Source organism: Porphyromonas somerae (genome assembly GCF_022845615.1).
In the GTDB taxonomy this organism is placed as follows: Bacteria; Bacteroidota; Bacteroidia; order Bacteroidales; family Porphyromonadaceae; genus Porphyromonas_A; species Porphyromonas_A somerae.
Genome location: NZ_AP025559.1, coordinates 1 through 57,671 on the forward strand (window position 1 = coordinate 1; position 57,671 = coordinate 57,671).

43 protein-coding genes, 1 tRNA gene and 1 pseudogene (1 of these 45 running past the window's edge) are annotated in these 57,671 nt (G+C 48.5%); 25 read left to right on the forward strand and 20 right to left on the reverse strand.

The window, feature by feature from the left end:
• Nucleotides 1–100 precede the first annotated feature (100 nt).
• The 3 genes from dnaA to MWL85_RS00015 all read left to right on the forward strand — a co-directional run bounded on the left by dnaA (nt 101) and on the right by MWL85_RS00015 (nt 5,740).
• The gene (gene dnaA, locus MWL85_RS00005; protein ID WP_244400798.1) at nt 101–1,438 is read left to right on the forward strand and encodes a chromosomal replication initiator protein DnaA; all 1,338 of its coding nucleotides are present in this window, start codon (nt 101–103) and stop codon (nt 1,436–1,438) included.
• 352 nt (nt 1,439–1,790) lie between these two features.
• Nucleotides 1,791–4,769: a protein translocase subunit SecDF gene (secDF, locus tag MWL85_RS00010; protein ID WP_244400799.1), complete on the forward strand. Its 2,979-nt coding sequence runs from the start codon at nt 1,791–1,793 to the stop codon at nt 4,767–4,769.
• A gap of 158 nt (nt 4,770–4,927) precedes the next feature.
• A complete protein-coding gene (locus MWL85_RS00015; RefSeq protein WP_244400800.1) occupies nt 4,928–5,740 on the forward strand; it encodes a hypothetical protein in 813 nt (270 codons plus the stop codon).
• A 51-nt stretch (nt 5,741–5,791) separates the two neighbouring features.
• Here the strand turns inward: MWL85_RS00015 and MWL85_RS00020 are convergent, their stop codons facing one another.
• The 6 genes from MWL85_RS00020 to MWL85_RS00045 form a co-directional block, all read right to left on the reverse strand.
• A complete protein-coding gene (locus tag MWL85_RS00020; protein ID WP_244400801.1) occupies nt 5,792–7,582 on the reverse strand; it encodes a DNA topoisomerase 3 in 1,791 nt (596 codons plus the stop codon).
• A 123-nt stretch (nt 7,583–7,705) separates the two neighbouring features.
• On the reverse strand, nt 7,706–9,454 hold the full coding sequence (locus MWL85_RS00025) for a phospho-sugar mutase (RefSeq protein WP_244400802.1): 1,749 nt from the start codon (nt 9,452–9,454) through the stop codon (nt 7,706–7,708).
• A gap of 169 nt (nt 9,455–9,623) precedes the next feature.
• Entirely contained in the window at nt 9,624–10,640 is a 1,017-nt protein-coding gene (locus MWL85_RS00030) for a PorV/PorQ family protein (protein WP_244400803.1), read from the reverse strand.
• Between the two features lie 14 nt (nt 10,641–10,654).
• Nucleotides 10,655–13,447 (reverse strand): S8 family serine peptidase, encoded by a 2,793-nt coding sequence (locus tag MWL85_RS00035; protein ID WP_244400804.1) that lies wholly within the window; start codon nt 13,445–13,447, stop codon nt 10,655–10,657.
• Between the two features lie 14 nt (nt 13,448–13,461).
• Entirely contained in the window at nt 13,462–15,066 is a 1,605-nt protein-coding gene (locus tag MWL85_RS00040) for a BACON domain-containing protein (RefSeq protein ID WP_244400805.1), read from the reverse strand.
• A gap of 26 nt (nt 15,067–15,092) precedes the next feature.
• Entirely contained in the window at nt 15,093–16,694 is a 1,602-nt protein-coding gene (locus tag MWL85_RS00045; RefSeq protein ID WP_244400806.1) for a BACON domain-containing protein, read from the reverse strand.
• A gap of 772 nt (nt 16,695–17,466) precedes the next feature.
• Here MWL85_RS00045 and cdd point away from each other — a divergent pair.
• Genes cdd through MWL85_RS00060 form a run of 3 tightly spaced genes read left to right on the forward strand, consistent with a single transcriptional unit; the run spans nt 17,467 to nt 20,969 of the window.
• On the forward strand, nt 17,467–17,943 hold the full coding sequence (gene cdd, locus MWL85_RS00050; RefSeq protein WP_018029278.1) for a cytidine deaminase: 477 nt from the start codon (nt 17,467–17,469) through the stop codon (nt 17,941–17,943).
• Between the two features lie 14 nt (nt 17,944–17,957).
• Complete coding sequence (dnaX, locus tag MWL85_RS00055) at nt 17,958–19,724, forward strand: DNA polymerase III subunit gamma/tau (RefSeq protein WP_244400807.1); 1,767 nt, start codon at nt 17,958–17,960, stop codon at nt 19,722–19,724.
• Nucleotides 19,725–19,766: 42 nt separating this feature from the next.
• Complete coding sequence (locus MWL85_RS00060) at nt 19,767–20,969, forward strand: C1 family peptidase (RefSeq protein WP_394802103.1); 1,203 nt, start codon at nt 19,767–19,769, stop codon at nt 20,967–20,969.
• Nucleotides 20,970–21,264: 295 nt separating this feature from the next.
• On the opposite strand, the gene MWL85_RS00065 is transcribed toward MWL85_RS00060, so the two are convergent.
• On the reverse strand, nt 21,265–21,858 hold the full coding sequence (locus MWL85_RS00065; protein ID WP_244400808.1) for an outer membrane beta-barrel protein: 594 nt from the start codon (nt 21,856–21,858) through the stop codon (nt 21,265–21,267).
• 109 nt (nt 21,859–21,967) lie between these two features.
• Nucleotides 21,968–22,327: a hypothetical protein gene (locus tag MWL85_RS00070; RefSeq protein WP_244400809.1), complete on the reverse strand. Its 360-nt coding sequence runs from the start codon at nt 22,325–22,327 to the stop codon at nt 21,968–21,970.
• Between the two features lie 711 nt (nt 22,328–23,038).
• On the opposite strand from MWL85_RS00070, the gene MWL85_RS00075 reads away from it, so the two are divergent.
• Nucleotides 23,039–24,259: a uracil-xanthine permease family protein gene (locus tag MWL85_RS00075; protein ID WP_244400810.1), complete on the forward strand. Its 1,221-nt coding sequence runs from the start codon at nt 23,039–23,041 to the stop codon at nt 24,257–24,259.
• A 331-nt stretch (nt 24,260–24,590) separates the two neighbouring features.
• Here MWL85_RS00075 and MWL85_RS00080 read toward each other — a convergent pair whose 3' ends face one another.
• Together MWL85_RS00080 and MWL85_RS00085 are read right to left on the reverse strand one after the other, a co-directional pair.
• Nucleotides 24,591–24,833: a Txe/YoeB family addiction module toxin gene (locus MWL85_RS00080; RefSeq protein WP_244400811.1), complete on the reverse strand. Its 243-nt coding sequence runs from the start codon at nt 24,831–24,833 to the stop codon at nt 24,591–24,593.
• A 109-nt stretch (nt 24,834–24,942) separates the two neighbouring features.
• Nucleotides 24,943–25,738 (reverse strand): annotated as a pseudogene (locus MWL85_RS00085) (class I SAM-dependent methyltransferase).
• Between the two features lie 163 nt (nt 25,739–25,901).
• On the opposite strand from MWL85_RS00085, the gene ppk1 reads away from it, so the two are divergent.
• Genes ppk1 through MWL85_RS00120 form a run of 7 tightly spaced genes read left to right on the forward strand, consistent with a single transcriptional unit; the run spans nt 25,902 to nt 32,081 of the window.
• Nucleotides 25,902–28,082: a polyphosphate kinase 1 gene (ppk1, locus tag MWL85_RS00090; RefSeq protein ID WP_244400812.1), complete on the forward strand. Its 2,181-nt coding sequence runs from the start codon at nt 25,902–25,904 to the stop codon at nt 28,080–28,082.
• A gap of 22 nt (nt 28,083–28,104) precedes the next feature.
• Nucleotides 28,105–28,725, forward strand: a complete 621-nt coding sequence (locus MWL85_RS00095) for a riboflavin synthase (protein ID WP_021902878.1) — start codon at nt 28,105–28,107, stop codon at nt 28,723–28,725.
• A complete protein-coding gene (locus MWL85_RS00100) occupies nt 28,722–29,273 on the forward strand; it encodes a nitroreductase family protein (protein ID WP_244400814.1) in 552 nt (183 codons plus the stop codon). The genes MWL85_RS00095 and MWL85_RS00100 overlap by 4 nt, the downstream gene beginning before the upstream one ends.
• 13 nt (nt 29,274–29,286) lie before the next feature.
• Nucleotides 29,287–30,645: a histidine--tRNA ligase gene (gene hisS / locus MWL85_RS00105; RefSeq protein ID WP_244400815.1), complete on the forward strand. Its 1,359-nt coding sequence runs from the start codon at nt 29,287–29,289 to the stop codon at nt 30,643–30,645.
• A 3-nt stretch (nt 30,646–30,648) separates the two neighbouring features.
• On the forward strand, nt 30,649–31,395 hold the full coding sequence (locus MWL85_RS00110) for an acyl-[acyl-carrier-protein] thioesterase (protein ID WP_244400817.1): 747 nt from the start codon (nt 30,649–30,651) through the stop codon (nt 31,393–31,395).
• Nucleotide 31,396: 1 nt separating this feature from the next.
• Nucleotides 31,397–31,633 (forward strand): ribbon-helix-helix domain-containing protein, encoded by a 237-nt coding sequence (locus tag MWL85_RS00115; protein ID WP_244400819.1) that lies wholly within the window; start codon nt 31,397–31,399, stop codon nt 31,631–31,633.
• Nucleotides 31,626–32,081 carry a nucleoside deaminase gene (locus MWL85_RS00120; protein ID WP_018029018.1) on the forward strand — a complete coding sequence of 152 codons (456 nt, stop codon included), beginning with the start codon at nt 31,626–31,628 and terminating at the stop codon, nt 32,079–32,081. The genes MWL85_RS00115 and MWL85_RS00120 overlap by 8 nt, the downstream gene beginning before the upstream one ends.
• A gap of 76 nt (nt 32,082–32,157) precedes the next feature.
• Here the strand turns inward: MWL85_RS00120 and nqrF are convergent, their stop codons facing one another.
• The 10 genes from nqrF to MWL85_RS00170 all read right to left on the reverse strand — a co-directional run bounded on the left by nqrF (nt 32,158) and on the right by MWL85_RS00170 (nt 43,418).
• Entirely contained in the window at nt 32,158–33,411 is a 1,254-nt protein-coding gene (gene nqrF, locus MWL85_RS00125; RefSeq protein WP_021902884.1) for an NADH:ubiquinone reductase (Na(+)-transporting) subunit F, read from the reverse strand.
• 32 nt (nt 33,412–33,443) lie between these two features.
• Complete coding sequence (gene nqrE / locus MWL85_RS00130; protein ID WP_018029020.1) at nt 33,444–34,058, reverse strand: NADH:ubiquinone reductase (Na(+)-transporting) subunit E; 615 nt, start codon at nt 34,056–34,058, stop codon at nt 33,444–33,446.
• A gap of 45 nt (nt 34,059–34,103) precedes the next feature.
• A complete protein-coding gene (locus MWL85_RS00135) occupies nt 34,104–34,736 on the reverse strand; it encodes an NADH:ubiquinone reductase (Na(+)-transporting) subunit D (RefSeq protein WP_018029021.1) in 633 nt (210 codons plus the stop codon).
• Nucleotides 34,737–34,745: 9 nt separating this feature from the next.
• Nucleotides 34,746–35,447, reverse strand: coding sequence for an NADH:ubiquinone reductase (Na(+)-transporting) subunit C (gene nqrC / locus MWL85_RS00140; protein ID WP_018029022.1), 702 nt, complete (start codon nt 35,445–35,447; stop codon nt 34,746–34,748).
• A gap of 48 nt (nt 35,448–35,495) precedes the next feature.
• Nucleotides 35,496–36,713 (reverse strand): NADH:ubiquinone reductase (Na(+)-transporting) subunit B, encoded by a 1,218-nt coding sequence (locus MWL85_RS00145; protein ID WP_244400821.1) that lies wholly within the window; start codon nt 36,711–36,713, stop codon nt 35,496–35,498.
• A 46-nt stretch (nt 36,714–36,759) separates the two neighbouring features.
• Nucleotides 36,760–38,112, reverse strand: coding sequence for a Na(+)-translocating NADH-quinone reductase subunit A (locus MWL85_RS00150; RefSeq protein ID WP_244400823.1), 1,353 nt, complete (start codon nt 38,110–38,112; stop codon nt 36,760–36,762).
• Between the two features lie 141 nt (nt 38,113–38,253).
• Complete coding sequence (locus MWL85_RS00155) at nt 38,254–38,922, reverse strand: ComEA family DNA-binding protein (RefSeq protein WP_244400825.1); 669 nt, start codon at nt 38,920–38,922, stop codon at nt 38,254–38,256.
• 3 nt (nt 38,923–38,925) lie between these two features.
• On the reverse strand, nt 38,926–39,594 hold the full coding sequence (locus tag MWL85_RS00160) for an ABC transporter ATP-binding protein (RefSeq protein ID WP_394802104.1): 669 nt from the start codon (nt 39,592–39,594) through the stop codon (nt 38,926–38,928).
• 4 nt (nt 39,595–39,598) lie between these two features.
• Nucleotides 39,599–40,324, reverse strand: coding sequence for a tRNA threonylcarbamoyladenosine dehydratase (locus MWL85_RS00165; protein WP_244400826.1), 726 nt, complete (start codon nt 40,322–40,324; stop codon nt 39,599–39,601).
• Between the two features lie 2,044 nt (nt 40,325–42,368).
• The gene (locus MWL85_RS00170) at nt 42,369–43,418 is read right to left on the reverse strand and encodes an IS110 family RNA-guided transposase (protein WP_244400173.1); all 1,050 of its coding nucleotides are present in this window, start codon (nt 43,416–43,418) and stop codon (nt 42,369–42,371) included.
• A 963-nt stretch (nt 43,419–44,381) separates the two neighbouring features.
• Between MWL85_RS00170 and MWL85_RS00175 the strand changes: the two genes are divergently transcribed.
• From MWL85_RS00175 to MWL85_RS00225, 11 genes are all read left to right on the forward strand, one after another.
• Entirely contained in the window at nt 44,382–46,040 is a 1,659-nt protein-coding gene (locus MWL85_RS00175; protein ID WP_018029057.1) for a BACON domain-containing protein, read from the forward strand.
• A 132-nt stretch (nt 46,041–46,172) separates the two neighbouring features.
• Nucleotides 46,173–48,941: a S8 family serine peptidase gene (locus MWL85_RS00180; RefSeq protein ID WP_021903554.1), complete on the forward strand. Its 2,769-nt coding sequence runs from the start codon at nt 46,173–46,175 to the stop codon at nt 48,939–48,941.
• 37 nt (nt 48,942–48,978) lie between these two features.
• Nucleotides 48,979–49,947, forward strand: coding sequence for a PorV/PorQ family protein (locus tag MWL85_RS00185; RefSeq protein WP_040576091.1), 969 nt, complete (start codon nt 48,979–48,981; stop codon nt 49,945–49,947).
• A gap of 139 nt (nt 49,948–50,086) precedes the next feature.
• On the forward strand, nt 50,087–50,776 hold the full coding sequence (locus MWL85_RS00190; protein WP_244400828.1) for an ABC transporter ATP-binding protein: 690 nt from the start codon (nt 50,087–50,089) through the stop codon (nt 50,774–50,776).
• Nucleotides 50,777–50,781: 5 nt separating this feature from the next.
• Nucleotides 50,782–52,071, forward strand: a complete 1,290-nt coding sequence (locus MWL85_RS00195) for an ABC transporter permease (protein ID WP_244400830.1) — start codon at nt 50,782–50,784, stop codon at nt 52,069–52,071.
• Nucleotides 52,072–52,076: 5 nt separating this feature from the next.
• On the forward strand, nt 52,077–53,351 hold the full coding sequence (locus MWL85_RS00200; protein WP_244400832.1) for an ABC transporter permease: 1,275 nt from the start codon (nt 52,077–52,079) through the stop codon (nt 53,349–53,351).
• Between the two features lie 23 nt (nt 53,352–53,374).
• On the forward strand, nt 53,375–54,496 hold the full coding sequence (locus tag MWL85_RS00205) for an efflux RND transporter periplasmic adaptor subunit (RefSeq protein ID WP_070707566.1): 1,122 nt from the start codon (nt 53,375–53,377) through the stop codon (nt 54,494–54,496).
• A gap of 11 nt (nt 54,497–54,507) precedes the next feature.
• Nucleotides 54,508–55,893, forward strand: coding sequence for a TolC family protein (locus MWL85_RS00210; RefSeq protein ID WP_244400834.1), 1,386 nt, complete (start codon nt 54,508–54,510; stop codon nt 55,891–55,893).
• A gap of 297 nt (nt 55,894–56,190) precedes the next feature.
• Nucleotides 56,191–56,274 (forward strand) — tRNA-Leu (locus MWL85_RS00215).
• Nucleotides 56,275–56,392: 118 nt separating this feature from the next.
• Nucleotides 56,393–57,214 carry a 3-methyl-2-oxobutanoate hydroxymethyltransferase gene (gene panB / locus MWL85_RS00220; protein WP_244400836.1) on the forward strand — a complete coding sequence of 274 codons (822 nt, stop codon included), beginning with the start codon at nt 56,393–56,395 and terminating at the stop codon, nt 57,212–57,214.
• Between the two features lie 9 nt (nt 57,215–57,223).
• Nucleotides 57,224–57,671: the 5' portion of a trimeric intracellular cation channel family protein gene (locus MWL85_RS00225; RefSeq protein ID WP_021903560.1), read on the forward strand. It continues 206 nt past the right edge of the window; the window shows 448 of its 654 coding nt (coding positions 1–448); it begins with the start codon at nt 57,224–57,226; its stop codon lies off the right edge, out of view.

A 57,671-nucleotide genomic window follows, 5' to 3' on the forward strand; every position in this document is an offset into this window, starting at 1 on the left:
TGGTATAAATAGGCCAATGATGTAGAAAAGGATGCCCGTAATCGTGATACTATAGCTGCCACTATTGATTGGAGGTATGCTTTTTTGAAGATAGATGTTGATGGAAAGTAGTTTAAGTAGTTCGTGGGGTATTTTTCTCAATGAAATGAGTACCCATCTCTCCAATCCGCGAGAGTTTAATATCTGGTTTAAGCCATTAGAGCCGGTGAGTATGCAGGGTAATGTATTGACTATCCGTGTACCATCGCAAGACTATAGCTATAAGCTGGAGGGAGACTACTTCGACCTCTTCAAGGCGGCACTTGAAAAGGCCTTTGGAGAGGGGATCAACCTTAAGTACCTAGTACCGACCGTTAATCCCGCCACTCGTCGTGAGGAGGTAGCGAATACCGTCCGTCAGGAGGAGGCATTTGTGACCCATCTAGATCGCCGTATGCTCTTTGGCAACTTTTATCAAAGCATCTGCAATCGGCTTGCTTATACTGTGGCACAGAGCATTGTGGAGCAACCCGGTGAGACTGCCTTTAACCCCCTCTTTATATTTGGAGCATCGGGGGTGGGGAAGACGCACCTAATGCATGCCATCGGTAATGAACTAGTCAAGAGGAAGCCCGGCTACAAGGCGGTCTATGTGCCAGCGCAGACGTTCAAGCGACAGTTCGTGGAGGCGACCATTACCACTAAGAAGCCAGAGCTTTTCTTCAATTATTACCAAAATATCGACCTCCTGCTGATTGATGATATTCAGGAGTTTAGCGAAGCAATTAGCACTCAGAATGCCTTCTTCCAAATCTTTAATCACCTCAAGATGCTAGGGAAGCAGATTGTGATTACCTCTGATCGCTGCCCTGCCGACCTTAAGGGAATGGAAGATCGTCTCTACACCCGACTCAAGTGGGGGATGACTGTGGAGATTGAGCGGCCCGATGCACACTTGAGGAGAGAGATCCTCACTGCCAAGGTGAAGGAGGCGGGGGTCAGTATTTCGGAGCAAGTCTTCAATTTTATTGTGAAGCATGCTAAGGATAATGTGCGTGACCTCGAGGGAGCCCTCACCTCCCTGATGGCGAATGCTATCTACTGCAATGAGGAGATCTCTATGGAACTGGCTGAGAAAGTGCTATCGCAGACGGTAGGAGTGGAGGAGCGCAAGATCAATGTGCCAGAAATATTGGAGGTGGTGAGCCGATACTATAATATAGAGGAGGCAGATATCGTTAGTCGCAAACGCAAGCGTGCCATCGTGCAGGCTCGGCAAGTGGTGATGTACCTCTCCAAAGAGCTGACTGAAGCCTCACTTGCTGCCATTGGAGCAGAGATGGGCGGTCGCGACCACTCCACAGTGATCTATGCCGACCGAGCTATTCGTGACCTCCTCGACACCGACACTAAGTTCCAAGCTGAGTTAAAGGAAATCCGAGACCTACTAGAGGTATAGCCTCTTTCCATCTTAAGGTTTCCTCAAATCATAACGCACCCTCCCTCAGGGTGCGTTTTTGTGTGCTAGCCCAGTGAGTGGATCTTATCGGATAAGTCGAGTAGTTGCGTCATTGCTCCGCCTTGCCCGCCCCGTCCGACTTGTCCGACCTGTCCGATAAGGTAGCTTTATTCGGTTATTCAAACGCAACTGCTGTAGCCACTAGGGACATATATGAGATAGATTAATATAATTTGGTTATATTTGCCAAATGAATACCTATCTCACGACATTTTGGATTATTTGGCATACAAGAGATTAGGTATCAGCTGGAATGGATATAGATAAATCAATTAAATATAACGAATAACAGATGCAAAACAAAGGTTTAGTGAAATGGACTGCCATTGCTCTTATCGTAATTTGTGCCTACTACCTCTCTTTCTCGGTAGTATCCAATTACTACGAAAATAAGGCAAAGGCTTATGCGCAGGGAGATGCACAGAAGCAGGAGCACTACATTGACTCTCTTTCAATGCAGAAAGTGTGGCTAGGGCATACCCTCAAGGATGTCCGTGAGCGTGAGCTTGGTTTGGGTCTCGACCTTAAGGGTGGTATGACCGTGATCCTAGAGCTCAATACCTCCGATGTGCTTGAGACCCTCTCCGACAATAGCCAAGACCCTACTTTTAGGGCGGCGTTGGAAGCTGCTCAGGCAAAGCAAGAGCGTAGTCAAAAGGATTTTATCACGCTATTTACAGAGGAGTTTCATAACATTGACCCAGGAGCTCGCCTCTCCGCGATCTTCGGTACCTCTGCTCTTAGAGAGAAGATAAGCACCAGTAGCACCGATGCCGAGGTGATCAAGGTACTTCGCTCTGAGCTTCAGACAGCGATTGATAGCTCCTACAAGGTACTTCGTAATCGTATCGACCGCTTCGGTGTGGTAGCCCCTAATATCCAAAGACTGGAGGGTGGCGACCGTATCCTAGTAGAGCTGCCAGGTGTTAAGGAGCCTGAGCGTGTGCGTAAGCTCCTACAAGGCAGTGCCAACCTGGAGTTTTGGGAGTGCTACCTACTTCCAGAGATTTGGTCGGATCTACAGCGTGCTGATGAGGTGATCCAGAGACTCAATAGCCACAGCCAATCTACCGAGACGGAGGTGGCCAATGCTGAGGAGATCGAAGGCGATTCACTAGCTTCTGATAGCATCAATAACGATGACCAATTGGCTGCCCTTGCTGGAACTACAGCTACTAACGAACCACAGGCTACTGAGGGTAAGCAGATCACATCTCTATTTAGTCTGCTTCAGCCCAACCTTTATGAGGGCGGACAGCTAGCACCTACTGCTATCGTAGGTATGGCACACGCTTCTGACCGTGATAGAATTGACTCTCTCCTCAACCTTCCACAGGTGAAGGAGGTACTTCCACGCAATCTACAGCTAAAGTGGGGTGTTAAGGAGGTACAGGAGGGCTCTAAGGTATTCCAGCTATTCGCTATTAAGAGCACTCGTCGCGATGGTATGCCAGCCCTAGGTGGTGATGTGGTGAACAACGCCAGCAGTGTGATCGAGAATCAAATGGGTCGCCAGGAGCCAGCCGTCTCTATGACGATGAACTCCGACGGTGCTAGAGAGTGGGCAAGAATTACCAAGGAGAATATTGGTCGTCCTATCGCTATTGTGCTAGATGACGTTGTCTACTCTGCTCCAAATGTCAATACAGAGATCCCTAATGGTCAGTCACAGATCACAGGACACTTTACAGTAGATGAGGCGGATGACTTGGCAAATACCCTTAATTCGGGTAAGATGGCAGCCTCTATCCGTATCGTCCAGGAGGACGTAGTAGGGCCTTCGCTAGGTCAGGAGGCTATTAAGGCAGGATTTATCAGCTTCGTGGTGGCACTGATTCTGCTGATGATTTATATGTGTCTGATGTATGGACTATTGCCAGGCTTGGTAGTAGACGTGGCACTCTTTGTCAACTTCTTCCTCACCATCGGTATCCTCGCTTCGCTTCATGCGGTGCTTACCTTGGCGGGAATTGCAGGTATGGTGCTGACCCTGGGTATGGCAGTGGATGCCAACGTGCTGATCTTTGAGCGTATCAAGGAGGAGCTTGCATCGGGCAAGAGCATGAGCAAGGCCATCGAAGATGGTTATGGCAATGCCTTCTCAGCCATTATCGACTCCAACGTTACTACGATCCTCACCGGTATCATCCTCTACTACTTTGGTTCGGGACCTATCCGTGGATTTGCTACCACGCTGATCGTGGGACTTATCTGTTCGTTCCTAACCGCTGTATTCCTCACCCGAATCTTCTTTGAGAGAAGAGCGCAGAAGGGCAAGATGGAGAATGTGACCTTTACCACTGGTATCTCACGCAACTTCCTTACCAATCCTAAGTTTGACTTTATTGGCAAGAAGGCGACTGGTCTAGGCATTGCCGCTGCTATCCTAGTAGCTGGAGGTATTGCCCTAGGTGTATGGGGATTGAATACTGGTATCGACTTTACTGGTGGTCGTAACTACATTGTGAAGTTTGACCAACCAGTTACTACCAGCGAGGTGGCTTCGCTCCTCAATGATAACCTTGATGGCCACGTAGGGGTAATTAAGATCTCTACCGACGACCAGGTGCGTATCTCTACCAACTACAAGATTGATACCAACACCCCTGAGGTAGATACAGAAGTGGAGACACTTATCTATGAAGGACTCAAGCCACTACTTGGTGATGGGGTGACTATGGATCAATTCACAAAGCACTACATCCAGAGCTCACAGAAGGTAGGTGCCAGCATGGCTGATGATATCAAGACAGGTGCACTCATCGCAGTGATCTTCTCGCTGATTGTGATGGCACTCTATATCTTGATCCGATTTAGAGATATTGCATTCTCTATCGGTGCATTTGCCTCCGTTACCTTTACCACTCTTTCGATCATCTCGTTCTATGCTTTGCTATGGAAGGTGATGCCATTCTCTATGGAGGTTGATCAAACGTTTATTGCGGCAGTGCTTGCAATTATAGGTTACTCTATCAATGATACCATTGTGGTCTTTGACCGTATCAGAGAGTATCTCCGTATGTACCCCAATAGAGAGCGTAAGGAGCTCTTCAATTATGCACTAAATAGCACCCTTTCACGTACGTTCAATACCAGTATCAGTACGTTGCTAGTGGTACTTATCATATTCCTATTTGGTGGGGCGAGCATCCAGAGCTTTACCTTTGCGATGCTACTCGGTATCATCTTCGGTACCTTTGCCACCCTATTTGTGGCTACACCGATTGCACATATGATTAATAATAAGAAGTTTGAGAAGGCGAAGAAATAAGCCCCATCACTTCTAAATCAATAGACAAGGTCGGCTAGACGAGTACCACTACTCCCTAGCCGACCTCTTTTTCGTGGAGACGATCAGTTTTATATTCTCTCTTTTTTAGTATATTGCAGGGTGAAGCTATGATAGCAAACTATCAATCTATTGTAATTATGAAGCACTTAAGATTACTCTCTTCTCTACTTGTTTCATTTCTTTTCGTATCATGTGAGTACAATACTGAGGTACGAAAGGTGGCTGAGGATTTCTTCGATGCTCTAAAGGTAGGGGATGTTACTAAAATGATTGAATTATATCCAGAGGTGGGTGAGCTCGGCTCTGCTTATCCATCAGTCGGTATTTCAATCAAGAGAATTAACCAGTTGCCAGATAGCACCTATGAAGTAGTATTGTTAAATACGTATGCTAATCGTATGGGTGCGACAAGAGATATTGAGACAAGACTATTTATCCAGCCACATAATCCAGATGCTTCCGAAGAGGGGTATTATATTTATGACTCGCAAGGTCTATTTTTTCCAGAAGCGGACCCTTCTTATGAATTCGCCAAGAGGCGGGGTTACTTCTCTGGGATAGATCATACCGATCTGAATATTGCTCGCAGGCTAAGTCAAGCTCGTATAGACTTTCAAGAGCATACCAATAAGTTTGCCAATTATCTGCGTGAAAACGTTGTCGCAGATTGGAATTGGGATAACTCTTTTGGACTTGGCTCAGGCAGTGGCGTTATAACGAATAACACCAAGTTCACAATCCCTGATATTTCGTATGTAATTACTTATTACAAACGAGATGGCACAGAGGTTACTAAGGATTCTGGTCGTTTATCCTTTGAGTTAAGGCCTTCAGGCACTGAATCATTTTCTTTCGTTACTAACCACATCGGAAACGCATCAAAAGCTGAAGTGACATTAAACTTCGACCAAGACTTCTTGATCACAACTGCTGCTCGATACGACTTCTAGAGAGCCTGAATAGCAGTCCAAAGCTTGCAACAAGCCCCAGCACATTGAGGGTTATTGGGAGGTGAGGACCTCGTGGACGAGCTGGTGAACCATTGCTTTGAGCTCGGTGAGGAACTGCTGGGCATCGTATTCGCCACGGTCAATGAGGCGTAGCTTGTACTCCCATTCGCCCGTTAGCTCCACACTCTTGAGCTGTTGGTTTTGTATGGTATGAATGAGGTCTATCCCTAGCTGGGTGGGGAGGATTGTCTTACCTTTTCGCTCAATGTAGCCCCGCTTAAAGAGGATCTCTATGATGGCGGCACGAGTGGAAGGCCGACCAATACCTTTGGCCTTCATCGCCTCCTTCAGGTCTTCATTATCAATGAGTTTGCCCGCCGTCTCCATCGCATTGAGGAGCGTCGCCTCGGTATATTGCTTTGGCGGGCGCGTCTCCTTGGTGAGAAGGTCGGGCTTATGCGGTCCGTGCTCCCCCTTGGTGAAGTGCGGCATCACCTGCTTATCCGATGGTTCGTCACTCCCCTCATCGTCATTCGCCTCGGCTTGGTTTTGGTAGAGCGACTTCCAGCCATCAAGTGTCACCACTCGCCCTGTGGCTTTGAACTCAATCTTCGCCACCTCCGCCATCACAGTGGTTTGCTCAAACTCCATATCGGGATAAAAGATAGCAAGGAAGCGGAGTAGGATCATCTCATAGATAGCATAGTGCTGACGATCGAGGTACTGCGGGAGGTTGCCCGTTGGGATTATAGCGTGGTGGTCGGTGACCTTGGAGGAGTCGAAGTATTTCTTCAGTTTGCGTAGCTTTCCGCCCTGCAATAGTGGAGTACAAGGTCCAGGGAAAGCTCTGTAGAGTGATTGAATAGTAGGGAAACAGTTGGGGTAGACGTCATCGGGCAGATAGGTAGTATCCACACGCGGGTAGGTGACTAACTTCTGTTCGTAGAGCGTCTGAATGGTAGCAAGCGTCTGGTCGGCCGTGAAGCCATACTTCTTATTGGCCTCAATCTGCAGACTGGTTAGGTCAAAAAGCCGAGGTGCTCCCTCCTTGCCCTTCTTCTTAGTAATCTTGGTGATGATCAGCTCCTCCGAGGCGATCTTGTCGATGACCGCCTTTGCCTCTTCCTCGGTGCTATACCGCCCTTTGGTTGAGGCAAAAAGCACCTCCCGATAGAGCGTCTTTATCTCCCAATAAGGCTCTGGCTTAAAGTTTTGAATCTCCTCAAATCGATCCACGAGCAGAGCCAGTGTAGGGGTTTGCACCCGTCCCACCGAGAGCACCTTGCGGTCGCCACTCTTGCGGTACTTAAGTGTATAAAGTCGCGTGGCATTAATACCGAGGAGCCAATCGCCGATCGCTCTTGCGAGGCCAGCATAGTAGAGGTTGGTGTACTCCTTCTCCGGCTTAAGCTCTTGAAATGCCTTTACAATCGCCTCGTTGGTCATAGAGGAGAGCCACAGCCGCTTCACTGGTACACGGCACTCCGCCATCTGTAGCACCCACCTCTGGATCAGCTCACCCTCCTGCCCAGCATCACCGCAATTGATCACCTCTGTGGCTTGAGAGACCAGCGACTTGATTACCCCGAACTGCTGTTCGATTCCTCTGTCCGAAAGCAACTTGATGCCAAATCGCTCCGGCATCATTGGGAGGTGGACTAAGCTCCATTGCTGCCATTGAGGGTAGTAGTCGGCCGGCTCCTTGAGCGTACAGAAGTGGCCGTAGGTCCAAGTGACCCAATAGCCATTTCCCTCGAGGTAGCCTTGTCGCTGTGTGCTGGCACCGATCACGGCGCCGATATCCCTAGCAACGGATGGTTTTTCGCAGATACAGAGGATCATGGATGAACAGGATACAAGTCAGCACCCTCCTCGTACAGGTTGGGGCAGAAGCATTGACTCAATGCATCGCTGCCTTCCGACTTGTGCGAGGAGGGTACTTCATTTATTGATGGCTCTAATGACTTAGATACCTAGTTGCTTGGCTATTTCATCGGCACGTCGTGCACATACCTTCTTCGCCTCCTCTAGCTCTTGGAGGTTGGTAGGCTGTGCGTGTACCTCGATGTAGAACTTGATCTTTGGCTCAGTGCCAGAAGGACGGATAGAGAGTTTCGTGCCATCCTCGCAACGGTACTGTAGGACGTTGCTAGTCGTAGGCATTACGAGCTCTTTGGTCTCTCCAGTCACGGTGTTGAGCGACTTAAGGCTTTGGTAGTCTAGCACCTCAGTCACCTTTGATCCAGCCAGCTCCTTAAGCGGGTTGTTACGGAAGTTTTGCATCATCGTCTGAATCTCCTCGGCTCCGCTCTTGCCTGGGCGAACCACAGAGATATTCTTCTCGAGTGAATAGCCGTACTGTAGGTAGATGTGCTCTAGCAGTTCGTAAATGCTCTGTCCCTTATCCTTGGCCCACGCTGCGATTTCGGCAAAGATGGTACAAGCTGATACCGAACACTTATCGCGTACAAAGTCGCTCCATAGGTAGCCGTAGCTCTCCTCGCCACCGCCGAGATACTCCTTCTTGCCTTCATTCTTACGAATCACATCGGCAATCCACTTAAAGCCAGTGTAGGTATCGTATAGCTCTATATTATTTCGCTCAGCGATGGTCTTGATCAGGTCTGTGGTCACAATCGTCTTTACCAGATATTGATTGTCCTTCAGTTCGCCCGCTTCTCTCCGCTTCTCGATTGCGTAGTAGGCGTAGAGCAGACAGGTTTGGTTACCATTGATCAATACCCAATTGCCCTCCTTATCCTTCACGGCAGTACCGATGCGGTCGCCGTCGGGGTCAGTTGCCATCACAATCTCAGCATCAATCGCCTTCGCTTGGTCAATCGCCATCTTTAGGGCAGAGGCATTCTCGGGGTTAGGTGATTCTACCGTTGGGAAGTCACCGCTCACCACCATCTGCTCCTTTACTGGGTGTACATTGTCAAAGCCAGCCTCCTTCAGGCAACGTGGCAATACCTGACCACTGGTACCGTGAAGTGGTGTGAAGACAATCTTAAGGTCGTGCTGACGCTTGATCACCTCGGGGGAAAGACGCTTCGAGAGTACCTCCTTGATAAACTTATCATCCATCTCCTTCCCCATTAGAGTGATCATATCGCTAGGACCATCAAACTTAATCTCGGCAATCGACTTGATCGCATTCACCTCGTCAATCACATTCTGGTCGTGTGGTGCAATCATCTGAGCACCATCGCTCCAGTAAGCCTTAAAGCCATTATACTCCTTAGGGTTGTGCGAAGCGGTTAGCATCACACCACTCTGGCAGCCCAATTCGCGGATCGCATAGGAGACCATTGGGGTAGGGCGAAGTGCCTCGTACAGATAGACCTTGATGCCATTGGCAGCGAAGATACCCGCCACCATGCGAGAGAATTCAGAGCTATTGTGCCTACAATCGTAGCCAATAGCCACCTTCAAGTCGGCATCACGGCCAAACTCCTTAATCAGATAATTGGCAAGCCCTTGAGTGGCAGTGCCAACGGTGTAGCGATTCATGCGGTTGCTTCCTGCACCCATGATGCCACGAAGTCCACCCGTACCAAATTCCAAGTCCTTGTAAAAGGCATCCACTAGCTCGGTGGTGTCGGGATTATCGAGAAGTGCTTGCACCTCCTTGCGTGTCGCCTCATCATATTGTGGCGCTAGCCACGCTTCAGCTTTTGCTCTTACCTTTTGAAGTAATTCGTTATTTGCCATAATGCTATTTCCTTACTGTTTTTATTTCTATTATCCTAATATGGCAAATGTACCAAAAAATGATGTACCAACATCGCCCTCCCATGAAAGTTTAGCTAGCTAGCGAAAAGGGCCTCAACCGCATCATAGCGATTGAGGCCCTTTCCTTATACTACAGTAGTCACTGCTTTTAGTAGACAAAAGTCTTAGAAGTGTCCCGTGTCTTGCCTAGGTCAAAAGAGAGTCCCACACCAAATTGGTTGAAAGCTCTATCCTGAGTACATAAGCGGTAGCTAAGATTGAGGTCAATTCGCTCCAGTAAGTGGTAGCCAACGCCCATAGATAGATAGCTCATGTGATTGGTGAAAGCACCACCAAGACGCATACTCAAACCTTTGTGATAGGTTAGGCTGAGACCACCACCAGCGGTATATACTTTTGACTTGAGAGGTTGCAGTACGTAGTCGGCAGAAACCATACCTTGTAGCAACCAATCGGAGCATAGCTGATAAGCAGCATCGCCCGAGAAGGTCACAGAGCCAGGCATACGGTACTTGCCACCAGCCTTGCCGTACTGCACCAATCCACCAACGTTACGAAGAGCTAGTGACCAATGGGTAGGCACCACCCCATTAATGGCTTGTGGCGCATAACCAACTCCGATACTTCCGCCACCAGTATAGGCGATCTTATTGATCTGCGACATGACGAAGTGGCCAATAGCATAGGCACTCCACGCATCGCTTATCTGCACAGCATATCCTAGGTCTACAGAGAGGTCTCTAGGAGTGAGCATACGTCCATCACCATAATGATTGGAGGTAAGAATCTTAGGGCTATGAGCATAGCGTGCACCCACGAGGATGGCGTGCCGCTTTATTCTCCAGCCTAATGAAAGGGCATTGTAGACGCTTCTACCCGTATCAGATCCTATCTCTTCATTGGGCAGATACTTAGTGGTCCAAGAGGCTGTAATCCCCTTGACATCATTACGGAATATAGAGGTGGGCGAGGTATAGATATAGTGTGTCCGTCCATAACTTGCACCAGCTCCTACCCCCATACTCTCTGAAAAGAGGTCATAATTGTGTCGCACAAAAGAGAGTGTTGGCGACTCCTGGGCGGTAGCGTTACTCGTGAGCCCCATGATCAGTAATAGGCCGAAGAGACTTGCCACTGCCTTAGTTTTGCGATATCTATTCATCATACGATAAGTATTCATCAATATTTAACAAACTTACGGTAATAGCTCTCACTACCACTCTTCACTACCAAAGTATAGACCCCACCCGACAACTGCCGCACATCTAGCTCTACTTCACGAGCATCGAGGGCTGTATCGGTAGGATTGGACACTTGTTGTCGTAGCACCTTGGTACCTTCACCATTCACTACTGATAGTTCAACATTCTTCATGCTGCTATTGAGCAGTACGTGGAGCACATCATAGGTAGGGATAGGGTACATGTGATAGACAATATCACTATCCACCACTCGTATATTGATAGACATATAGAGGTCGGCACCTTGGCTATCAATAGCCTTCAGCTGTACGGTAGACTTACCCAACTTGGTTGGATTAATCGTGAGGATAGAGCCCTTGAGCTGACTACTGAGTGCTTCTGTATTAGCTCCAGAGGTAATCTCATACGATACCTCGTGACCATCGGGGTCATTGACATACTTAGAGAGATCCAACTCAATAGCAGGTTTCCCAAGAGTAAGGAATAGGGTCTTAGGCAGTGGCGTAGTCATCACTGGAGCAGAGTTGGCATACACTTCAAACGAGAAGGATTGGGTGGCAGTGGCACCAAACTCATCGGTTACCTTGAGCACAAACTCATGAACCCCTATGGCACCACGTGCAGAGAGGTGTAGGATCAGTTCGGTCTCGCTCACTTCCTCAATTCGGACTCCCGTATGATTGCCAGAGAGACTATATGTAACCTTGTGCCCCTCAGGGTCATTCAAGAGCACTTTTATCTCTGCTTGCTCCGTACCAGTCACACGATGCTGACCCTCGCTTACCACCTCTATCTTTGGTGGCTGATTGAAGAGCGTCTTGCCAGAGACAAAGGCTGGCTCTGAAAGATTGCCCCATCTATCTTGTGCCACAATTGCATAGTGATACTCGTGATCAAGCTTCAGATTCTTGAAGAGCACTTGTATCTCGTCGCCTGGCTCATAATTAAGTCCAAAGATACGACGCGACTTGGCGCCCTTATAATTATCTTTAGTCAGAGTCTTCTCATCGTCGGAGTAGACATAGTAGTAGGTAGCTGTACGATCATCGCCATCCTTCACCGCACCAAAGCAGAGGGTCTGGGCAGTATACTGAGCCTCAATCTTCACTTCAGCTACAGCCTGAGGAGCTTGCTTTTGATTACGATCCAAGGCACGAGCTGCATCGAGATATCCCTTGCCCAATACCCCTTCAAAGCCAGGGTTGATAGCATCAATATCAGCTGGTCGCAGAGCGGTAAGAAGCTGTTGCTTACACTCTTCATTGGTAAAGCCTGGTCCACCAAAGTGTGAAACGATTAGAGCTGTCACACCACTTACGTGAGGGCAAGCCATAGAGGTGCCTTGCATAAATTCGTAGTGGCTATTGGCCTGCACGATCTTACCACTCTCATCCTTTTGAACCCGCACAGAGGTGCTATAGATTTGTCCGCCTGGATAGTGCATATCACCACCTGGGGCAGTGATGTCTACATACTCGCCTCTATTGGTATAGTAGGCTTTCTTCCAATCGGGTGCCATAGCTGCCACAGCGACTACTTCGCCGTAAGCAGCGGGGTAAACGATATCATCCGAGCTCTCGTTACCTGCAGCAAAAAGCACCACTCCACCCTTCATAGGGGAGTCGGGTAGCTGATTACCATCATTGTCGCAACCAGCATAGTCGATAAAGTAATCGATTGCGGCCTTGAGCGAAGGTGCTAGGAACTTAGCCCCACCCCAAGAGTTTTGGCTGATGACTGCTCCGTGGTTGGCAGCATAGACAAAGGCTTGCTCAAAAGCCTGTCCCTTACCTCCATGCCCGAAGGCATCGCAAACCATCACACGCACTCCAGAGTTGGGGGTACCGTTACCACCAGCAATACCAGAGACACCAATACTATTATTATTGACCGCAGCGATCACACCTGCAACGTGCGTACCGTGTGCGTCAAAAGCAATATCGGCATTGCCATCGGCAAAGTTGTAACCGTGGATATCACCCACATACTTATCCCCAGCAACCCCTGGCTTAGGATTGACCCAGATATTTTGCTTCAAGTCCTCATGGTCGTAGTAGACACCACCATCGATCACCGCAACGATCACATTGGGCTTACCTACCTCCTTTTGCCACGCCTCAAAGAGGTTGAGGTCGGCACCTTTGAGAGACTTTAGACCACTACCATTATTGAAGTAGTGCCACTGCTTTGGTAGCATAGGGTCATTGAAAGGATAGGTCACCTGGTCAGGACGTACGAGATCGAAGTCAATTGCACGCAAGTTGGCACCGAAGAATAGCGGTGGCTCCTGATCCATCTGTCGGTAGATAGGCACCTGCTCCACAATCTCCACGCCGGGCAATTGCTTTACCTCTTCCAGAGCCCTTGTCTGGGTTCCCTTGGACTTTGTTGACTCATCGAGCACGATATCGTACCATAGATGCAATCCTGCTCTACGCATACGCTTTTCGAACTTAGGATCAATAGGGAAGAGAGGACGAACCTCCACAGCCCCTATCTCTTTTAGGCACTCGGTTAGCTCTGGTACATTGGTCTCCCAGTCACCATCAACAGATGCTCTTAGGCTTCGCTCTCCTACGCGAGTTTGGTACGTTTCGCTCAGCTTTACTCTCACGATATTGGTGAGAACGCCCTCAGCAGGCACCACCTCTGTAGGCTTTTCACTTGGCACCTCCATAGCTCCCCCTCGCTCACTGGTACAGCTAGCTGCACCAAGGAGCAAAGAAGTAAGGGCTATGAGGAGAAATAGTCTATTTTTCATTGTCATCATACTATCTACAGAAGTTATCTACCCACGTAATTCTTGCCAACGGAGACACCCTGCTTAATCACAGGTAAAGATAGCTTTTGGCTATTCTTTCCAGCGTGGTATGGGAGCATAAAGAGTACAAGGGATGGATCCTCAGCACCTTCAAAGTGAGCAAACTTCACTCTCAGTTGCAAGCCCTTGGTATCATTGATGAAGACATCAAATTGGTTTTGGTCGTCTGTCTTGCCCTTGTACTTGAAGCCCTCCTGCTCCATCAGAGCAGAGAATTCCTCAGTGATATAGAAGTGACCATTATTCTCGTAATATACGAGGTTGAAGTCGTACCACTCCTGCATCATACCTATAAATTCGCCTGGCTTCTCATCTTTATACGTAAAGTAGTAGTTACGATACTTTATCTCCTTGCTCTTTGGCACCTTATAGGCGATAAAGGCGAGACTATTTTCAGTATCATATTGAGAGGTAGAGGCATCGTAAACACCACCATTCTTCGCCTCATAATCCTCCACTTTGGCATAGTCAGAGCCAAATGGCACCTCAGGGTATGGGAACTTGGCGAAGGTAGGATACTTCTCCTTTTGCTTAGGGATATAGGAGTAAAGCACGTGAGGATTGAAAGCATAGTTACGCTTCACCTCTGCCAACACGCGCTTTTCAGGGTGATAAAGCTCATTATCGCCACGCTTCTCAGAAAATCCTGCATCGGTAAGTCCCTTGATAATGATATCATAAGCCTCATCGCTCATCACTTCATCACCTTCTTTATTGAAAGTGCGATAAGGCTCAGCAACGTCCATCTGGGCATACTCTAGGATACCACGGGTGGAGAAGGTGTAGCTCATACGAGAGATAAGTGGGCTAATGGTATTGAAGTCGATAAACTTAGAGCCAGTAATTGCTGCCACCATACTCTTACGCTCTAGCTCAAAAGCAGTGACGATACTCTTGGTGCCAAATTCGAAGTCGATAAATGGTAGCATAAATAGAGGCCACTCCTTTTGAGTTACCGTGATAGTAGCTGTAGTGGCTACGCCCTCTACTTGGAAAAGGAGTTCTGCTGTACGCTCTTTACTAGCATTGGTCTCAGCATCCTTATTATTAGTTACAGAGAGCTTGATCTGGTTTTTCCATGGGAAGGCGGTCACCTTGAGCCACTCTTCACTACTTGTGACACTCCACTTTTCACCATTGAGGCGTACACTCACTTCGCTCTCATACTCCCAAGGCTCTAGGATAATATTCTCAGGAGCAGTCTGTACGAAGATAGGGCTACCCTCTTGAGTCACTGTCAACTGATGCACAGCGTCTCCAGCTTGGATCATCACCATTGCCTTGCGGCTTGTGATCTGACTATTGGCATCATAAACAAGTTTGATAGAGCCTTCCTGAGGGATAGCAGTGACCCAATCCCGGTTGGAGACAGCCACTACTTGCTCCTCACTGCTCTTCACATCTATAATCTTCTCACCTGCCTCCTTAGGCAATTGGATAACGTCACTCGCTACCTCAATCACTGAGGGTTCATCCACCGCAGCTTGTGGTGTACAAGCCCCCAAAGCGACCATGGCTACGAGGAGCGATAGGAGAGAGGACTTTATAAAGTTGTTTACTGTATTCATAATATGAGTATGGTAATATGTATGATTTATCTATTCTTTCTACTTTTTTGTTGGTTACTCTCAACACTCAATGAGTGAGATACAAGTCTAGTACCAGGATTGACCTGAACCACTAGCACAGGCTTTGGATCGCCAAAGAACTTAAACCACTGTACCGCCATGGTGAGGTTACGCTCCTTGGAGATAAAGACATAGACTTGCTCCAAAATATTGTACTCTACAAATTCAAAGCCCTCTCGCTTGGCTAGCGCCTTAAACTCCTCGGTGAGGAGGTTATTGTAGCCCTTATAATTCCAGCAAGCTCGTTCGGTCTGTGTAAAGAATTGACGCGTACGCTCAATGGTGATATTGCCATCTTTGTCTTTGTTAAGGAAGTAAAGTCGGCCATCGGCTCCATATTTACCAGGCTCACACTCAAACTCCATCTCATCTACAGACTCAATCTCATCATCGCTATAGGGATAGATCATCTCACCGCCATGGGCTGCCTCATAGGCCTTTACGCCTTCCACCCCAAGGTCAAAACGAGTAAATCCAAGAGGTAGCTCATCGAAGGTTGGATACGCCTTGGATTGCTTAGGGGTATAAGTAAAGAGGAGGTGAGGAGTATTCTTGTAGTAAGGCTTGATCTCCACCTCTAGGTTGCTCATCTCGGCATGCCGGAAATGATTCTCACCCAGCTCTACTGTAAAGCCAGATTGATTGAGGAACTCCACCAATTGCTGACGCTCTGAAGGACCTGTAAGGATACGGGTAGAAGAGGCATCCAGCTGAGCATAGAGGTAAGCACCACCCTCGTAGATGGTGTAGCTCACACGTGGGAAAGCGACACTCGTGGTGGTGAAGTCAAAGAAACGCTCATGGGTAAACTCAATGGTTCCACCTCGCTTCTCTTCGAACGCTTGAATATCTTGTCGGGTAGCCGACTCAAAGTTCATATAAGGTAGGAGAAAGTAGCTGATACCACTCTGTACCACAGAGACCTCGTGTGCCACGGTTTCGTCGGCACCCATACTGATCAGTATCTTACCCACCCTAGGCTCTCGGCTTCTGGTAGGTTGTACTTTAACCTCCATTTTATATGCAGAGGGGAGTGCTGTCACCTCAATCCAATCCTCTTGGCTTTGGGCCTTCCAATCATCATTATTAGTGATCACATCTATGGAGAAGAGCCCACCAAACTGATCTACATTCAGTTCTTCAGGAGAAGTCTCCACCTTGGGAGTGGCTTTTGCTTGAATAATGGTTAATTGCTTTTGGCTCTTGCCAGATTTGACCACCACACTGCCACGGCGCTCCTTTGGCTGGAGGTTGTCCTTCACTGAGATCTCTAAGACCCCATCTCTATTCTTAGCAGTAATCCAAGGGTTAAGTGTGTAGCATTGCCATGCTCCTGAGGTGCTCTGCACCTGTACGTCGTGGGAAGAAGAGTGGTTCTCAAAGGAGAGAATACCACTTTCCGAAAGCTCAATGGTCGCCAACTCATCCATGTACCCTTCGCTAGTACAGCTAGGCATTACTAGGAGACTGCATAGGCATGCCACAAAAGCCCATGTCGATAGCCTCTTGTAATGTGAATGAAGGAGCCGTTGCCACTTCAGCAATTCATAGTTTGAAAAAGACTTCATCTGTTTAGTGCAATAATAGTATGTAATTATAAAAAAAGTAATATGCTCATTAGGTCGTAGGTTATTTTCTAAAACGTCCCACAATATTACTTATTTTTCTCCAAACTAAATACCCCACAGCACCCTTTTTTTAGGGGTTACGCATTAGGCTGGTCTTATCGTATGATTTTTAGGGGGTGTCTATGAGTAAGGACCTCGGCAGAGGTCCGTGCTAAATAGGCACAGGTCAAGGCACGCAGTGCCGAAGACCTGTGTATAGATAGGTGTAAAATACCCTTGCGACCCCGGTCGAGGGGTCGGACCACCCTATCTCTAGGTCTGACCCCTCAGCCGGGGTCAAGGAGGTGGTGGATGTGCTCTTGTACACAGGTCGTTCGGGGCTCTGCCCCTCCCGACCTGTGCCTATTTAAGAGGGACCTCTGCCGAGGTCCTCCCTTATTGACCTCCAATGAATGCCATACGGCAATATCATTCTAATGTGTAACCCCTGATTAGAAAGGACTTACCATGTGGCAATCATCGGAGATTTTTGTATGAACCTCGGCAGAGGTCTCATCTGAGTTGGTATAGGACCCTTAGAGTTGCATTGCATCGAAACTATGAGATAGTTGCATCAATGAAACCGTTGCATTGAGACGAATTGCAGCGTTTCTTATGGAATTGGAGATGAGGCAAGTTGCTGGGATTTTCGGGGAAAGTGTAAAAAGTGAGAGGAATAGCCCTTACTTCTGCCTAAAAAATGGTATCTTTAGCCATTAGAATATTTGTAGATATGAAGCGAAGCGAAATAATTATACCGATAGAGGAGAAGTCCTTTAAAGAGTTACAGAGTGAAGAACTAGAGTTGGTGGAGGCGGCAAGGAGCATTGCCCGCGATGCCTATGCCCCTTACTCAAAGTTTAGAGTAGGTGCTGCTCTTCGCCTAAAGAGTGGCCGCATCGTCACTGGGTCCAACCAAGAAAATGCTGCCTATCCCTCGGGACTGTGTGCCGAGCGGACGGCACTATTCTACGCTGGGGCTCAGTACCCCGATGATCCAGTGGTCGCCTTGGCAGTGACCGCGATGCGGGATGACAATCTCTATGTAGCCGTAGCAGCCCCCTGTGGTGGTTGCCGACAGGTGATATTGGAGACCGCCGACCGCTATAAGTCGCCTTTCCCTGTCTACCTAGCCGGACCCGACTCAGTACAGATAGTCGCAGATTGTAGGCAACTCCTACCGATCAATTTCGACGCTTCGTCGCTATAAGAGAAGGAGCTAAGATGGGAGACTTTGTAGTATCGGCACGTAAATATCGTCCGAGCACCTTCGAGAGTGTCGTAGGGCAGAAGGCCTTGACCACCACTTTGAAGAATGCTATTCTTCAGAATAAGCTATCTCACGCCTACCTATTCTGTGGGCCGCGGGGGGTGGGCAAGACCTCTTGTGCTAGAATATTTGCGAAGACCATCAATTGCCAAAACCGTACCCCCGAGGGAGAGGCGTGCAACCAGTGCGAGAGCTGTATTGCCGCCAATGAGCAGCGCTCCTATAATATTATGGAGCTCGATGCCGCCTCCAATAACTCAGTTAATGATATCCGCCAGCTGATAGAGCAGGTCTATATCGCCCCCACTTCGGGCAAGTATCGGGTCTATATCATTGATGAGGTGCACATGCTCTCGAGTAGTGCTTTCAATGCCTTCCTAAAGACGCTAGAGGAGCCCCCCGCACACGCCATATTTATTTTGGCAACGACCGAGAAGCACAAGGTGCTACCCACCATCATCTCTCGCTGCCAAGTACACGACTTTAGCCGAATAACTAGCCACGACATTGCAGAGCACCTAGCCCACATCGCTTCCCAAGAGGGGATCACCGTTGAGCCCGAGGCACTGCAGATGATCGGCATCGCTGCCGATGGAGGAATGCGCGATGCCCTCAGTATGTTCGATCAGATAGCCGGCTTTGGTGGCGGACAGGTGACCGTAGAGGGGGTGAGGAAAAATCTTAATCTCCTCAATGAAGATGAGTACTTTAGGCTACTCGCCTATGTGGTGGAGGGGCAGCACCCCAAAGCCCTTTCGCTCATCAATGACCTCCTAGAGAGTGGGTACGAGGGCGATATCGTGATGCGAGGCTTCTCGGGTTTCTTGCGCAACGTATTGATGGCCCAATCGGCCGAGACGATTCAGCTGATCGAAGCCCCCCAATCTATCCAAGAGCGTATGTCCAAAGCTGGGGCCTATACCCCAGCTAGCATGCTGTGGAATTATCTCAAGATTAGTAGCTCCTTTGGTGCTGAGTACAAAGGGACGCCCGATAAACGTCTGGCACTAGAGGTGGCAGTACTAAGGATGTGTGAGCTATCGAGCTCCAGTCCATTGGCAACGCCCGTAGCCCCCGCCCCAGTTGCTGCCCCGACAGCTACCCCCTCCGCCACCACATCAACACCCCCGCAGGCCTCCACACAGCAGGTCCATCAGCCAGCACATCAGCCAGCTCAGGCACCTACCCAGGTGAGCCAGCCGACACAAGTCTACACCAAGGCTCAAACCATTAATCCACAGCCCACTCGGCGCACTCAAGGTAATGGCGGGCAAGAGCTTTATGGCTTTTCCCTAAAAACAGGTAAGCCAACCGTGCAGAGGGAGGAGACCAATACTGGGCCGGTAAGCCAAAACCGTAACGAGGAGTACACCGAAGAGCAGCTACAGAAGGCGTGGCGAAAGGCAGTGGCAATGGTCAAGAACGCCCCCTTTGCCAAGGGTGTATTGCAGCGGATTACCCCCACAAAGTCACCCGACCACAATATCCAGCTAGTGGTACAGAGCAATACCATCAAGATGCAAGTGGTGCGCGTGCTAGGGCCAGTGCTAGATGTGCTCCACGATGAATTGAAAAATGACAAAGTTGGCATCGCCATTGAGGTAGATGTAAAGCTACAGGAGCTACTACCACAGACCCCCAATGAGCGGTGGGCATTTGTCTCCAAAGACAATCCTTGGCTGCAGCAGATGGCACAAGACCTGCAGCTTCGACCTAGATAACTAAAGAGTAATAATCACTAAATAACTAAATCAAACAACAACATGAGAAAATTACCTAAGGTACTAATTTCACTAACCCTGCTCCTCGGACTGACTATGCCAGCGATGGCACAAGAGGCTGCTAAGGAGGAGTACAAGTTTACGGTAGTAAAGGAGCTACCTATCACACCTATCCAAAACCAAGCCAATTCAAGCACATGCTGGTCTTTTAGCGGACTAGGGTTCCTAGAGATGGAGGCATTGCGTATCAGTGGCAAGAGCGTAGTGCTCTCACCTATGCATGTGGTATCTCACTCTTATCGCGATAAGGCCGATAATTACATCCGCTACCAAGGGGAGACCAACTTTGGCCCTGGTGGCTCTTTCTATGACGTCCTTTACTCTGTAAAGCACTACGGTATCGTGCCAATGAGCGAGATGGAAGGTCTCAACTATGGCTCAAAGCGCCACAATCACAATGAGATACACGCTGCTGCAGATGGATTTATCAAAGCTATCCTCAAGAATTCAGAGCGCTCAGGCCTCACACCAGCTTGGAAGAACGCTTTTGGCGGGATCATCGACGCTTATCTAGGGGAGCTTCCCGAGAGCTTTACCTATGAGGGTAAGAGCTTTACCCCCGAGAGCTTCGTGAAGTACCTAGGACTCAATATGGACGACTATGTATCGCTCACCAGCTTTACTCATCACCCATTCTACTCTAAGTTTGTACTCGAGATTGCCGATAATTGGAGACACTCTCTATCTTACAACCTCCCTCTCGATGAGTTTATGCAAGTCTTCGATAATGCGATCAATAACGGATATGGTATCGCATGGGGTAGCGACGTAAGCGAAGTAGGCTTTAATAGAGATGGACTAGGAATTCTGATCGATGCCGACGCAGCAGAGTCTACCGGCTCCGACCAAGCTCGCTGGATCGGTGCTACTCCAAGTGAGAAGCGCAGTATGATCAATGAACTGGTGCGCACTCCTGGTGCTCCAGAGATCAAGGTGACTCAAGAGTGGCGCCAAGCAGGCTTCGATGCTCAAGAAACAACCGATGACCACGGTATGGTGATCTATGGTATCGCTAAGGACCAGACTGGTAAGAAGTTTTACATGGTCAAGAACTCTTGGGGCGAAGCTGGCCGTTACAAAGGTCTATGGTATGTATCCGAGAACTTTGTAGCTGGTAAGACCATCAATATTGTGGTGCACAAAGACGCCATTCCTTCTGCTATCCGCAAGAAGCTCGGCATCTAATCTCCCCTCAATATAATATAGAATATCCCCGCTGATCCATCGGGTCAGCGGGGATATCTTATTGATGCCAACTAAAAAGGGGAGTGGGGGTACCTTATCGGACAGGTCGGACAGGTCAGACAAGTCGGACACCCGCTTTCTACCAGTAGCTTATTAGCCGTCCGACCTGTCTGACTTGTCCGACTTGTCCGATAAGGGGCCCTTTCTCGATGAGGCACTTCTATGGGTAGTCACAAAAAGAGGGCGAGCAACCAATTGGTTGCTCGCCCTTTATTAATATAGCTTGGCGCTACTCTTAGAATACAAAGGTTAGACCAAGGGTGCTAGCTACACCAGCCAGAGTGGTAGTTACCTTGTCCTTGCTGAATGAGCTGCTGCTGTATCCTAGGCCAAGTGTAAGACCTACGTTAGGATTCACGAAGTAGGCTACACCACCACCTACACCATAGTATAGACCACCAGCTGAAGTAGTTGTCTTACTGTCAGACATAAGGCCCTTGCTTGTTGATGAAAGATGTGCATACCCTACCTGAGCGCTAAGGAATGGACGGATGTTGCTATTTGGTAAGAAGAAATAGCTTACTGCAGGAGCGATAATAAAGGTACCCTCACTGTTGCCATCACGACCAGAAAAGTCGTAGCCTAGTTCAGCACCTACTGCAAGGTTGTCGATCACGAAATAGCGTGCGTCGAAAGCAAGCTTAAGGTTGGTAGTAGCTTTAGTATCAGTTTGCTTATTACCATCAACCGTCATTGAAGGCTTGCCAGAGAATAGAGATAGAGAGGAACCAGCACCTACCATCATCTTACCTGCCTCAGTCTGAGCAAAAGCGCTTACAGAGCATAGAGCCATCACTGCGGTGGCTACCATTAGTTTAATTGTCTTCATGATAAAATCTAAATCTAATTGTTAAACAAATATACAATCATTATATATTCGGTAGCAAATATACGAATATATATTGAATTATTGCTATATGACAATATAATCAATCACCCTACAGTTCGCCATCGCGGTAGTAGAGGAAGCGGAGGTAGTCGGTGAAGATGATATTTTGTAGCGAGCTCTTATAGCGGTCAAATTGCTCCTTATTTCCCCCTTTGAGCTGATACCCTTCGAGGTCACGATCACCAATGTCTTTGGTCTCAATATAACCGATGGGGCGTCCGGCGCAGGTAAAGGTGAAGTCGGGTCGACCGATGTTGTTGGTGCCTTGTGCCTCCTCGGTGATGGCGATCTCCTTGGGGAGGAGTTGGCGGAGGAGCACCTGGAAGTCGGTGTGGTAGCTCATCTCGGTCAGCCCACCTGCTTGTAGGCGCTTAGTGATCTCTCGTAGGTAGTTGCGTATCTTGTTCATAATTGAGTATTGGTTTGAGTCGTTACCAAAGGACAACCATTTTCGCGTAGATGACCGCCATTTGTGGGGGGTGCCTTATCGGACAGGTCGGACGCTCGATAGACTGGTGGCGGGTGGAGGTGCACCCTGGCGGATTCTTTTTTGGGGTGCCCCGATCTAAGCAAAAACTGAGATGCAACTAAGCATTTGCTTTGTTGCAACTCGCCATTTGCTTAGTTGCAACTCGTCGATCGCTTAGTTGCAACTCAGTTTTTGGTCTGCTACGGGAGGGGGTAAGTTGCCTTATCGGACAAGTCGGACGAGGAAGGTACAAGAAAAGGACCTCGGAGAGGTCCCTCTTAAATAGGCACAGGTCGGAGGGGCGTTAGCCCCGAACGACCTGTGTGTAAGTGCATATTCACCACCTCCTTGACCCCGGCTGAGGGGTCAGACCTAGAGATAAGGTTGTCCGACCCCTCGGCCGGGGTCGCAAGGTTTTTTTTACATCGTTATACACAGGTCTTCGGCACTGCGTGCCTTGACCTGTGCCTATTTAGCACGGACCTCTGCCGAGGTCCTTACCCCATAGTGCTCCGATAAATACCACTCACAAGATTCTTCTAATGCGTCACCTTTGGAAAAATAGAGGGTTGGAGAGTTGGTACAATGGCGGTGATTAGGTAGATTTGTAGAGTTTTAATTGGTATTAACCTTTCAAATGTCTCGCGAGCTATGTCTACTTCGCCTATTGACCAACTCAGTCCCACACGCCAGGTAGTGGTGGGTGTGCAGTATCTTTTTGTTGCCTTTGGAGCCACTGTCTTGGTGCCGCTACTGGTGGGGCTTGACCCTTCGGCTGCCCTCTTTTCGGCAGGTATTGGCACGCTTATTTTTCACTTGGTAACGAAAGGTAAGGTGCCTATCTTCCTCGGTAGTAGCTTTGCTTTCATCGCTCCGATTGTGAGTGCTACGGAGCTCTATGGATTAAGCGGGGCCCTTTTGGGAATTGCGGGCGTTGCCTTTGTCTACTTTGTGATGTCGGCACTCATCAAGCTTTTTGGTACTAAGTTTATCAATCGTCTCTTTCCTGAGGTGGTGATTGGTCCTGTGATTATGCTGATTGGGCTTTCGCTCTCTAGTTCGGCGGTGAAGATGGCGGAGGGGAATTGGCCTTTGGCGGCGATTTCATTGGCGACGGCCATTGTGGTGACGCTTTATGGGCGAGGGCTGATTAAGTTGATCCCGATCTTTTGTGGGATCATTGTGGGGTATTTGGTGGACCTGATCTTTTTTGATATTGACTTTAGTGGTATTCAGGCGGCTAGCTGGTTTTCGCTTCCACAGCTGACCTTTCCCGAAAAGTTTAGCTGGGCACCGATTATCTATATGATCCCAGTGGCGATTGCTCCTGTGATTGAGCACATTGGGGATATCTATGTGGTGAATAGCGTGACGGGTAAAAACTTCGTGAAGGATCCTGGGCTGCACCGCACAATGCTGGGTGATGGCTTGGCCTGCTTGGTCGCTTCGTTTCTTGGTGCCCCTCCTGTGACTACCTATTCGGAGGTGACAGGTGCGATGTCGCTGACAAAGGTGACGGCCCCTCGGGTGCTGAGGATTTCGGCTGTTACGGCGATTGTTTTCTCTATGATTGGCAAGGTGAGTGCTTTCCTGAAGAGTATTGATTCGGCGATCTTGGGCGGGATTATGCTACTGCTCTTTGGTACTATCGCTGGTGCGGGGATCAATAACCTCCTCAATAGCCGTGTGAATCTCTCTAGTCCTAGGAATATTGTGATCATCTCTGTGACTCTCACGACTGGTATTGGCGGGGCGGTGCTGAGTATGGGCCGCTTTACACTCGGTGGTATTGGCCTATCAGCGATCATCGCGGTGCTCCTCAACCTGATCCTCCCCGAGACCGAAGCCGACCGTCGGCCTAAGGAGCAGTAACGATTGAAGGACCTCGGAGAGGTCCGATTTGTCGTAGCCCCCGTGTCGGAGGGCATAGCCCGAACGACCGGGGGAATAAATGTAAGCCACACGCAATATTGACCCCTTGCGGGTCGGACAATAGGAGCTAGGACATCAAAATTAATCCTAGAATAGGTTGTCCGACCCACAAGGGGTCGATGGTTTTGGTCGCCTTATTTACCCCCATTCATCGGCTCTACGAGCCTCGAATGGGGGCTACGACAAATCGAACCTCCTGCGGAGGTCCTTATTCATAGACACCCCGCTAAAAACCATACGGTCAGAACTTCTAATGCGTAAGCCTTGAGGGTTACTTGTCGTAGTAGTGCCCCATAGCTGATAATACAAGTACAAGGATCTTATCCTCTTTGATGGTGTAGAGCAGCCTATTTTTCTTATCAATTCTACGAGACCAAATGCCTTCTACCCCTTTCAATTGCTCGGGCTTCCCTGTTCCTGTGGTTGGGTGTTCTTCAAGTTCGCTTAATAAGCTCTCTATTTTCTTAAATAGCCCCCCATTCCATTTGCTATGCTCTGCTTTTTTTGCTTGCAAAGACTCTTTATCTATGGCAAAGATAGAGGATATCTCCGAACAACTTTCTCCTCTATTATTGATTCTTCCCAATCAAGAAAAAAGAAGTTGACATTGAGCATAAGAAAGACTACTCTCCTGCCGACCTTAAAAAATAGAAACACGACGTTGTAAAGAAATTGCGGATATATGGAATTGCTCCAATTACGGCATATAATTTTCGAGGACGCAGTTGGAATTTCACCTCATAATGAGGATTGATGAAATAGAATGTTCTGTCAATGGCTTCAAAACCTTCCTTTCTCATCGTGCTCTCAAATAATTCTATTGAACATTTGGTTTGCTTGATATTCAGCAATTCCCTGACACACCCTTCATCCTCTTTCCAAGCCCTTAGTATCCACTCATAAAATGAAGTTGGAAGCAGGTGGAAGAATGGCAGATGTGATAGGAAGCGGCTTCTGCATATCTGCTGATGTCCACCGAATGGCATCTGCCAAGCAGGAAAGGACATGAAAATCTTCCCCCCCCCCCCCCCCCTGTTTTAACAGCTGTTTACACTTGCGCATAAATTTCTCCTTATCGTCTATATGTTCTATCACATCATGGCATATAATTAAATCGAATTGATGCTTGAGTTCCTCCAACAGGAATACATCGGAAGCAATGAAACGCCCTTTTGCTCCATTCTCTTGGAAAAACTTTCTTGCGTCCTTTATCCGTCCCTCTGCCATGTCCACACCCACGACATCGCAACCCATGCATGAGAAAGGTAGGAGATTTCCACCGTCTCCACAACCTATTTCCAACACTTTCATTCCTTTCTCCACCTGCTTGTACTGTTGAATGTAAGGAATGAAATACTTCTTGCTTGTAGTTGCAAGTTCATAGAAATACTGTCTTCTGTTAAGTTGTCTTGACTGCATCGCTCTTCGTATACTATTAGTTCAAGTGCAAAGATTGTACTTACTGCAAACATACGCATAATAAATAAGATCAAAAAGAGCTTTGCGGGAGTTCCATTCAGATTATAGCTAAAGTTTTAGTAAATTTGTGGAGGTAGTTATTTATTAAATGGTTTGATGACTTATGGAGGGTAAGAAGAGGAGATATTTTGATAGGGACATCAGTTGGCTCGCTTTCAATAAGCGGGTGCTGCTGGAGTCTCTGGATAAGAGTGTGCCGATTTACGAGCGGATCAGCTTTCTCTCGATATTTTCATCGAACCTTGAGGAGTTTTACCAGGTGCGTGTGGCGAGTAATCGCATGGCACTGAAGCGGGCTATCCAAAAGGGGGATAAAGACGAGGTACGCCTAAAGCGTGAGAGCTTTAAGGCACTGACCGATGAGGTGAAGTCGCAGGAGGAGCTATTTCGGCAAGCGTGGGAGGAGGTGATGGTGCCAGACCTCTTTGAGGCGGGGGTGAAGGTCTTTACCCATGCGGAGGAGTTTACTGGTAAGATACGTGCTTTTGTAGAGCACTATTTTGAGGAGGAGGTCTTTCCGTACCTTCAGCCGGTGCTGGTGAGTCCCAACCTTATGAATGTCTTTGTACGAGATAAGCGAATCTACCTTGCAGTCTATGTGCGACGCCATTCGGATAGCAAGAAGCGGGTCTTTATGATTAAACTACCCTTTACCAAGGCTCCTCGCTTCTTGCGACTACCCGACTTTGAGGGTCGTTACTCCTTTACCTTTTTGGACGAAGTGGTGCGTGCTGGTCTGGATAAGATCTTTGTGGGCTACGACGTGCTTGGCTCTTATAGCTTTAAGGTCTCCCGTGATGCCGATATAGAGCTTGATGAAGGGGCGGGCGGTATTGACCTGGCGGAGCATATAGAGGAGCAGATATCTAAGCGTAAGACTGGTGCGGTGACGCGCCTGCAATTTGATGATATGATGCCGGCGGTGGTGCTGGAGCAATTGGTCCAATCATTGAAGCTAGGGCCAGAGGTGTTGCTACCAAGTCGCCGTCATCTACAACTACAAGACCTTCGGAAGCTACCCAATCCGATTGGCCCTGAATATGAGCAGCAATACCATGCACCTATCCCTCACTACAGATGGGATCAGTGCCCAAATAAGTTGGATCACCTCCTGAGGCAAGACGAAGCGATCTTTGTGCCCTATACCAGTTTTGATTACCTTCTGAGCACACTGCAGGCGGCTTCTACCGACCCTCGGGTGAGGGGAATCAAGCTAACGCAGTATCGCGTGGCGGAGGATTCGGAGGTAATCGATGCTCTGATAAAGGCGGCTACACAAGGTAAGGAGGTGACGGTCTTTGTGGAGCTGAAGGCGAGATTTGATGAGGAGAATAATCTGCAAACCGCTCAGCGGATGATCCGCCACGGCGTCAAGATACTCTACTCTCTGCCGGGGCTTAAGGTGCATGCCAAGACTTGCTTTATAGAGTTTCACCCAGAGGCGGTGCCAGGGAAGTGTGGCATTGCCTGCTTTAGCACGGGCAACTTTAATGAAAAGACAGCGAAGATCTACTCGGATGTGCTGGTCTTTACCAGTCGGCAAGAATTGGCTTACGATCTTTCGCAACTCTTTCTCCTCTTGGAGCAGGGCGATACCACGCATACCTTTGAGCATCTACTCGTGGCTAGCTACGGTATGGTGGAGCAGATCTACCAATTGATCGACTATGAGATTGCCGAGGCGAAGGCGGGGAGAAAGGCACGAATGGTCCTCAAGATGAATTCAATAGAGGAGCAAGGGGTGATTAATAAACTCTATGAGGCGTCGGAGGCGGGAGTGGAGATTGACCTCCTAGTTCGTGGTATCTGTAGGGTAATCCCTGGTCAGCCTTTTAGTCAAAATATCCGGGTGATACGTCTGCTGGATATCTACCTAGAGCATGCCCGTATCTGGTACTTTTACCACGGGGGTGAGGAGCGCGACTACGTCTCTTCGGCCGATTGGATGACCCGTAACCTCTACCGAAGGATAGAGTGTGGTGCCCCAGTTTTGGCTCCCGAGATCAAGGAGTTCTTAGGGAAGGTATTGGACCTCTGCCTCAGTGACAATGTGAAGGCTACCTATCTATCTTCCGATCTGGAGAATATCCCCAAGCGTGACCATCCTGAAAAGGCTATTCGGACGCAAGAGGAGATGTATCGGGTGGTGAAGGATTTTAATCATCTGCCCCCTTTCACTACTTGTCACCTACCAGAGGAGCAGGTAAAAGTGCCTAGCCTAGAGCGTACCCCTCGTACCAAACAGAGCTGGCTTGGGCAGCTGATTTTTGGACAAAAGAAGTAATCAATTGATAGAGAAATAAGATATGTTTTCAGGAATAGTAGAAAGCACAGCCACTGTAGTGAGAGTGGTGAGAGAGGAAGGAACGGAGAATGTACACTTGACCCTTACGGCCCCTTTCGTGGAGGAGCTGAAGGTGGATCAGAGTATCTCGCACAATGGTGTCTGCCTTACTGTAGTGGCCATTGACTTGGAGGAGCGTAGCTACACCGTTACGGCGATACTCGAGACGCTACAGCGCTCCAATCTAGGTGACTTGAAGCCTGGGGACTTGGTCAATCTGGAGCGAAGCATGACGGTAGGTGGTCGACTGGATGGCCATATTGTACAAGGTCATGTGGATACTACTGGAGTATGTACAGAAATACGTGAGGCGGAGGGAAGCCACTATTTCCGCATTGAGTACAGTGTGCCCAAGGAGATGGCTCTGCGTGGCTATATGACGGTAGAGAAGGGCTCTGTCTGTGTCAATGGGGTGAGCCTCACGGTGGTGAATTCTACGCCCAATAGCTTTGAAGTGGCAATCATCCCTTATACCATCGAGCATACCAACTTCAAGACTCTTGAGGTGGGTAAAAGGGTCAATCTGGAGTTTGATATCATCGGCAAATACCTTGCCCGCATCATAGAGATTCAGCAATCATGAGCCTACAGGATTTAGCAGCCACTCGGCAGAGTGATCGGAAGTACGATGAGAGTCGCCCTGTACCTAGAGAGGTGATTGAGCGTATCTTGGAGGTGGCCCGCTTGGCTCCCTCGGCTACCAACTCTCAGCCGTGGCACTTTATCGTGGTTGATGACCCTACAACTCGTGCTGAGGTGGCGGCGACACTCACAACCCCTTTGGTACCAGGAATGAATAAGTTTGCAGCGACGGCACCCGTCCTCCTAGTATTGGTGGAGGAGTCGCCCAATGCAGCTGGCAAGGCAGGTTCGCTCCTCCTCAATAAGCACTTACCTGCGTATGATATAGGAATTGTGGCTAGCTACATCACCCTTGCGGCACGTGAGGAGGGACTTGGTAGCTGCATCATGGGGTGGGTCAATGAGCGTAAGCTCCGCAAAGTACTAGGGGTGTCGAGAGGCAAGAAGCTCCCTCTAGTGATCTCACTTGGCTACTCGGTTCAGGAGCTCAGAGCCAAGAAGCGTAAACCCCTCTCGGAGCTCCTTTCTTACAATAAATATTCAAAATAAATAGAGATAGACTATGGCACAAAAACCCTCAATACCTAAAGGGACGCGTGACTTCTCACCTGAGGAGATGGCGAAACGCAACTATATATTTGATACCATTAAGAGTGTCTACCACACCTATGGATTTAGGGAGATAGAGACCCCCGCAATGGAGAATCTCTCGACCCTTACCGGTAAGTATGGCGCGGAGGGGGATAAGTTGCTCTTCCGTATCCTCAATAGTGGGGATAGCCTAAAGGAATTTAATCGGGAAGAGTTGCTTACGATTGACCCAGCCGAGTTTGCAGCTCGTGCATGCGACCGAGGGCTACGCTATGACCTCACGGTGCCTTTTGCCCGCTATGTGGTGCAGCACCGCAATGAGATCACCTTCCCCTTCCGTCGCTTCCAGATACAGCCAGTATGGCGTGCCGATCGACCTCAAAAGGGGAGGTATAGGGAGTTCTTTCAGTGTGATGCCGATGTGATTGGTTCTGACTCCCTTCTTCATGAAGTGGAGCTCACTCGTATCATTGATACGGTCTTCCACCGTCTCAATATCTCCGTTACTATCCACCTGAATAATCGCAAGTTGCTCACGGCTATTGGTGAGACTTTAGGAATTGAGAATATCATTGACCTCACTGTGGCCATTGATAAGCTAGATAAGATTGGTTGGGAAGGGGTTCGCTCGGAGTTGCTCTCCAAGGGAATTACCGAGGCGGCGTGCGACCAGCTACACCCTATCCTCAACTTTGAGGGCTCTAATGAGGAGAAGCTACAAAAGATGAGTGGCCTCTTTGCCCAAAGTGAGGTGGGGCAGAAAGGGATAGAGGAGCTGAGCTATATCTTTGAGATGCTACAGCTCACACCGCTCTATAATAAGGTGGTTCTTGACCTTTCGCTCGCTAGAGGATTGGACTACTATACTGGTACTATCTTTGAGGTGAAGGCTAATGATGTGGAGATTGGTAGCATCACGGGAGGTGGTCGATACGATAACCTCACTGGCGTCTTCGGACTAGATGGTGTGAGTGGTGTGGGGATCTCCTTTGGTGCCGACCGTATTTTTGATGTGCTGAATCAGCTAGACCTTTATCCAAAGGAGGCTACTTCGGGTACCCGTCTGATGTTTGTCAACTTTGGGGATAAAGAGGTGCGCTATATCCTTCCTCTCCTCACTCTGATGCGCAAGGAGGGAATCGCCGTAGAGCTCTATCCCGAGGAGGCAAAGCTCAAGAAGCAGATGAGCTATGCCAATGCCCTTCAGATCCCTTACGTCGCTTTCGTTGGTGAGGAGGAGGTGCAAAATAAGACCATCACTCTGAAGAATATGGAGAGTGGCGAGCAAAGTGCCCTTTCGCTAGATGCATTGATTGCTAAGGTGCGATAGAAAGTGGAGACGATCTCGGATCATAAACTGAGTATGCAGCTGGAGCTGTGGCCGTTTCACCTTGACCTGAGGGGGCGGTACCCGCTGAGCCAATTGGTGAGTAGGATGATCCATGTGGCAGGTGAGCATGCTACTCACTTCGGCTATGGAATTGACCACTTGATGGCACACGGAGCTAGCTGGGTACTTAGTCGTATGAGTATCCGATTTTTCCACCCTATAGGGGTGGACCCACTCACCATCACCACGGGAGTGACGGACTGGGTGGGTATATCTACCGATCGTGTCATTACCTTGGAGCAGGGAGGTCGGCTGGTGGCAAGTGCCTTTACCAAATGGATAGGGATTGATATTCGGAAGCGAATGCCACTGCCTATCGATACCCTACTCACGGACCGCTCTGTCCGATCTTCATTCCCCGACCTGGAGCTTCCCGAGATTCCACGCCGCCTTATGGATCGTGAGATGACTGCGAAGCTCCGCTCTGTCTACTTCCACAAGGTACGCTACTCCGACTTGGATATCAATAGGCACGTCAATTCCTCTGTCTGGATCTCTCTCGCCATGGATGCTCTCCCCATTGCTCATATCATAGAGGAGGAGCTGGCAGAGGCTCATCTGAGGTTTGTAAAGGAAGCGCGACTGGGTGATGAACTTCTGGTGAAGCACTACTCGGAGGGGCCGGTAGACTATGTCCAAATAGAGCATGAGGAGGCGGTCTGTTTCCAACTAATGATAGTGAGAAAGTAGGATGGCAAAGACGAAGAAAAAGATCAAACCGCCAATGGTAAAGCAGGATCCACGCACGGAGAGGGTCACTATCCTTTTCTCAAAGGAGGAGGAGAAGATGATCAATTACTATGTGAAGAAGTACAAGTACAGTAGTCGCTCAGCTCTGATTCGGAAGATTGTGATGACCCATGTGCTGGGGGAGCTCAATGCCAATTATCCTACGCTTTTTGACCAAGATCTCTCTGATGATGACTGAGCAACCTATTGCCCCTTTTTCGGATCAATACTTTATGCAGCAGGCACTGCAGGAAGCCCGACTTGCCTATGAGGCTGAAGAGGTACCTATCGGTGCGGTGATTGTCTCTCGCGATACGGTGATAGGGCGGGGGCACAACCTTACAGAGACGCTACAGGATGTCACTGCCCATGCCGAGATGATCGCCCTTACGGCGGCTCAAAACTATCTAGGCAGCAAGGTGCTGCCCGATTGTACACTCTACGTGACGGTGGAGCCGTGTGTGATGTGTGCCGGTGCTATCCGCCATAGCCGCCTTATGCGAGTGGTGTGGGGAGCAGACGAGCCCAAGACGGGCAATACACGCTTTGCCGATGATATCCTTCACCCCTCTACCCTAGTTACCCGTGGTGTCCTAGCTGAGGAGTGTGCCTCTCTAATGCGTGACTTTTTCCGTCATCGCCGATAAATTGCGGCAATAAAAAACAATCGGGCGTCGCTGAACTATCAGCGACGCCCGATTGTTTTCAATATTGATCAGGGAATCAACCGAAGTCATCAAAGAAGATGCTTTCGCGTGATACGCCTAGATCGTCGAGCATCTTCAGTGCAGATGCGGCCATAGGACCAGGACCACACATGTAGTACTCAATATCCTCAGGAGCTGGATGATCCTTGAGGTAATGATCGTAGATCACTTGGTGGATAAAGCCAGTATAGCCTGTCCAATTGTCCTCTGGCAGAGCTGCCGATAGTGCAATGTGGAAGGAGAAGTTAGGGAACTCCTTCTCTAGCTTACGGAAGTCTTCCTCATAGAAGATCTCCACCTTGGATCGAGCACCATACCAGTAAGACACCTTACGCCCTGTCTTGAGGGTGTTGAATAGGTGCAAGATCTGTGCACGGAGTGGTGCCATACCTGCACCACCACCGATATAGAGCATTTCGGCATCGGTATCCTGAATATGGAAGTGACCATAAGGGCCCGACATCATCACCTTATCTCCAGGTTTTAGGCTAAAGATATAGGTGGAGGCGATGCCAGGAGGCACCTTCATCCAACCACCATTCTTGCGGTCAAATGGAGGGGTAGCGATACGTACGTTGAGGGTGATGATGTTACCCTCTGCAGGATAGTTGGCCATAGAGTAAGCACGTACAGTCTCCTCGGTATTCTTACCGGTCAGACCCCACATATTAAACTTATCCCACTCAGCCTTAAAGGGCTCCTGAATCTCCATATCGGAGTACTTAACGTCGTACTTCGGAATCTTAATCTGTGCGTACGAGCCAGCCTTGAACTCCATGTGCTCTCCCTCAGGAAGCTTCACTACAAACTCCTTGATAAAGGATGCTACGTTGCGGTTGGAAATCACCTCGCACTCCCACTCCTTCACACCAAAGACCTCCTCAGGTACCTTGATCTTAAGGTCTTCTTTTACCTTTACTTGGCAGGAGAGACGGTAGTGGTCGTTGATCTCTTTACGGGTAAAGTGAGGCTTCTCTGTAGCGAGAATCTCACCGCCACCATCTACCACTTGGCAGCGACACTGCCCGCAGGTACCTTGTCCACCACAGGCACTTGAAAGGTATACCCCTTGATTTTGTAGCGTGGTGAGCAGGCTACCACCTTGTGGTACTTCTAGCTTCTTGTCATCGTTGACGGTAATGGTGACATTACCCGAGGCTACTAGCTTGGATTGTGCTAGCAGCAATAGTACCACGAGCAACAGTATGGTCACTAGGAACACCACTGTGCTGACGATTATCGTGGTTGTTGAAATTGCTAAGAATGTCATTATAATATTCGCTTATTAGATATTTCGTTTCCTTAAATGCTGAGCCCTGAGAAAGCCTGGAAGGCGATACCCATCAGTGCTGTGATGATAAAGGCCATACCAAGACCACGGAGTGGCTTTGGAGTGTCGTTGTACATCATCTTCTCACGGATAGCGGCCAGACCTACAATAGCAAGTAGCCAACCAATTCCTGAACCGAAGGCATAAACTGCTGCTTCGCCGATATTGGGGAATGCACGCTGTTGCATAAATAGCGAGCCACCAAGGATGGCACAGTTCACAGCGATAAGGGGTAAGAAGATACCGAGCGAATTGTATAGCGAAGGGCTAAACTTCTCTACCGCCATCTCAAGGATCTGCACGAAGGCAGCAATCACGGCGATAAAGATGATCAGGCTAAGGAAGCTGAGATCCACCTCTGCAAGGCTAGGATCGATCCACTGAAGTGCTCCTGGCTTGAGTACATAATTCTCGAGTAGCCAGTTGAGTGGCAAGGTGAGTGTCAGTACTACAGTCACCGCTACGCCTAGACCCAGAGAGGTCTTGACATTCTTGGAGATGGCCAGATAAGAGCACATTCCAAGGAAGTAAGCGAAGACCATATTGTCCACAAAGATGGACTTGACAAATAGACTTAAATATTCCATATCTTAGATATTATCTATTGATGTTCGTGTATTCACTTACTAATATTAATTCTCCTCCTGAAGCTCAGGATTGATACTGCGGTGTACCCAAATGATCACTGCCACAAGGATCAGTGCCATAGGGGGTAGGATAAAGAGGCCGTTATTGACATAACCAGCATCGTAGAAGCTCTGAGGAATTACCTGATACCCTAGTAGTGTACCAGAGCCAAAGAGCTCACGGAAAAAGCCCACGATCACTAGGATTAGTCCGTAGCCAAGTCCGTTGCCAATTCCATCAAGGAAGGAGGGCCAAGGCTTATTGGTCATCGCAAAGGCCTCTAGGCGACCCATCAAGATACAGTTGGTAATAATCAGTCCCACGAATACCGAGAGCTGCTTATTCAGCTCAAAGGCATACGCCTTCAGCACCTCGCTCACGATGGTTACAAGGGTAGCCACTACCACCAGCTGTACGATCACACGAATATTATTGGGGATGGTCTTGCGGAGTAGTGAGATGATCACGTTGGCAAAGGCCACCACCACTGTTACAGAGAGTGCCATCACGATGGCTGGCTCTAGCTTACTGGTGACAGCAAGTGCCGAGCAGATACCCAGGACTTGTACCACCACAGGATTATTCTTGCTGATAGGGTCCAGCAAGGTTGCTTTATTCTTTTTATCAAATAGTGCCATAATGAGATGTTACTTTCTTAGAGTGTCTAGATAGGGTCGGTAGATCGAAAGGGAGTTGAAGAGCATATCATTGACTCCATTGGAGGTAATGGTACCTCCCGAGATGCCATCTACGCGGTCTTGTCCCTCTACCTTAGTGCTTTTCTTCACTACTGCGATGCTCTTGAAGTTGCCATCTTTGTAGATTTCAAGTCCCTCAAAGTGCTGTCTAAAGTGATCGTAGTTAGCGATCTCGGCACCAAGACCTGGTGTCTCACTCGCGTGGGAGAGATTGATTCCGTAGACTGTGCTAGCATCGTCGTCGAGGGCGATGTAGCCCCAGATAGGACCCCAAAGCCCAGCTCCGTGAAGGCCAAGTATGTACTTCGTGGCTCCATCAACGTCGGCTACAAATACAGGAGCTGTGCCGTCACCGATCTCTGCGAGGTCTTTAGTGAAAGCCTTGTCCTGAACATCCGTTCCCTCACTATCAGGTACGATCTGTCCATCCTTATCTATCAAGAACGCTTCCTTGATCACGGCATGGTATGTGGCAGGTACATCCTCAGGGTACAGCTTAAGTGCTGCTAGGATCTGTGCCATAGTGTCTTTATTGACATTCTCTGTCTGCTTATCCTTCAGTGCCTGTGAGGTAAAGGCAAGCCCTACTGCTACCAAGATCACCATGATAGCAGAGTAGAGAATGACGTAGGTATTACTATTTTTATTCATTGTCTTTTATTCCGTCTCTTACTTATATAAATAGGAGTGAACTCCCTTTTACCTACTCTCTACAGCTGCAGTGGCTGCTTTGGTACGCTTGAGTCGTCTCTGTACATTGGCGTCCACTACATAGTAGTCGATCAGTGGTGCAAAAATATTCATCAGCAAGATAGCCAGCATCATACCCTCTGGATAACCAGGGTTGAGGGCGCGAATAGATACAGCCAAGAAGCCAATCAATAGACCATAGATCCACTTGCCTGTCTCGGTACGAGATGAGGTGACTGGGTCGGTAGCCATAAATACAGCACCAAAGGCAAAGCCACCTAGAAGTATATGGTCAATGGCAGGAAGAAGCATCACCCCATTACCGCCGATCGCATTGTAAAGAAGAGCGGTAAGGAAGCCACCACCAAATACCGAAACCATCACCTTCCAGCTAGCCACCCCAGTGATGAGGAGCAGCAACGCACCAATCAAGATAGCAATGGTAGAGGTCTCACCGATAGAGCCAGGGATCAGTCCGATGAAATAGTCCATCGTACCGATAGGCTCTCCAATCGCATTGGTAATCATGGGAGTGCCCTCGGCTAGACCAGCTTGTCCGAGCGGAGTAGCACCGGTATAGGCATCGATTGTAGCGGCATCGCCACCCAAGCCAAAGGCCTTGCCTGTGCGAATGAATACGCTATCACCCGACATCTGAGCAGGGTAAGCAAAGAATAGGAAAGCACGGGTCACCAGTGCTACATTGAATATATTGTAGCCAGTACCACCAAATACCTCCTTAGCAAATACTACAGCAAAAGCAGTCGCCACTGCGATCTGCCAAAGTGGAGTCTCCACAGGGACAATCATAGGAATCAGCAGTCCCGAAACGAGGAAGCCCTCGGCAATCTCCTCGTGCTTGTATTGGGCCACCGCAAATTCAATGCCTAGTCCCACTACATAGCTCACAATGATCTGTGGCAGTACAGCTAGGAAGCCGTACCAGAAGATAGGCCAAAAGCCCATCTCTTGACCTGTCACCAAGTAGTGCTGGTACCCCACATTGTACATTCCGAATAGAAGTGCGGGGATCAATGCCAGTACCACTACAATCATCGTTCTCTTAGAATCGTTGGCATCGTGGATATGTACCCCACGCTTGCTCGTCGTATTAGGAACGAAGAGGAAGGTCTCAAAGCCCTCAAAGGTCGACCACAAGCCCGATAGCTTGCCACCCTTCTCAAAATTGGGCTTGATCTTGTCTAGATATTTTCTTAAACCGTTCAAAGCAGTAAATCCTTATATCGTTATTCTTTATATTCCATTCAGTAGACTAGTTGAGCTCCTTGTAGAGTTGGTCTAGTCCCTTGCGGATAATGTATTGGAGCTCCAGTTTGGAGGTGTCCACAAACTCACAAAGTGCGAAGTCCTCTGGTGCCACTTCATAGATGCCTAGCTCCTCCATCTTGTCGATATCAAAGGCGATAACCGACTTGATGAGATACTCAGGGAAGATATCGAGTGGGAAGACCTTATCGTACTCGTTGCTCACAATGATCGCTCTTGGACCACCCTTGATACGGGCGTCGAGGTCGTGAGGTCGTGAGGTGCCGAAGAATGCACTTGGATAGCTCCTATTGACGCTAAAGCGCTTAGGGCTAATGGAGGCCCAACCAAATAGCTCATTAGTCTCATCACCCTCTGGGATAGCAGTGATCAGGCTGTGGAATGGGCTGAGGTGTCGGTAGTCACCGATCACCTGAGTGCCAGTGAGTACATTGCCATCGATTAGACGAACCTTTCCGCGCTTGGTATCCAGCTTATTTTGGCAAAGCTGAGCCACATCAGCACCAGCGATCACCTTGGCATATCCAGCACTCTCCATGCGAGAGCCAGCAAATACCACCTTACGGCTCAAGTCTACCTTGCCAGTAGCTAGGAAGCGACCGAGTAGAGCCAGCTCAGTGATGCCGATAACCCATACATTCTCCCCCTTACTAATAGGTCTTGTGTGATTGATCACCACACTTGCATTGCCAATAGGGTGAGGGCCTTGCATCTCGTGGATCTCGCAGTTGGTCAGAGAAAGACCACTACCAGCCTTAGTGCTGATATGTACCCTGCCGATGGTCAAACGGCTGAGTAGATCTACCGCCTTCTGTAGGTAGGGCTTATCCTCTGCGATGAGCTCTAGGGCATCGCCCTCCAATGGAGCACTCTGGTAAGCCGTTACATAGATGTCTCTTGGCGTCTTGGTAGGATCCACTACTCTATCATAAGGGCGATTGCGGAAGAGTGCCAAAAAGCCACTCTCTCCGAGTAGAGCGAGCACCTCCTCGGTGCTTTTGCTCTCAATGCCTTGAGTATCAAACTGCTTGTACTCAATGGTCGTGTCGGGCTTCACCTCAATATAGAGGATCTTGCGCTTCGCACCACGACACACTTGGGTCACCTCACCACTAACAGGGGCTGTCAGCTTGAGCATTGGCGCCTCCTTGTGATAAAGCAGTGGCGAGCCTGCTTGTACACGGTCACCTACCTGCACCTCTAGCCTAGGCACAAACCCAGGGAAGTTGTCGGGCGATACACCGTACGAATGGACTTCTCCCACACTCACCTCTACTTTGGGAGCTTCTCCCACAAGGCGGATGTCGAGTCCTTTCTTGGTCTTAATTACATTAGCCATATAGTTCTTATAAGAAACTTATTAAAGTATTATTCCTTGCAAACTTACTATTTTTTAGAGTAACCCACACCTTTTTCCGAAACTTTGTGGCTTTACTCGTTACTATTAGAGGGGAAAGTGTAAAAAAGCATTATCCCAAGGCTACTTGAGGGGGAGGTAGGGGGCAAGGCGAAGGGAGTCGTCTGTGGAGAATTGTCCGCTCTCCATCAGGGCCTTCCATGTGGGCTCTTGGCCACTGCGGAGTATCTCCTTGAGCACCCTGGTGTGGCGCCATTGGAGGTAGGGGTGGCGAGGGATGCTATCTCGGCTAATGTCGAGTGGGGTGGGGGCGGTCTCTATCCGAAAGAAAGGGGCAATCTGATCGTATCGCTCCCGATCCATACCATAAACCTCCTGCAACTGCTCCACCACGTAGTAGCCACCTAGCAGCTCGCGATACTTGTAGATCCGTCGAGCAAAAGCAGTACCAATCCCTGGTACTCGGGTCAGAAGAAGGGTATCAGCACTATTGAGATCTATCGTGGCTCCCTTCTCTAGCTTTTTGGGGTAGTGGGCACGTTCTGGTGGACCAGGGTATCGTGATGTGCGGATAGGAGCAGAACTAGCCGTTGTCTTTGGCTCTGCTTGCAGCGTGTCCGAGGGGCTCTTTGTCTCAATATATATAGTATCGCGAACCTGGTGAGCTTGCACTTCATTACTCTTTACGCTGGCACTACTTTGCCCACTAAAGTAGACGTAGACGATCAGCCCCAGTAGCAATACCAGTAGCCAAATCAGTACCTTGCGATCGCCTTTTGTGATCCCACCCATAGCCTACTCTTTAATAATGCCATCCTCTAGCTTGATGGTGCGGTGGGTGACCGCCGAGATCTGAGGGTCGTGCGAAACGATTAAGAACGTCTGACCCTCCTCCTCATTCAATTGGTGAAAGATAGCATGGAGCTCTCTCCGATTGTCACTGTCAAGTGCCCCCGTTGGTTCATCTGCCAAGATCAGGAGTGGGTCGTTGATCAGTGCCCTTGCCACGGCTACTCGCTGCTTTTCCCCACCACTCAGTTTGGCAGGTCTGTGCTGAAGGCGATGGCTCATGCCAAGTTTGTCAAGGATCACCTTTGCTTTTGCCAACGACTCCTTCTTGCTCACCCCTGCAATCATACTCGGGATAGCCACATTCTCTATCGCTGTAAATTCGGGTAAAAGCTGGTGCGATTGAAAGACAAAGCCCATCTGCCGATTGCGGAAGTCCGACTGCTCGTCACGACTAAGCTGGTGCACCTTCACCCCGTTGATCTCTACACTTCCACGGTCAGGCTTATCCAGAGTGCCAATGATTTGTAGCAACGTGGTTTTTCCCGCCCCACTGGCACCTACAATCGCCACAATCTCCCCCTCCTGCACGTCCATATCTATCCCCTTTAGGATCTCCAGCTTCCCGAAGCTTTTGTGGAGACCCTCCACTTTGATCAGTGTCTTTGCTCCCATTCCTTTACTTAATCAGATGGTCAATAGCTACATAAGCGGCATAGCAACCAGCAACGGCCGGATTGTAGGCAATCGTCCCAGTGATCGACTTCTTATTCTGTTCCCCCTCTGTCACCACAATGGCATGCTCGTGGGGTAACTCCTCAGAGTAAACCACGGGAAACTTTAGCGATACCTCCAGTCGCCTTAGCCGCTTCCGAATCATGCGTGCCAGTGGGCAGTTCTTCGCCTTGTCCATCCGTCCTATCTTTAGTTGGCGAGGATCCAGCTTCGCCCCCGTGCCCATAACACTCACGAAGGGGATCTCACGCTCCACCAGGGCTTTGATCAGATGCACCTTCGGGCTGAGCGTATCAATGGCATCAATCACAAAACTGTAAGGAGCCGCATCGAGTAGCTCAAATGTATCCTCATCGCGGACAAATTGAGCCCTCACCTCTAGGTCGATATCGGGGTTGATATCCCTAATCCGTTCGCTCCAAAGCTCCGCCTTACCCCGCCCGATAGTGCTGTGCAGTGCAATCAATTGCCGATTGATATTGCTGCTGTGGACGCTATCACTATCCACAATCGTCAGCTTACCAATCCCCGTGCGGGCCAACATCTCGGCAGCATAGCCACCTACACCACCAAGACCCACCAAAAGCACATGGCTCCCCCGTAGCTTCTCCAGTTGTTCGCTACCGAGGAGCAACTCCGTTCGGCTCTGCCACTCTCTCTCTTCATTCATATCCACAAAGGTAATAAAATAAACCTTGCCACCCGACATACACCTTATATATATATGTCGGATGAAGATCAAAGAATACCCCGAAGGGGTTTCATATACACCACAGCCTATATATAATATATGTAAAAAAGCACCCGTCAGGGTGCCACTCAGCTAGCCCCCAGTCAAGGCTCGTAGAGCCGAAGACTGGCGGGTAAAAGGCGGGATATATCATTCGACCCTTGTGGTCGCACTTGGATGGGCTTGTGCGACCACAAGGGTCGTGGAGGTGAGGGTGCCTCGTTTCCCGCCGGTCGTTCGGGGGCGTTTGCCCCCTCCGACGCGGGGGCTAGCTGAATGGCACCCTGACGGGTGTTCTATTTGACTTGTCCGACTCGTCCGATTCGTCCGACTCGTCCGATATAGGTGCCCTAGGCATAGCCCCCCCCTCCCCGATAAAGCCCACATAAAAATAGTCAGCAGGGAGAGTCTCTAGGCTCTCACTGCTGACCATTTATAAGGCGTGCGCCGAGGAAATTGTAAAAACTCCGAAATTAAGGATTTGAGGATGGCTAATGCTCTGAAATCCACCGGTACCCACAAGGAGTACACTGCCCGAAGGCAGTCGAGGCCAGTCATCACATCAGTCCAATGATCTCGGAACTGTAATATATTGATGAGTTTCGCATTTGCTCGACGCACGTTGTCTCTACATCTATCCTCCCATACCAAGTAGCCCTCTGGCCTCCCTTGCTATCACAAAGATAGCTTTTATTTCCAACAACACCAAATCCTAAGCCCTAGAATATCAGTGGTTGCACATTAGAAAGGTATAACCGTATGGTTTTTATCGGGGCACCTATAAGTAAGGACCTCGGCAGAGGTCCGTGCTAAATAGGCACAGGTCGAGGGCAAAGCCCGAAGACCTGTGTATAGATAGGTGTAAAATACCCTTACGACCCCTCAACCGGGGTCAAGGAGGTGTGAATATGCTCATGCACACAGGTCGTTCGGGGCTAACGCCCCTCCGACGCGGGGGCTAGCTGAGTGGCACCCTCGCGGGTGCTCTAATTGACTTGTCCGACTCGTCTGACCAGTCCGACCTGTCCAACTTGTCCGATAGAGATCCAAGAAAACCCCGAAGGGGTTTCATGGCCTATTAACCCAAGCTTCCCCCTGAAGGCGAACGACAGTGAGCCTGAAGGAGAAGCTTGGGTAGGGAGGTCACCGCTACCACGCTACCCCGAAGGGGTTGCATATACTCCAACGCCTACGGAGGTGAAAGTGCAACCCCTTCGGGGTAGTTGGCTACGGTTGTCGCTCTTCCCAACCTTCTCCTCGGCAGGTACGCTATGCATACCTGCCGAGGGGGAAGGCTGGGTTAATAGGCCATGGAAGCCCTTCGGGCTTCGTCGGTCCACCCCGATTGAGGAGAAACGATAATTCACCTCCACGAGGTCCTTTTTTTGTAGGGTGCCTTTTGAATAGGTAAGGGAGCGCCTTGGAAAGACTGTTGTTCGAAGGGCGAATTTTTCCCCTAGGATGGGGGCAAAAGTTTAGTTGCAACTAACCATTTGCTTAGTTGCAACTAAACAAATGACGAGATGCAACTAAGCAATCGCTGAGATGCAACTAAACTGACACTAATATATGGTGTTGAATATCAGCTTGTTAGAAATCGCCTTTTTTGGTGATCTGAACGTGCTATTATCAGCAGGAGTTACGCATTAGAGGTATCTACTTAAGTTATAGTATTAATATGATTAGCTTGTACAGGACAGATGGGTAAGGACCTCGGAGAGGTCCGATTTGTTGTAGCCCTGTGTCGGAGGGCGTAGCCCGAACGACCAGGGGAAACAATTATTCACGTATATATTCGACCCCTTGCGGGTCGGACAATAAGGTCTAGGGCATCAAAATTAATCCTTGAATAGGTTGTCCGACCCACAAGGTGTCGTAAATTTTGGCTGCCTTCTTTACCCCCATTCATTTGCTCTACGAGCCTCGAATGGGGGCAATCTATGATCACCACCAAATTTATATGGTTAAAAAGTGTTATTTCGACCTATGCTCGTTTTGCGTCATAATCAGAATAGAATTTGGTCCTTCTCGTGGCGATTGTAAAGGCAACCGTAAGTAGCTTGTTTTTGATGTTGTTCATAATGAGCAAATGTGGCTTGCCTTTGCTCTTCAGCTTTTTCTTGTAGTCTATGAACTTCGAGTTGAATCTGCTCGCAGAGAGTGCCGCCATATGTAAAAGACTTGCAAAATAAGGGTCGGCAAACCAACTCCTATGATTGCCATTTTGGACGGATGTACCTGACTGATTCGGGTGTGGAGAGACCCCTAAAAAGCAGGCAAGTTGCTTGGGGTTATCGAACCTTGTAAACCCTCGAGTAACAACGATCAAAAGAAGGCTTGTGATCTTCCCGATACCTGGTATGCTCAGTAGGCATTTATGGATCTCATTAAGCTCCTCATTGGCTTTGATGATTTCCACCATTTTAGCCTCAATAGCTTTGATTTCTTTCTTCAGAAACCTCTCCTGCTTCTCTAAGCGTTGGATCATGAACTTTAGCGTCTCATCATTGGGTTCTGACTTAAGAATATGCTTATACTCTTTTATCTGACACTTCAATCGCGCTCTTTCTCTCACCTGTCCATATCGGTATGAATAAAGTCTCTCTAAGCTCTCCATATCCTTAGATAGGGGCTTATAGAGCCTAATCTGATCGCGAAAGCGATAGAAGTAGTAAGCGATCTTTTCTGCGTCTATCTTATCGGTCTTGTCGCGAACAATCTTGCCACTACCACATTTGATCGAATAAGCATTTTGTAAGGAGCAATCAATCCCCAGCACATAAAGCTGTTTAGGCAGCGTGATGCTATAGTTACCTGTATCTTCTCCACCTACGAGAACAGAGGAATAGTCGCCAGACAATGCACAAGTCTTATTCAGCCATTTTACAAATCGCTTACAACCCGGCACATCGTTTTTGAACTGCTCATTACCAATGATCTTTGGATCAATAGAGCTCTCTTCAGATACCTTGAGGATAGCTGCGTCAAATGTTTCTTTTGAGAAATCAATTCCCACAAATAATTTTTTATTCATAACTTTGTACATGTAGTGATTAGATAGCCATTAGTCGAACGATAGCTGTTTGTACTCAAGCTGTAAATAGGAGTGAAATCCTAACAATCTATATAGTATCCAACAGCGTGATTAGGTGTCCTTACTGCCCCCAATAGGTTCTATGACCTCGCTACGGTATTAAGGTTTCTCACCTAATCGACTAATGGCTATCTTTCTACAACAAAGATACGACATTAGTCTCGCTATTAGACTATTTTTACTGGCTATTTCATCTTTGATATACCCTTTATCTACGCATTTGAATTTAACTTTTTTTGTTTGATTTTGGCGGGCTCGATAAACTCGCCCGGGCTACCTGCAAACTTACAGCTACGACAAATCGGACCTCCTCGCGGAGGTCCTTACCCATCGACTCTCTGATGAATGTCTCGTGATAAGACCTTTCTAATGTTTAACCCATGGTGCTATTATCAGGCACACACATTATATTATATATATAGGGGTATTTATCTTCGTAGAGTCTCTTGTGTGTATGGGTTACAAATTAGAATAGTCTTACTGAGTTGCATCCACCGGATAGTCTATAAGTAATGACCTCCCACGAGGGGGAGGTCATTCACGATAAGACCTTTCTAATGCTTAACCCATGGTGCTATTATCAGGCACACACATTATATATATAGGAGTATTCATCTTCGTTCACCCTCTATTGTGAAATATCTAAGAGTTCCTAAGTGCTAAACTATTAAATTGCAATGTGGAGTTTTAAAATACCAAATTAGTATTAATTTCCTTTAGAATTATTTGGTGAATCAATATGTTTTACCTACATTTGTTGAGCGAGATACTAAGTACCTAGAGTTGTTATATATGTGTTGCGATGACTTGATAATGAAAGGAATGCTTAGCTACTAGCAAAAAACGAGTATTACTAATGTGCTGAGCAATCAGTGCGAATTTTTAACTATTTTATCAAAAACTATGAAACAGATTAACTACCTGGCCGCTTTGGCGGTAACGTTGCTGATCGGGATGTTAACATCCTGTGCGCCTAAGGATGATGGACCAGAAGAGGCAACTTTGTCACTCTCTGCTACTTCTGTCACTATTCCTAATGCTGGTGGCGAAGCCCAAGCTATCACTGTAACCACTAATCAAGTTAAGTGGAATGCTATTTCCAATGCTGATTGGATCAAGACCACCGTTTCTGGTAATAGCCTACAGATCGTGGCTATGCCTAATGAGGCTGGAAAGGACCGTGCCGCTCAAGTACTGGTAGTAGCTGGTTCAACTAGCGAAAAGGTAGAGGTAATACAAACTGCTGCTGACATTTCTTTGGAAGTTTCTCCTGAGACCATCGTTGTGCCTAATTCAGGTGCAAGCAAGCTGATCAGCGTGAAGAGCAATTCTGGTGCGTGGACACTAGATATTGATGAGGCTGCTCAGGCTTGGATCAAGCAGAATGTATTCAATGATATGATTGAGCTGGAGATCGCTGCTAATGATGGCGAACCTCGTGAGGCTAAGCTCTATGCTAAGAGTGGCACCTTGCAAAAGGAGATCACCGTACAGCAGGCAGGTAAGGGTGCAGGGTTCCATACTCCACTCCTCACTAATAGCTACCCAACTCAGTATCAATTGCTTTCATATGAAAAAGAGCAAGGATCCTTCCTTATGAGCTACTCAGCACCAAGTGCAGGATTGCCAAGTTGGGGTATTCCACCAAGTGGTGCTATGTACGAATTTGTTACAAGTTGTGAATTCTTGCCTACCTTAACCTATATCTTCAATTACGAAGGCTCTTATCTTGAGACGATTCAATATGTTAGTACTTTGAGTTTTGAGAAGTTCAAAGAAACTGGGTACATTGAGTTCGTAGAGAAAGATCTAGGCTATACTCTTGACAAGTCTGGTGAAATCTATAAGGGCACGAAGGAAGTAACTGATCCAAAGGGCAATGTACTTAAGTACAAGTTGCTTATAGGTGAAGCAAAGGGCAAGGCAGCTGTCGTATTCCAAATGCCAACACCTCCAGATCCAGAGCAACCAAAGGCTTATCCTACTTACGGCGAAGTGCCTCTTGATAATATGTTAGTTCATGTTGCTACCCCAACAAAGGTGGGTTGGAAGATTGATGATGTTAAAAAATATGAGGCAGAAAATAATGGCACTCTAGAGGCCGAGAAAAAAGATCCAAAAGACAATATTAAATATGCTAGCTTTAATGTTAAGTCAACTCTTCCATTGATGCATCAGTATTGGTTTGTAAGTTCAGAGGACAAGGGTCGTGATAGCCAGATAGGTCAACTGGATGCCCTCGGTCAATTGGATGCTGACTTCAATCGTGTATTCTGGAAGGAGGAAACGAAGGGAAGTTATTACCTAACTAAGGAATTCAAAGAATTGATGGAGAAGAATGGCTACGAATTCGTTGCTTTCCAAACTCCTTATCATTGGTTCCAAAAGGATGACAGAGTAGTTGGGGTAAGCGTACAGAACTATAAAGACTTTAACGATGGTAAGGATGTTATCAGAGTTCAGGCTTATGTTGACGCAGAAGCTTCTTCAATGGAGAAGTATCTACTACACAAAGATAGAAGTGCTATGATTTATAGGCATTTCGTTGAAAGACCTATGTAATTTTGTGGTCTGCCTTTAGATTAAAAGGATTCAAGATTACTTGTTAAACTTAGTGCCCCACTTTTTATGGTATGTGAGATTATACAGACCTAAGGAGTGGGGCCTTTAAATAATCAAAATTAAGACTTACAGATGAAAAGATACATTTGGTTGTTATCATCGCTTATTATCCTTTTTGCAGGTTGTAAGAATGATAGAGTGATGCATCAAGAGGATGTTTCTGAACAAGCTACCGAACAAGGCTTAAGGACAGAAGCTTCTGAGAACTTGTTAATTTATGGCAAACCACTTCCAGGGAAAGTGGTCATCAAGGTTTCTAGGGAGTTGCAAGGTGAAATGGAAATCTCTAGGATGGGTGACATTCAAATGAATAACGTCCCCACGCCACTTGGCACCGCATTGAATAGGCTCCAAGCCTCTAAAATGGAGCGTCTATTCCGTGTAGACCCTCGTTTTGAAGAGCGCAAAAAGCGAGAGGGCTTGGACCTCTGGTATGAGGTGACCATAGATAAAGATATGGATATGGTGATGGCACTCCAGACCATGAGTGAAGTGACTGGAGTTGACGTGGTGGAGTACGAGCCTGAGGCCATGATGTTGAGCGATCACACCAATCCTATTTTTGATATGCTAGGATTTAGAGACCGAAGCTCAAAAATGCCATTTAATGATCCACTACTGAGCCAGCAGTGGCACTACAATAATACAGGTAGTATGGGCAGAAGTGTTATGGGTGCTGATATCAACCTTTTCCGCGCTTGGGAGATCACTACAGGAACCCCAAATGTGATTGTCTGCGTAGAGGATGGTGGTGTGGATATCACCCATAAGGATATCAAGGATAATCTCTGGATTAACGAAGCCGAGCTCAATGGAGAAGAGGGCGTTGATGATGATGGCAATGGATACATAGACGACGTTTATGGCTACAACTTTGCTGATAACAAAGGTGGCGCCCCTGTTCCAGATGCTGACTTCCATGGAACTCACGTGGCGGGTACCGTAGCAGCACGCAATAATAATGGTATTGGTGTCTGCGGTGTCGCTGGTGGTGACGGTACGCCAAATTCTGGTGTAAGGATTATGAGTACTGGTGTATTCTCTGGTAAGAGAGGGCAAGGTGGTTTTGCAAAGGCGTTTGTCTATGCTGCTGATAATGGGGCAGTCATCTCCCAGAACTCTTGGGGAAACCAAGCTCCAGGAAGAACTCCAGGCTCCTACCGTGATGCGATAGATTACTTTATCAAGTATGCTGGCTGTGACAATGATGGTAACCAGCTAGCTGACTCTCCAATGAAGGGGGGCGTGGTCATCATTGCTTCTGGAAATAGCAACTCAGAAGAGCGCTATGCTCCAGGTGAATATGGTCCCGCCATTGCAGTCAATGCAATGGGTCCAGATTTTACTAAAGCTGGTTATTCTAACTATGGTACGTGGACAGATATTACTGCCCCTGGTGGTGACCAAAGTAAGTTTGGCACAAAGGGAGGCGTCTTAAGTACGGTCAATGCTGATAATTATGATTGGTACAATGGTACCTCTATGGCGTGTCCTCACGTTTCTGGTGTAGCTGCTCTAGTGGTTTCACACAGAGGAGGCCCTGGCTTTACTGCCGCTCAATTGGAGCAATATCTACTAGCAGGTACTCATGATATTGATATGTATAATCCAGGGTATGAAGGCAAGTTGGGGGCTGGCTATATTGATGCCTACCTAGCACTCACCTTGGAGAATAAGAATAAGGCACCTGAGGCACCAAAGTTCTTGCCTGAAAAGTCTAAGGAGAATGACTTCTTAAGTGCTACTATCTACTGGCAAGTGCCTAAGGATGCTGATGATGGAGCTCCATCGAAGTATGAGCTTTATATCTCTGAGAAACCGCTGGATAAGAGTAATTACACCAAAGGAAGGCGTATTGGCAATCAGTCAGGCTTTGTGAGTGGTATGAATAAAGAGGCGGGTGAAGAGATGAGTTTTGATGTGTTTGGTCTAAAGCACAGCACTACCTATTACTTTGCTATTGTGGCGATAGACCGTTGGGGGTTGAAGAGTGCACCAGCCTTTATGGAGACCAAAACAAAAGTCAATAACCCTCCTGTGATTACCAATGTGCCTAAAGAGCCTATCACGGTATTTGATATCAAAGGTAAGGCTGAATATACACTAATGGTGAATGAGCCTGATGGACAGAAATGGGATGTTGCTTTTGAAGGCGAAACTTCAGGTGTAAGTCTGCGTAAGACTGATGAGGGGATCAAGGTAAGCATACGTCCAGTATTGGCACAGGGTGATTACACCTTTACGGTTGTCGTTACGGATGAATTGGGTACCTCTGGTTCCTTTGAGATTCCATTCCGCGTGATCAATGTGAAGGCTCCTGAACTGATTGAGAAGCTACCTAACACCTTGGTAGGTGTGGAGAATGATCCTCTGACGCTTGATATTAGCAAGGTCTTTAAGCCACAAGAGCTACTAGAATTTAGCTATAAGGTGAGCTCTAGCAATGGCTCTGTAGCCACTGCTGTGGTGGAGGGTTCTAAGCTGACTATCAAGGCGTTCCAGCCAGGTAAAACTACCATCACCATCACGGTATCCAACGGATATTATGAGACCCGTACTAGCTTTGAGGTATCGGTGACTAAGAACTTGGATAACGAAGTGTATGCAGTGTGGCCTCTTCCAATGAAGGAGAAGCTGAACCTATGGGTTAATCCTAAGAGCAATAAGCCAGTGATCACTATCTACACCATGACGGGTGAGAAGGTGATGGATAAGGCATTGCTCGTAGACCACGAAGGAATGTCGAGTGTGAAGGTGAAGAACCTAGCTCCTGGTACCTACAGAATCCGTGTCACTGGCACTGGAAAGAAGCCATTTGAGCAAGTGGTGCAGAAGAGATAACCCCGTTAAGTGGACTTAATTTAGAATTATGAACGTTATGAATACAAAGCCAATCATCGGGGCACTCTTCGCCCTTGCACTATCTATATGTTCGGGAGTCTCAATGCAGGCTCAGCAAAGCCGTGGATTGTCTTTCCTTGAGACCCAAACGGATGCTCGTGCAGCAGCTATGGGAAATGTTACCTTGACTAAAACCGATCGTAACTATCTCTACACCAACCCAGCTTCGATCTTTAATGGAGATACGAAGCTAACCGTCTCGGCCACTGGATTGATGTTCAAGACGCAGGAGAATGAGTTTGTAGAAGGAAAACTAGGCTTCGGTGCAGCATCTGTAGGGTATCGCTTTTTGGATCGCCATGTGATCTATGCTGGTTTTAGATACCAAGGTGGTATGAAGATCAAGGGCAACACTAATGATCAATGGGGTTATAGCAGAAAGAGCTATACTCCATTTGATTGGGCTGTGGATATGGGCTATGCCTTTAAGTTTAATAAGATGTTTGCAGCTTATGCCACAGGTAGCTTTATCCAAAGCTATACTGGACGTGTAGCCTATGCAGGAGCCTTTAGTGTCGGTGCCAACTGTTTGATCCCTATCTCTGCTAAGAGTGATATCAACGTGGGTGCTAGAGTAGCGGACTTTGGTGCACCTATCAACTATGCCAAGAATGAGTCGTATGCTCTGCCAACCAATATGCAGGTGACAGCAGACTATGGTCTTACTATCAGCGAAAACCATAAGCTACGTGCTGTAGTAGGGGGTAAGTATTACTTCCTGCCATATAAAGCACAAGTATTCCAGACCAATGTGGGTGCTGAGTATACGCTCTTCAATATCGCAAGTCTGCGTGCTGGCTATCAATATGGTAGCAAGGAGACGAGCCTTTGGAGTGTAGGTGCTGGTGTAGCTCTTTATGGTGCAAAGCTAGACTTTGGTTACCTTAAGTCGCTGAGTGACTTCGGGGCTGATAGACTGGTCCTCTCCTTGTCATTTGACTATTGATCTAAGAACTCTTTATCGCAACAAGAGCGTATAGGAGATTTCTCTTATACGCTCTTGTCGTCTCTTTTTGGAGGAGGAAGGTTGGTAGTTTGGGAAATATTATGGTACATTTGTGAAGTCCTAATGACACTAATATATTATGAATAGAGGTAGCAAGGCTATCATTGATGTACGGGGTCTTCACAAAACGTATCCAGGCTCTCAGCCGTTGCATGTGCTGAAAGGGGTGGATATGAGCGTCTATGATGGGGAGATGGTGGCATTGATGGGTGCCAGTGGTAGCGGCAAGAGTACGTTACTTAATATCTTAGGGATTCTCGATGAATACGACCAAGGGAGCTATCACCTAGATGGTCAATTGATCCAAAACCTTTCGGAAGAAGCCGCTGCTGAGATGAGGGGCCGTAAGATCGGCTTCGTCTTTCAGAGCTTTAATCTGATCTCGTTTAAGACGGCGGTGGAGAACGTGGCGTTGCCCCTATACTATCAAGGGGTTTCACAACGGGAGCGTATGCAGCTGGCGGAGGAGTACCTTGATCGAGTAGGCCTGCTTCAGTGGAAAGATCACCTGCCTAATGAGCTCTCGGGCGGTCAAAAGCAGAGGGTCTCTATGGCGAGAGCCCTTATCACAAAGCCCTCGATATTGCTGGCCGATGAGCCGACTGGTGCCCTTGATAGTAAGACAACGGTGGAGGTGATGGATCTGCTGAAGGAGATCAATCGAGACCAAGGGCTGACGATGCTGATCGTGACACACGAGCCAGGAGTGGCTGAGGCGTGTGAGCGTACCATACATATTAAGGATGGGCTGATTGTAGGGGAGGACTGAGTGCGATGATTGCGTATCTACAAGAATTAGCGAACTCCCTCCGGAATAATAAGCTCAGGACCTTCCTGACTGGCTTCTCTATCGCTTGGGGAATCATTATCCTCGTGGTGATGCTGGGAGCTGGTAAGGGGGTGGAGAATGGTATCCGCACAATGGTCAGTGCCGTAGGTGCCGACCAAGTGAAGATGGGGGTTTACTTCAATCAGACACAGACGGCGTACGGTGGCTATCAAGAGGGGCGACAGCTATTCATCACTCGCAATCAATTGGATTACCTTAGGGAGGTGTTTAGTGATCGGGTGACTTTAATGGAGCCTGAGTTTTCTTTCTTCTCTAATGGGAGTACCTCCTTTGCTTCTCAAATGCTGCAAATTCGGACCATTGGTTGGCCGGAGCAAAGTTTCGGCAAGTTGGAGCTGCGAGCAGGTCGGCTCTTTACGCATCAAGAGCATAATGAGCAGGAACGTGTGGTGCTGATATCGGATGGGCTGGTATCGAAGCTATTTGCCTCGGGCGTGGACCCTATAGGCGAACTTTTTACGGTGTTTGGAGCTACCTACCGGATCGTAGGGGTGGTGAAGTCGCCTTCGCCTTTCTTTGGAACCGCCTTTATCCCGCTAAATACTTTTGAAGGAATCCGGCCCAATGACTTTGTGCAGATCAAGAGTTTAGCGGTCTTCCCTAAGGCTGGTCAGGCAAAGGAGAGCGAGAAGCTGGCTGAGGACCTCGCCAGAGTAGCCCACCAAATAACTAGATCCGACCCTTCAGACACTTGGTCTATTTATGTGGATAATAGTAGCGATCAGGCTAAGACGATGGATATGATCTTCCTTAGCCTCCAGGTGCTTCTCTGGGTCATGGGGATTGGTAGCCTGAGTATCGGTACCATCGGAGTCTCCAACATCATGCATGTGACGGTGCAGGAGCGTATGAGGGAGATCGGTATTCGTAAGGCGATTGGTGCTAAGCCTCGGGATATCCTAAGGCTAGTGCTAGGGGAGAGCCTGCTCCTCTCTATGGTCGCAGGAGTGGTAGGGCTATTCCTGGGGATAGGCATCGTGAAGCTCATGGATTACCTTGCAATAGTCAATAAGTGGGGACAGCAGGAGATCCCTGTAGGCTTCTCGGCCGATGATGTGATGGTCCTTAGGCTATTCGAAAACCCCGAGGTGAATATGGGGGTAGCCATCGGGGCACTGATTGTGCTGGTGGTGGTCGGTGTGGTGGCTGGCTATGGTCCAGCCAAGAAAGCGATCAAGATACCGGCGGTAGTGGCGATGCGTGATATGAAATAGGGACTATGGGAATACTATTGAATAAAGAACTTTGGACCGAGATGCTCTACACGCTCAAACGCAATAAGCGTAGGAGTGTGGTCACTTCCCTTGGCGTCTTTGCGGGGATGTTTTTCTTTACCATCCTTACCAGTCTGAGCACAGGGTTGCGCAACTCTGCCTTCGGGATGCTCGAAGGGGTGAGTAGCGATGTGATTTATATTATTCCTGGTCGTACCACCAAGCCCTATCAAGGGTACAAGGCCAATCGTCCTGTACAGACTACCTATCGCGACTATCTCAATATCAAGAGCCAGTCTCGTATGCTCCAGGAAGTGGGGGCATTGACCAGTTTTGGTGTGAAAGATGCTTGGTCCAGTGTGCCGATACATGCCAATAATAAAAGTCTCTCGGCCAATGCTTATGGAGTGACGCCCAATCATTTTCAGGTGGCTGATGAGATGGTGGCACTGTATGGGCGTGTCCTGACTCCACAGGAGCTGGAGTCGGGTGCCCCTCTATGTATGGTGGGGCGTGAATTGGCGAAGCGCTTTTACGATAACATTGAGGAGATGATAGGCACCTACATCACGATTAATGGGGTGCCCTTCAAGGTGGTTGGGGTCACGCAGCCACTAGTGGATAATTTCTCGATTGGCAATATGGGATTGGAAGGGATTATGCTACCTTTTACGCTTGCTGTGGGCAATCAATTTGATAAGGAGATCAGTATCTATGCAGTGCCCAAAGCTGGTTATAGCGAGGAGGATGTACGTCGGGAGGTCTTTGAGATCCTTGCCCGCCGTCAGCAGCTCGACCCTACCGATACTGGAGCGATCATACCGATGAGTATGCAGTTGGTGACCAATATCTTTCAGATGATCGCTTCGGGCATCAATGTACTGGTCTGGATTGTGGGGATGGGTACGCTGATTACAGGTGTGATTAGTGTGAGTAATATCCTACTGGTGACGGTGCGAGAGCGACAGAGGGAGATCGGTGTTCGCCGTGCGATTGGTGCCAAGCCGAGGGATATCCGCAAGCAATTTATGTCGGAAGCGATCTTTATTATCGTAGTGGCAGGAGCACTTGGTATCTTACTCGGTTTGCTGGGGGCACTCGCTATTGGGGCAATAACGGAGCATACGGTGGTGGGTAATTACGTCACGCGACCTTATCCAAGTTTGGGACTACTGATACTTTCGGTGGTGATTATGGTGGTATCGGGTGTATTGGCAGGGCTATTGCCCGTCTACAAGGCACTACAGATCAAGGCTATTGATGCCATTAGAGATGAATAAAAATCAAAAACAATAGAGATATTATGGGCAGAGAGAAGAAAAGTAAAGGCATCGGTCGGTGGCTCCTTTGGGGGCTAGTAGCTATCGCAGTGATAGCCATTGTGGCGACGGTGCTAGTGAAAGGTCAGCCAAAGGGAGCTAGCTATCAATTGGTCACTCCTACCACAGGCGATACGGTGGTGCTCAGCACGGTGCTGACAGGGTCTATTGAGGCACGTGACGAGGTGAAGGTAAAGCCAGAGATGAATGGGATCGTCTCGGAGTTGCTTCACTTGCCGGGCGACTATGTGGAGGCTGGCGACTTGGTGGCACGCCTTAGCATTGTGCCTGATGTGGCGAATATCCAGAATGCTGCCTCGCGGGTGGAGAGTGCACGTGTGCGTCTGAAGCAGTTGGAGGAGGTATTGAAGCGCGACGAGCTACTCTATGAGCAGCAGATCCTCCCCAAGGAGAAGCTGGAGGCAAGTCAGGCAAATTATAAGAATGCGGAGATTGACCTCAATATCGCGGAGGAGACTCTTCAACTAGTTTCTACTGGTTCGAGCTCCAGCACTGCGAAGAAAAATAATACGATGGTGCGTGCGACGGTGAGTGGTACGATCCTAGAGCAACCAGTGAAGGTGGGGAATACGGTGATCCAAGCCAACGCCTTTAATGAAGGTACCACCATTATCTCTATTGCCGACCTCAAGGATCTGCTCTTTGTGGGTGAGGTAAATGAAAGCGATGTGAATAAGGTGAAGGTGGGTGCCGAGGTGCAGATCCATGTCGGTGCCATCAAGGGGCATACCTATCACGCTACTATAGAGTATGTATCACCTAAGGGGGTAGATAAGAATGGTACCATCCTATTTGAGGTGAAGGCGGCACTCGACTCAACGGATATTGAGGATATCAAGGTGGGCTTTAGCTCCAATGCCGAGGTGGTACTCGCCAAGAGCGAAGGGGTGATGACCATCCCAGAGAGTGCAGTGGTCTATCGTGGCGACCAAACCTTTGTGATGGTCTCTAAGAAAGGAGGAAGTAAGGAGGAGGACTTTACGGAGCAAGAGGTGAAGCTCGGTATCTCTGATGGTTTGAAAGTAGAGGTGAAGAGTGGGCTGACGGGTAAGGAGCAGCTCCGAGGTAACCCAGTCACTAAATAAGGTGGAGTGATATGAAAAAGATTTGGATATTCATTGCACTGCTCCCGTGTGTAGCGCTCTCTAGTTGGGCTCAGAAACCTGCAAAAACGGAGCTGACACGTGTGGAGATGTCGCTCACGGAGTGTGTAGCATTTGCCCAAGAGAATAGCCCGCTACTTCTGCCAGTTCCTCAGAAACTAGAGGGGCTGGAGATCAATTATAGTGCGGCTCAGCAAGCCTTTCTGCCTAGTCTCAATGCCTCTGTGGGTCAGAACTTCTCTTTCGGTCGTTCGCAAGCTCGTGACATGAGTTTTACCGATAACTCAAGTGCCAATACCAGTTTTTCACTTAGTGCCGACCTCCCCATCTTCAGCGGTGGTCAGCGGTGGTATCAACTACAAAAGGCAAAGGAGGCCCGGCAGAATGCCGATTATATTGTCCGTGATGTGGAGGATCAAATCGCACTGCAGGTGACGCAGAGCTATATTCAGCTATTACTCGCCAAGGCTTTGGCTACGACCGCCAAGGATAACCTTTCTCTCACCGAGAAGTCGTACGAGCAAATCAAGCAGCAGGTAGAGGTGGGGCGAGCTGCGGAGTCGGATCTGATTGATATCCAAAGTCAGCTAGGGCGTGACCAACTCTCGGTAACGGAGACGGAAGCCGATGTGACCCGTGCTTTGCGGATACTGATGCTGGATATGGGGCTGGACCCCAATAAGGTGGAGGAGGGGGAGCTAGATATCGCTGAGATGTCACCCGAGGCGGTGGTAGCGAATCTGGAGCAGGCTCATCCGCGATTGATCAATCCTAAGTGGGAGATCCCAGCAACGGCACTCCTCAGAAGTGAGGTGCTTCTCTCGGAGTATGATGTGAAGATCGCTAAGAGTGCTCTATGGCCTTCGCTCTCTCTCGGAGGTGGCTACTCCAATGGTTATTACTATACTTACGGGGAGAAGTACAAGGCTATGAATGCCCCTTTTAAGGATCAATTGAAGAATAATGGCCGTTACTTTGTGGGGCTTTCGCTCTCTATCCCGATCTATAACCGTGGGCAGGTGCGTCGACAGATACGGCAGATGCAGCTGCAGACACTCAACCTGCAGAGTCAATTGAAACAGGCACAAATCAATGATGACCGCAATATCATCCTCGCTCGTACCGACTTAGAGAAGGCGGAGGAGCAGTATCGGGTCTCCAAGGAGAATGTAGAGCTCTCCAAGCGGGCTTTGGACGTGGCGGATCTGCAGTTCAAGGCGGGTCGTATCAATATCTATGAGTGGGAGCAGGTGAAGACACGCCACCTACAAGCCAAAGCAACCTATCTGCAGTCGATCTATACCCGACTACTCCGCACCATCAACCTCACCTACTTCAATACCGGCGATATCGCTACCACCTTGGCCGAAGGCAAGTAATCACCCCCGCCTGGCGGAGGTGCCTTATCGGACGAGTCTGTCACGGGAGGTACCCTTATCGGACAAGTCGGACGAGTCAGACAAGTCGGACGAGTCGGACGAGTTGTGTCATCTTGCCGACTTGTCCGACTCGTCCGACCTGTCTGACTCGTCCGATAAAGCCCCACCGATAAGGGCCGGTCCTTCACCCCGACCTGTCCGATAAAGGCTCCCTGATGAGTTTCTGTCAATAATCTAGGCTCAGGTATTGTGTAAGTCCATAAAAAGTGATACCTTTGCAGGGCGTATATTAAAAAGGCCCAGATGGCGGAATTGGTAGACGCGTTGGTCTCAAACACCAATGGGGTTACACCTGTACCGGTTCGATCCCGGTTCTGGGCACAAGCAAGTGAGTTACAAGTTGTCTCTGTATCGGTCAGAAGCCGTGCAGCGGGTCACTTGTAATTCTTTTTTTTTGGAGTATTGGGGGAGCGGATCCCTAGAAAGAAGTTTTAGTACAATGGCTAGTTATCTAAGCACGGATAAGAAGAAGATTACTGCTACTCGCTTTATGGCAATGAAGGGTGAGGGCGATAAGATTGCGATGCTCACCGCTTACGACTTTACGATGGCGAGGTTGCTTGATGAGGCTGGAGTGGATGCAATTTTGATCGGGGACTCTGCCAGTAATGTGATGATTGGTAATGCAACCACTCTGCCAATCACTCTGGATCAGATGATCTACCATGCACGCTGTGTGGCTAATGGAGCGAAGCACGCCTTTATTGTGGCAGATATGCCGTTTGGTACGGTACATGGCGACCCTCAGGTGGCTCTGGCTGCTGCGGTGCGTATGATGAAGGAGAGTGGCGTGGATGCGGTAAAGGTGGAGGGGGGTCATCAGGTGGCCGACTCTCTAAAGATGATCCTCGATGCGGGCATTCCTGTGGTGGCTCATTTGGGGCTTACCCCTCAGTCGGTGAATAAACTGGGTGGCTATAGTGTCCAAGCCAAGGAGGAGGCAGAAGCTGAGCAGCTGCTTTCGGATGCTCGCCTTGTGGAGGAGCTAGGCTGCTGTGGTCTGGTGCTGGAGAAGATACCGAGTGCTTTGGCAAAACGAGTGACGGAGAGTATCTCTATCCCTACGATTGGCATCGGTGCTGGCAATGAGACAGATGGTCAGGTGCTGGTTTGTACCGATATGCTGGGGATGACTATGGGCTTTAAGCCAAAGTTCCTCCGCCACTTTGCCAATGTGGGAGTACAGATTCAGGAGGCGGTTGCTACTTATTGCCGTGAGGTGAAGGCGCAGACGTTCCCCAATGATAGTGAAAGTTACTAAAACTGCTAGATGGATTCCTTTATACCTTTTGAGTGGCAGGCGTTCCTAAATGAGGATAATATTGTTCTGCTACTAGACTTTATCGGAACCTTTGCCTTTGCCATCTCTGGTATTCGGCTGGCGATGGGGGAGAATATCGACCTCTTTGGTGCCTATGTCATCGGTATGCTTACAGCAGTGGGTGGCGGTACAATTCGTGACCTATTACTGGGGGTGACGCCTTTTTGGCTTACCACGCCAACCTATGTGATCATCACGCTGATTTCGCTACTGATCGTGGTGGTCTTTAGAAAGCAACTGGTCAAGATGAATGAACAGCTATTCCTCTACGATGCGATAGGGCTCGGCTTCTTTACGATCGTGGGAATGGAGAAGGCACTGATGCTGGGCTTCCCCTTTTGGGTGGCGCTCTTTATGGGCGTGTCGACCGGATCTTTTGGCGGACTCCTCCGTGATA

What these genes read in the sequence shown, in the direction of transcription:
- MWL85_RS00160 (WP_394802104.1), bottom strand. Translation starts at nt 39,594, where the DNA reads ATGGGAGCAAAGACACTGATCAAAGTGGAGGGTCTCCACAAAAGCTTC.
- MWL85_RS00045 (WP_244400806.1), bottom strand. Translation starts at nt 16,694, where the DNA reads ATGAAGTCTTTTTCAAACTATGAATTGCTGAAGTGGCAACGGCTCCTT.
- MWL85_RS00175 (WP_018029057.1), top strand. Translation starts at nt 44,382, where the DNA reads ATGAAACAGATTAACTACCTGGCCGCTTTGGCGGTAACGTTGCTGATC.
- MWL85_RS00135 (WP_018029021.1), bottom strand. Translation starts at nt 34,736, where the DNA reads ATGGCACTATTTGATAAAAAGAATAAAGCAACCTTGCTGGACCCTATC.
- MWL85_RS00100 (WP_244400814.1), top strand. Translation starts at nt 28,722, where the DNA reads ATGAGCCTACAGGATTTAGCAGCCACTCGGCAGAGTGATCGGAAGTAC.
- nqrC (WP_018029022.1), bottom strand. Translation starts at nt 35,447, where the DNA reads ATGAATAAAAATAGTAATACCTACGTCATTCTCTACTCTGCTATCATG.
- nqrE (WP_018029020.1), bottom strand. Translation starts at nt 34,058, where the DNA reads ATGGAATATTTAAGTCTATTTGTCAAGTCCATCTTTGTGGACAATATG.
- MWL85_RS00035 (WP_244400804.1), bottom strand. Translation starts at nt 13,447, where the DNA reads ATGATGACAATGAAAAATAGACTATTTCTCCTCATAGCCCTTACTTCT.
- secDF (WP_244400799.1), top strand. Translation starts at nt 1,791, where the DNA reads ATGCAAAACAAAGGTTTAGTGAAATGGACTGCCATTGCTCTTATCGTA.
- dnaA (WP_244400798.1), top strand. Translation starts at nt 101, where the DNA reads ATGGAAAGTAGTTTAAGTAGTTCGTGGGGTATTTTTCTCAATGAAATG.
- MWL85_RS00115 (WP_244400819.1), top strand. Translation starts at nt 31,397, where the DNA reads ATGGCAAAGACGAAGAAAAAGATCAAACCGCCAATGGTAAAGCAGGAT.
- MWL85_RS00075 (WP_244400810.1), top strand. Translation starts at nt 23,039, where the DNA reads ATGTCTACTTCGCCTATTGACCAACTCAGTCCCACACGCCAGGTAGTG.
- MWL85_RS00120 (WP_018029018.1), top strand. Translation starts at nt 31,626, where the DNA reads ATGACTGAGCAACCTATTGCCCCTTTTTCGGATCAATACTTTATGCAG.
- MWL85_RS00095 (WP_021902878.1), top strand. Translation starts at nt 28,105, where the DNA reads ATGTTTTCAGGAATAGTAGAAAGCACAGCCACTGTAGTGAGAGTGGTG.
- MWL85_RS00065 (WP_244400808.1), bottom strand. Translation starts at nt 21,858, where the DNA reads ATGAAGACAATTAAACTAATGGTAGCCACCGCAGTGATGGCTCTATGC.
- MWL85_RS00155 (WP_244400825.1), bottom strand. Translation starts at nt 38,922, where the DNA reads ATGGGTGGGATCACAAAAGGCGATCGCAAGGTACTGATTTGGCTACTG.
- hisS (WP_244400815.1), top strand. Translation starts at nt 29,287, where the DNA reads ATGGCACAAAAACCCTCAATACCTAAAGGGACGCGTGACTTCTCACCT.
- MWL85_RS00015 (WP_244400800.1), top strand. Translation starts at nt 4,928, where the DNA reads ATGAAGCACTTAAGATTACTCTCTTCTCTACTTGTTTCATTTCTTTTC.
- MWL85_RS00020 (WP_244400801.1), bottom strand. Translation starts at nt 7,582, where the DNA reads ATGATCCTCTGTATCTGCGAAAAACCATCCGTTGCTAGGGATATCGGC.
- MWL85_RS00030 (WP_244400803.1), bottom strand. Translation starts at nt 10,640, where the DNA reads ATGATGAATAGATATCGCAAAACTAAGGCAGTGGCAAGTCTCTTCGGC.
- MWL85_RS00210 (WP_244400834.1), top strand. Translation starts at nt 54,508, where the DNA reads ATGAAAAAGATTTGGATATTCATTGCACTGCTCCCGTGTGTAGCGCTC.
- MWL85_RS00165 (WP_244400826.1), bottom strand. Translation starts at nt 40,324, where the DNA reads ATGAATGAAGAGAGAGAGTGGCAGAGCCGAACGGAGTTGCTCCTCGGT.
- nqrF (WP_021902884.1), bottom strand. Translation starts at nt 33,411, where the DNA reads ATGACATTCTTAGCAATTTCAACAACCACGATAATCGTCAGCACAGTG.
- MWL85_RS00170 (WP_244400173.1), bottom strand. Translation starts at nt 43,418, where the DNA reads ATGAATAAAAAATTATTTGTGGGAATTGATTTCTCAAAAGAAACATTT.
- MWL85_RS00185 (WP_040576091.1), top strand. Translation starts at nt 48,979, where the DNA reads ATGAATACAAAGCCAATCATCGGGGCACTCTTCGCCCTTGCACTATCT.
- MWL85_RS00195 (WP_244400830.1), top strand. Translation starts at nt 50,782, where the DNA reads ATGATTGCGTATCTACAAGAATTAGCGAACTCCCTCCGGAATAATAAG.
- MWL85_RS00190 (WP_244400828.1), top strand. Translation starts at nt 50,087, where the DNA reads ATGAATAGAGGTAGCAAGGCTATCATTGATGTACGGGGTCTTCACAAA.
- cdd (WP_018029278.1), top strand. Translation starts at nt 17,467, where the DNA reads ATGAAGCGAAGCGAAATAATTATACCGATAGAGGAGAAGTCCTTTAAA.
- dnaX (WP_244400807.1), top strand. Translation starts at nt 17,958, where the DNA reads ATGGGAGACTTTGTAGTATCGGCACGTAAATATCGTCCGAGCACCTTC.
- MWL85_RS00150 (WP_244400823.1), bottom strand. Translation starts at nt 38,112, where the DNA reads ATGGCTAATGTAATTAAGACCAAGAAAGGACTCGACATCCGCCTTGTG.
- MWL85_RS00205 (WP_070707566.1), top strand. Translation starts at nt 53,375, where the DNA reads ATGGGCAGAGAGAAGAAAAGTAAAGGCATCGGTCGGTGGCTCCTTTGG.
- ppk1 (WP_244400812.1), top strand. Translation starts at nt 25,902, where the DNA reads ATGGAGGGTAAGAAGAGGAGATATTTTGATAGGGACATCAGTTGGCTC.
- MWL85_RS00180 (WP_021903554.1), top strand. Translation starts at nt 46,173, where the DNA reads ATGAAAAGATACATTTGGTTGTTATCATCGCTTATTATCCTTTTTGCA.
- MWL85_RS00200 (WP_244400832.1), top strand. Translation starts at nt 52,077, where the DNA reads ATGGGAATACTATTGAATAAAGAACTTTGGACCGAGATGCTCTACACG.
- MWL85_RS00040 (WP_244400805.1), bottom strand. Translation starts at nt 15,066, where the DNA reads ATGAATACAGTAAACAACTTTATAAAGTCCTCTCTCCTATCGCTCCTC.
- MWL85_RS00070 (WP_244400809.1), bottom strand. Translation starts at nt 22,327, where the DNA reads ATGAACAAGATACGCAACTACCTACGAGAGATCACTAAGCGCCTACAA.
- panB (WP_244400836.1), top strand. Translation starts at nt 56,393, where the DNA reads ATGGCTAGTTATCTAAGCACGGATAAGAAGAAGATTACTGCTACTCGC.
- MWL85_RS00025 (WP_244400802.1), bottom strand. Translation starts at nt 9,454, where the DNA reads ATGGCAAATAACGAATTACTTCAAAAGGTAAGAGCAAAAGCTGAAGCG.
- MWL85_RS00060 (WP_394802103.1), top strand. Translation starts at nt 19,767, where the DNA reads ATGAGAAAATTACCTAAGGTACTAATTTCACTAACCCTGCTCCTCGGA.